Consider the following 57,163-nt stretch of genomic DNA (forward strand, 5'->3'; position numbering starts at 1 on the left):
TCTAAACGATGTTGCTTGGTCGCGCACTACCCGACGCTTCTGCCGCATCAGCGGCATGCTTGACCCTCGTCGTGGCCGGGGCATGTTCAGCACGTTTCACGCTAACTACCCGGTCCTGCGCTGGCCGTTAGATCACGTCTTTGTCAGTGAGCACTTTACGCTGGACAGCATGCAGCGCTTGGATGCTTTTGGGTCTGACCATTTCCCTATTTTGGCCACACTCTGCTATCGCCCTACTCGCCAGAACGAGCATGAAACACCAGAAGCCAGTCAAGAAGAGCGCCAGGAAGCCAGCGAAACCATTGAAAAGGGCAAAGCGGAGACGCAGCAAACTTAACCGTTTTGCCCAATCGCTAGGCGTAGGATGGAATAGGTTACTCGGGCAGACCGCCTTGCGTTAATACAGTGGGATCAAGCAGGCGCTCTAGGGTGGCGCGGTCCAGGTCCGTTTCCTCTTCCGCGACATCGATAATCGGCCGTCCTGCTTGATATGCCTTTTTAGCAATCGCGGCGGCCGCGTTGTAGCCAATCACACTGTTCAGCGCGGTCACCAAAATCGGGTTACGCGCCAGCGGCACCTGCAGGTTATCTTCACGCACTTTGAAAGTTGCGATAGCACGCTCAGCCAACAGCTTGGCGGTATTACTCATCAGAGTAATTGACGTGAGCAGATTAAACGCCACCAGCGGCAGCATAACGTTAAGCTGGAAATTGCCGCTCTGCCCCGCCACTGTGATCGCCGTATCTAACCCCATCACCTGCGCCGCCGCCTGTGCTGCCGACTCGGGAATCACCGGGTTGACTTTGCCCGGCATAATAGAGCTACCCGGCTGCAGCGCTTCAAGCTCAATTTCACCCAGCCCGGCCAGCGGCCCCGAGTTCATCCAACGTAGGTCGTTGGCGATCTTCATCACCACGCAGGCGAAGCCTTTCAGCTGGCCGGATAATTCCACCGCAGCGTCTTGCGAAGCCAAGCTGGCAAAAAAGCTATCGTTAGGAACAAAAGAGAGGCCCGTTTGTTGGCTCAGTTCTTTCGCCATTAAGTCAGCAAAGCCCTCCGGCGCGTTAATCCCCGTACCCACTGCAGTTCCACCCTGGGCAAGGCGGCATAACCGCACCATCGCACTGTCAAAGCGCTCAATGGCTTGCCCCACCTGACTAGACCACGCCCCTAACTCTTGATCCATCCGCAAAGGCATAGCGTCCATCAAATGGGTACGCCCGGTTTTAACGACATGGCTGAGTTCGTCAGCACGGCGATCAATGGTCGCTTGTAGCGCGACTAATGCAGGCTTCAGTGACTCATTCACGGCGATAGCGGCGGAGAGATGAATCGCGGTCGGGATCACATCGTTACTGGATTGCCCCATGTTGACGTGGTCATTGGGCGTGACCTCCACCCCTTCACGGCTAGCTAGCGTCGCCAGCACCTCATTCACGTTCATATTGGTGGAGGTGCCCGAGCCAGTCTGGAAAACGTCAATGGGGAAATGGTCGTCATGCTGGCCATCAATCACCGCTTGTGCGGCTTTTTCGATAGCCTGCGCGCGCTCGGCATCTAATAGACCTAGCTGGTAATTGCTACGAGCAGCCGCTAGCTTAATGCGTGCCACGGCATGCACAAATGCCACCGGCATGGGCGTGCCTGAGACGGGAAAATTATTAATGGCACGCTGGGTCTGGGCACCGTAAAGCGCCTTTGCCGGTACCTCAAGCTCTCCCATGCTATCTCGTTCAATACGCGTATCCATTCCACACTCCTGTTAAGTCATCAGCGGCATTTGAACTAACACCACTTCATTGATAACGATTCTCTCTACGCTTCAGCCTAGCCACCCCGCACGGTTTGGTAAACCACCAAGCTGGCTGGGCGCGTTTTCAAGGTTTATTTTGCCCAAATTGTTGCGCTGCACAAAACCGCTTGCTATGCTGCAATGCAAGATAACCCAGATCAGTAACGGTGCATTCCTTAGCTCGCCGTCGCTGATAAACGAATCGTCTTGGGTTTAGCTTAGCAGCCCACAGACCTTAGCAATGGCACAGGAGTGTTGATTATGCGTACCTTTAACACCAATGAAATGACTCAGCAGTTCGATAACCTGTTTATGGCTCCGGCACGTGCCTACATGAGCCTCAGCATCGACTATTCTGAAAAACTGCTAAACGCTCAGCTAGACGCTAACAAAGCCTATGTTGATACCGGCATTGCACAAATGCGCCAGCTGATGAGCGTTAAAGACGCTGAGGGCCTGCGCAGCTACATGGAAGGCCAGCAGAAAGTAGCCAAAGAGTTGGCTGAGCGCGTCAAAGGTGATGCAGACAAAGTGGTATCACTGCAGCAGGACTTCTTGCAGAAGAGCCAAAAGCTGACGGAAGATAACGTTAAGCAGGCACAAGCTACTGCCAGCAAAATGAGCAAAACTGCCTAATGTTGAACTGATCGCGAAAGCGATTCAGCAACTTAAAAGCGGCTAGATGACGCCCTTGCCAGCTCTCTGGCAGGGGCGTTTTACCAATTAAGCGCGGATTTCACGAAAGGAATGGTGAGTTTACGTTTCGCAGAGAGTGACGCTTGATCCAACGTTTCCAGCGCTCGACACAGCTCCCCTAGCTCCCTTGGGCCACGATGCATAATGTAGCGCCCAACGTCATCCGGTAGTTGCATCCCGCGGACATTCGCACGCAGCTTTAAGGCGGCCAAACGATCACTATCATCCATAGGATGTAGGTGAAACGTTACCCCCCAGGCAAGACGCGATGCCAAATCCGGTAGGGCTACTTCCAAGTGGCGTGGAGGCTTATTGGCGGCAATCAGTAATGCTTTGCCCGCATCCCGTAAGCGATTAAACGCGTGAAATAGCGCTTCCTCCCAGCGCTTACGGCCTATCACATACTCAAGGTCATCAATCGCGACTAAATCAAGACGCTCAATATCCTCTAGCATCAGCGGGGGGAAATGACCTAAATCAGCCAGAGGTAAATAGAGCGCTCGTTTGTCTTGATCAGAGGCCGCATGGCAGGCCGCTTGCAAAAGATGGCTACGGCCACTGCCCGGCGCGCCCCATAGATAAAGAAACGGCTCTGAGCCAGGCATTAGCTGATGGCTTAAGTGGTCTACCAACGAAGCATTGGCACTGGATGCGTAGTAATTATTAAACGTAGCATCGTCGCGCAACCCTACCCCAAGCGGTAGCTGTGCCGGTACTCGGCTCATGATGACTCCCTTTTGTCGTCGCGACCCAGCTCATCATGCTGTGTTTGCTGTTCTAATGGTTCTGACCGTGCATCATACAGCGCACTATTTTTATAACGATCTTTTACTTCTCGCAGCAGCACCATAATCACCGCCGCCGCCGGAAGCGCTAACAACACCCCAGTTAAACCAAAGAGATGCCCACCCGCCAGTACGGCAAAAATAACTGCTACCGGATGCAGACCAATCTTATCGCCTAATAGCTTCGGCTGCAGCACCACGCTTTCAGCCACTTGCCCCAGACCAAACACGGCAATGACGCCTAATAGCGCCCACCACGTATCAAACTGAAACAGTGCCACCACCAGAGCAATTACTAGCCCGACGATAAAACCTAAAAATGGCACGATGCTCACTAGCCCAGAGAGCACACCAATCAGCAGGCCAAAGTTAAGCCCCAACAGGGTTAAACCCACTGCGTAGATAATACCCAAGCAAAGCATGACCAGCAGTTGACCGCGTAAAAACGAGGCTAATACCTCATCACAGCGACGTGCCAAGCGAAACGTATCGTCCACCCATTGGCGGGGTACTAGATTCGCCATATTGTTAAGCATGCGCTCCCAATCCAGCAGCAAATAAAACGTCACCACAGGAATCAGCGCTACATAGGTGACCCAAGAGACAAACGCCATGCCCGAGCGGCCAATCTGGCCTAACGCCTGGGCAACGTAACTACCCGCATCACGCCAGTTTTCAACCAGCGTTTCACGTACATTGCTCAGCTCGGAGGCGAGGTCATAGCCCGTCCACTCTTGCACCTGTGGAGCCAATACGCCTTCAATCCAGTTAAGCACGCCCGGGAGCGCTTCGCCCAGTTGCTTAATCTGTTGTACCACCAGCGGAATAAGAATAAGTAAGCTCAGCGCCAGAACAATCATCAGGACTAAAAACACGCTGCTGACTGCCCAAACACGCTTCATTCCCAGGCGTTGGAAATAATTGGTCAATGGGTCGGCCAAGTACGCCAATATCAACCCAGCAATAAAGGGCATCAGTACTGCATCGAGAAAGTAAACCGTGCCAACCAGCGCGACAAGTAGCGCAATTCCCCACCTTGAGTTTCTCATTCCACGCTCCTTCCTGGATATACGGTCAGCAGTAATGCTTGAATAGTAACAAAAGTTGCCCGCAGCGCACCTGATAACGCGTCACATCGATGCGACTTACGTCGCTGAGTGATACAATCGCACCCCGTTATTGCTCCGGCACTGGCTACTTGCCAGCACAATCGCATTGCAGCTTTGCATAGGCTTCACAGGACCTGTCATGACCGAGACCTCTCCCTCCCAGGCTACTCCCTCTCTCAGCTACAAAGACGCAGGCGTCGATATTGATGCCGGCAACGCCCTTGTTGATCGTATCAAGCACGTTGCCAAGCGCACATCACGCCCTGAAGTGATGGGTGGCCTTGGCGGTTTTGGCGCGCTGTGCGAGCTGCCCGCGGGTTATAAACAGCCGGTACTCGTCTCCGGCACAGACGGGGTGGGCACCAAGCTGCGTCTGGCTATGGATCTTGGCAAGCATGACACTATCGGCATCGACCTGGTAGCCATGTGTGTGAATGACTTGATCGTGGCGGGTGCCGAGCCGCTACTTTTCCTGGACTACTATGCCACGGGCAAACTAGATGTGGATATTGCTGCCGACGTAGTGACCGGTATTGGCGCTGGCTGCGAGCTAGCAGGCTGTGCACTGGTAGGTGGTGAAACCGCAGAAATGCCCGGCATGTACGAAGGCAGCGACTACGACCTGGCCGGCTTCTGCGTTGGCGTCGTAGAAAAGTCAGAGATTCTCGACGGCAGCAAGGTGGCCGAAGGCGATGTGCTGCTCGGTCTGGCCTCCTCTGGCCCCCACTCCAACGGCTACTCGCTGATTCGTAAAATTCTTGAAGTCAGCAATGCTTCCCTGGAAGAAACCGTTGACGGCAAGCCACTAGGCGATGCTTGATGGCCCCTACGCGCATCTATGTAAAATCACTGCTCTCCATGATGCGCGGCACCGACATCCCCGTACATGCCCTTTCGCACATTACTGGCGGCGGCCTGCTGGAAAATATCCCCCGCGTTCTACCAGACACCCTGGCAGCGCACATTGATCTCACCAGCTGGCAGCGCCCTGAAGTGTTCAACTGGCTGCAGGCCAAAGGCAACGTCAACGAAACCGAAATGCACCGCGTGCTGAACTGCGGTATTGGTATGGTCATCGTGGTGCCCGCAGAGCAGGCAGCGAACGCTAAGGCGCACCTTGAGGCCCAGGGCGAGACCGTTTATCAAATCGGTCAGATTATTCAGCGCCAGGACGAGGCGGTCGTACTCGACCACGCCCAAGCGAGCCACAACGCATGAGCAGCACCGACTACAGCAGCGACACCCTAAACGGCATGACGCCTGATCCTGTGGGCGCACGCCGCGTGGTGGTACTGATCTCTGGCAGCGGCAGTAATCTACAGGCGCTCATTGATGCTCAGCAGCATGACCGCTTGGGCGGTGAGATCGTTGCAGTGATCTCCAACGAGCCCGATGCCTATGGCCTGAAACGTGCCCATGAAGCTGGCATCGAAGCGGTAGTACTTCCCCATCGTGAATATGATAGCCGCGATGCTTACGATGGCGCGCTGATCAAGGTAATAGAACGCCACGAGCCAGACGTTATCGTTCTAGCGGGCTTTATGCGCATTCTAACACCGCGTTTTGTACAGCGTTTCTTGGGGCGGATGCTTAATATTCACCCCTCACTGCTGCCGGCTTACCAGGGCTTGAACACCCATGCACGCGCATTAGCTGATGGCGCCTCGCACCACGGCTGCAGCGTACACTTTGTCACTGAAGAGCTCGATGGCGGTCCCGTTGTGCTGCAAGCGGAGCTGCAGGTTAACCCAGATGACACGGTGGAGACGCTAAAGGAGAAAGTCCACGCGCGCGAGCACCTGATCTTCCCGATTGCGGTGCAGTGGTTCCTGGAAGGACGCCTGCAGTACAACGCAGAGGGTGCCACCATGGACGGCCACCCGCTTCCGCCGTACGGCATGCGCCTCTCCCATGCGGATGCCGCTGAAGAGCTGGATGAAGAGATCGACGACGCCTAATTTCTCAGCAGAGCCTCCATTAAAAAAAAGCCTTGCCGCAGTGATGCGGCAAGGCTTTTTTAGTAGCACAGAAGGCGTATTAGGTACGCGGTAACGTCACGCCACGTTGGCCCATGTACTTACCACCCCTATCTTTATAAGAGGTTTCACACACCTCATCCGACTCCAAGAAGAGCATCTGGGCGACGCCTTCATGGGCATAGATCTTCGCGGGCAGGTTGGTGGTGTTGGAGAATTCCAGCGTCACGTGTCCTTCCCACTCAGGCTCCAGCGGCGTCACGTTGACGATGATGCCACAGCGCGCGTAGGTGGATTTGCCCAGACAAATGGTCAGCACATTACGCGGAATGCGGAAATACTCCACCGTCCGCGCCAGCGCAAAAGAGTTTGGCGGAATGATGCAAACATCGCCCTTCACATCGACAAAGCTTTTGTCGTCGAAGGCTTTAGGGTCAACAATCGCCGAGTGAATGTTGGTAAATACCTTAAACTCATCGGCGCAGCGTACATCGTAGCCGTAGCTGGAAGTGCCATAGGAGATCACCCGCTGGTCGTTCACATAGCGTACCTGCTCTGCCTCGAAAGGCTCGATCATGGCATCGCTTTGCGCCATCCGGCGAATCCACTTGTCTGATTTAATGCTCATCGGTTACTTCATCACTCGCTAAAAGAAATCGTAGGGCCGCCGCTTTGGCTAGCACTGACGGACTGCGCTACTTGGCTGGCAATCTCGGCAAAGGTACGGCTAACGGCACTGTCTGGCTCGGAAACCACGCTTGGGCGTCCAGAATCTGCCAGCTCGCGAATCGACAGGGTCAGCGGCAAACGTCCCAACACGGTAGTGTCGTACTCCTCTGCAATACGATCGCCACCGCCAGTGCCAAAAATCGCGGCTTCATGGCCGCACTTCTCGCAGTGGTACAGGCTCATGTTCTCCACCACGCCCAGCACCGGCACGTTCACTTTGCGGAACATTTCAATGCCTTTACGGGCATCCAATAGCGCGATGTCCTGCGGTGTCGTGACGATCACAGCACCAGATACCGGCACTTTCTGCGCCAGCGTTAGCTGGATGTCACCCGTGCCCGGCGGCATATCGATCAGCAGAAAATCCAGGTTATCCCACTGAGTTTGGGTCAGCATTTGTTGAAACGCACCCACCACCATCGGGCCACGCCACACCATGGCATCCCGCGTGTTAACCATAAACGCCATCGACATGGCCTGAATACCGTGGGCTTCCAACGGCAGAAACTTATTATCTGCCGCCGCCTGAGGACGCACACCCTCTTCTACACCCAGCATTTGTGCCTGGCTGGGGCCATAAATATCTGCATCCAAAACGCCTACACGATAGCCCTGTGCAGACAACGCCAGCGCTAAATTGACGGTCACGGTGGATTTACCAACGCCACCTTTGCCGGATGCCACTGCCACAATATGTTTTACACCATCCATCAATGGCACTCCCGTTGTTTGTTTATCGTGAACATGGCGTGAATGATACTCCTCAGCGGTCTATTTCTAAACCAACAAACAAAAGCGGATGTGGGAAACCACCCCACATCCGCTAAAGGAGTTATCAACCCCCGGAAGCCACGGCGCCGTGCTTAGTTGCTGCTTGGCTGGCTCTCTTCAGCCGCTTGGGCATCTTCGCTCTCTGCATTGTTGTCATCACCAGCGCTATCTTCTTGGTCCTGGCCTTCCTGATTTTGCTGATCTTGTTGGTTTTGCTGTTCACCCGTTAGGCTGGGCACCTCACCAGAGGCAGCATCTTCTACGTTTAAACGCTCATCCAGCGCAGAGAGTTCATCGCGCCACTCGCTCAACTGCGCTTCTAAACGTGCTAGCTGCTCTTCACGGGTTTCGATATCGCTCTCGACCTTAGCCACTTCATCGCGACCGATATCCAGTGCCACCATCAGGTCGTCCATTTCAGTGCGAACCTGCTCTAGGCTTTGCTGCTCTTCTTCGCGCAGCTGAGTTAAAGAGTCCACTTCTGATTGCAGCGAGTCACGCTCTTCAACCACGTTATCGCGCTCATCCTGCAAGGTTTGCAGCTCGCTCTCCTGGGCAGCAATTTCCTCTTCAAGCGTCGCTAAGCGCTCATTGGCATCCGTCACTTGGGCTTCAAGATCGCTTAGCTTGGTTTCAGCGGCGCCTAGCTCTTCAACAGCTTGCTGACGCTGCTCTTCAGCTTCCTGACGAGCAGACTCTGCCTGCTGACGAGCGTCCTCGGCACTTTGACGAGCTTCTTCAACCTGCTGAAGCGACGCCTCCGCCTCATCGCGCTCACTTACCACTTGCTCACGCTCTTCACGCAGCGACTGCAACTCGCTTGCGGTGCTGGCAAGCTGCTCTTCCAAAGCAGTGACTTCCTGCTGCAGCGTTTCACGCTGGCTTTCTAACTCTTCAAGACGAGACTGTACGCTGCTGACATCTCCCTGAGCAGACTCAAGGCTGGCGGTTGCCTCTGCTTGCTGCTGCTCTAAAGACGCCATTTCATCGCGCATCGCGGTCAAATCAGTTTCGGCCTGCTCTACTTCCGACAGGCGCTGGCTGAGCTCAGTATTCTCTTGCTCAACGCTGGCGAGCTGCCCTTCAAGCGCCTCTACACGCTCCTGGTGGGTGCCTGAATTGGATTGCGCCATAATGGCCCAGATCACCGCAATGGCTGCAATACCGGCAATACCTTTGACCCGGTTATCCTTAAACAGCGTTTTCATATCCGGCTTGTGGCCTGGCGTGTACTGATCTGAACGGTTTTCTTCTGACATGCTGCGCCCCTCTTTTTGCTTGGCTACTGGCGTTAGCAGCGTTAGTGGCAAGTAGCACGATAAGTGAATGATCGTTTTTTAAAAGTGCTCTTTACTAGCATACACAGACAATTACATAACGCCACCCGGCTTGGCTCTCAAAACGCTCAACCATCTGTTAAACGCGCATGCTTACCCTCTGAAAAACCAACTGCTGTTCCGCTATCAGTCTCAAACCATGAAAGCGTCCGGTGCAGCGATACCACGCTACCAATTATTAACAGCGTGGGTGGCTTAATGTCACCTGCTAAAAAGCCATCCGGCAAATGCTGTAGTGTGCCTATGTGGGTTCGTTGCTGTTGTGTAGTGCCTTGCTCAATCAGTGCAAGAGGTGTTGCTGGGTTTAAACCATGAGCAATCAGCTCCTGACAGATCAACGTGAGATTGCTCAACCCCATATAAAACACCAGCGTTTGGCCAGGCTGAGCTAAGGTGGGCCAATCTAGGGTAAATTCGCCATGCTGAAGATGTCCGGTCACAAACCGCACCGACTGCGCATGGTCGCGATGCGTCAACGGAATGCCCGCATAAGCTGCACATCCGGAAGCGGCGGTAATGCCAGGCACTACCTCAACGGGCACATTAGCGGCGACCAGCGTTTCAAGCTCTTCACCACCGCGCCCAAAAATAAATGGATCACCGCCTTTCAGGCGTACCACCTGCTTTCCTTGCCTAGCCCACTCTACCAGCGATTGATTGATATCCTCCTGCGGGACGCTATGGGAGGAGCGCGCTTTGCCCACGTAGTAGCGCGCGGTCTCTGCGGGTATCAGTGCCAAAATTTCATCGCTAACCAAGCGGTCATACAGCACGACTTCCGCACTCAAAAGTCGTTTGTAAGCCTTTAACGTTAATAAATCAGGGTCTCCTGGGCCAGCCCCTACCAAGCTAACGCGCCCCTGGGAACGCGGCGCCGCTTCAGATGCTGTTGCCGTAACGGCGCCCGTGTGTAATTTCTGCGTAACCAAAGCGACCACCAAATAGAATTAAATTATTTTTTAATATTTCAAAAAAGAATAAAAAGCATAATCCGCCCCAACCTTTGTCATTTTTACGGCAAAACAACAAAAATGGAATAGATGAGAGATTTTTAATTACCAAAAAATATTAAAAAAGGTGAATTGTCAGCAAAAGCTTACATATTGTTTGCGATTTTAACGCTAATCTTCACGGTTAAAATTACAACAGGCATAAAATTGGAGATTCACGCATGCCCGTGAATGATGCACCTGTACCTCCTGCAGCCATTCCTCAAAGTGCTGATACCTTAGTTCCACATATCCCTGGGGTGCTTTTTCAATTCTATCGCTCCCATAGCGGCCATATGCACTTCCCTTACCTAGAGGGCGGCGGCATGGCGCTTGCTTATGTTGACAGACAGCAGCTAGCGACCGATGCAAGCCAACTAATCGAGCAGTTAACAGGTAATAATCACCCTAAGGTGATGTCAGCCATTGAGCGCTCCGCGCGCTGGATGCTGCCGCTAAATACGCGTTTCAGGCTGCCCTTTCCTAAAGCAAAACCGCACTGGATCGCCGTTAGCGCTAACCCCGAGCCAATGGAGACGGGGGTACGCTGGAACGGCATTATGCTGGATATTACTGACCAAGTGCTGGAAGAGCTTCGCTTGCGCAAACTAAGCGATACCGACCCGCTGACCGGCCTACCTAATCGGCGCAAACTGATGGGGCAATTAACCCACCTCACATCACTGAGCACACGCCACGGTACGCCGCTTTCGATCATGATGATCGATATCGACCACTTCAAACGGCTCAACGACCGCTGGGGTCATCTACAAGGTGATAGCGTTCTGGCACAGCTAGCCGATGTGACGCAGTCACTGCTTCGCTGTGAAGATATGGTGGCAAGGCTAGGAGGTGAAGAGTTTATGGTAGTGCTGCCGCTTACCTCGCTGCAGCAATGCCATAAGCTTGCCGACCGTTTACGCCACACCATTGCAGACTACGATTTTGGCATTGGCCAGGGTAACGTCACACTCAGCATTGGCGTGGCTGAATATCGTTGCGGAGAGCCACTGGTGAGCCTGATCGAACGGGCCGATCGAGCGTTATATAGTGCAAAGGATGTTGGTCGTGACTGTGTCTGCCTTCTACCCTGATAGATAAGTCAACCCTGGAGACTAACACTATGACATCTCTTGCTCAGTCGCAGTGCGAACCCTGCAGCGGTAGCGCTATACCGCTCTCTTATGACGCATGCCAAGCGCATCTTAAGGCGCTTCCAGAGTGGCAGATTATCGAGCACGATGGCATCATGAAGCTGACGAGACAATTTACGTTTCGTAATTTTGCTGATGCGCTAGCGTTTAGCCAGCGTGTTGGTGATGTCGCAGAGCAGGCTGGCCATCACCCAGTATTGGTGACCGAGTGGGGCAAAACCACGGTGACGTGGTGGTCTCATAAAATAAACGGCCTGCATCTTAATGACTTCATTCTTGCCGCCAGAACCGACGAGGTAGCCGAATAAATGTTTGAGCAAATTGAGCGAGTCCCTGGAGATGCCATTCTCGGGCTGATCGAAGCTTTCAAAAAAGATACCAACCCGCAGAAAGTGGACCTTGGTGTTGGTGTATACCGCGACGCCGCTGGCAACACGCCGGTCATGCGCGCCGTCAAGGAAGCAGAAGCTCGCCTGCTCAAGAATGAAACCACCAAAACCTACATTGGCTCCCACGGTGCACCCGCTTATGGCGATGTCGTTCTGCCGATGGTATTGGGCGCTGACTCTGCGGTGCTAAAAGCCAACCGCGCCAGCGCTACCCAGTCCCCTGGCGGCACCGGTGCCTTACGTCTGGCAGCCGACTTTATTGCCAGCCAACTGCCAGGTAAAGGCATTTGGGTCAGCGACCCCACTTGGCCGAACCACCACGGTATTTTCACCGCTGCAGGCATTGAACTGCATAAGTACCCCTATGTAGATGCCGACAACCGTTTAGATTTTGATGGTATGTTGGCCGCGCTGAAAAAGATCCCCGAAGGCGATGTAGTGGTATTGCATGCCTGCTGCCACAACCCGACCGGTTTTGATCTTTCTCAACAGCAGTGGCAAGAAGTGCTGGCGGTACTGAAAGAGCGCCATTTGTTGCCACTCGTCGACTTCGCTTACCAAGGTTTCGGTGAAGGCCTTGATGAAGACGCCTATGGCGTTCGCCTGCTAGCTGAAAACCTGGATGAAGTGATCATCACCAGTTCCTGCTCCAAGAACTTTGGCATTTACTGTGAGCGCACAGGCTGCTTAATTCTGGTCGCTAAAGACGCAGAGCAGATGGAGAACGTTCGCTCCCAGGTGGCTATTGTGGCCCGTGAAAACTACTCTAACCCGCCAGCCCACGGCGGTGCGATTGTCAGCGAGATTTTGCATGATGCAGAGCTTTCTGCCATGTGGCGCGAAGAGCTGACCGAAATGCGTGACCGGATCAACACGCTGCGTCGTGACTTCGTTGATGCGCTGAAGCCTTACGGTCTCGATGAGAAGTACGCCTGCGTTGCCGAGCAGCGCGGTATGTTCTCTTACACCGGCCTCACGCCCGAACAGGTAGATCGTCTGCGCGACGAGTTCGGCATATATATGGTGCGCTCTGGCCGCGCGAACGTGGCAGGCTTCTCCCATGAAAATCTGCCCTACCTCGCCAAAGCCATTGCTTCGGTTAACGACTAACCAACGGCATACCCTATCCACGCCCAGGCCAAGCGCCTGGCGTTTTTGTTGGTAACAACTGGCTATTTCGAAAAGCCATAAGATTATCAACCCCTTGGCAAATGTTGTGTACAATTGCGCGTTCGCCGCCAATTCCGACGAGCAGCCGCGTTTGCTGTGATAGCCGCAGGCTTCTCGTTTGTCGGCTTAATGCATGCGCCCAAACTCGCTTTTAACGCCGCGCCGGAATTTGTGATGGGCTACTTAGCCATGGCCCTGCTGTTTACGTACTTCTCGTTCCAAGAAGCCCCCTATAAACGCTAAGCTAGCCTGACGCTCCCGCCTGCCGATGCGGGCGGGAGAGGATACGCTTCAGCAAGACCCAGGCCGTTAGCCCGGCCAGTAAATTGCCGATAGCTGCACCAGCAGCGAGGCCCGTCCAGCCAAATAGCGCTGCCCCTAGCCATAAACAGGGCAGGTAGCAGATAAACAGCCGCGCACTAGAAAGCAGCATTGCCCTAAGCGGCCACCCCAGCGCATTACCCGCCGATACGACCAGCATGCACACTCCAAGTGCTGCGTAGCTTGGCAGCATAAAGCGAATCAGCAGAGCAAGTTCACTCTGCACCCCTGGATTGCCCGCCAAGGCCATGGCCACCCACGGCGACGCTAACGCCAGCAGCACGCCAAGGCTTAGCTGCCAGATCACGGCCACTTTTAATGCTAGGCGCATAAGCTGCTGAATTTGCCCCCAATCCCCCGCGCCATAACAGCGCCCCAGCCAAGGGGGCAACGACATGGTCATGGCAAGAATCACCATCAGCGATAGCGTCTCAAGGCGACTCGCTAACCCCCACGCCGCTACTTGGGTGTCGCCTAAGCCCGCCACTGCGGCAATGGCAAGCATTGCCGCCAGCGGCGGCATTAACTGGCTGACCATCGCGGGAGCGGCAATGCCTGTAAAAGGCCGCCATGAGCGCACAGCTTCTTGCCCAATATCATCCATTGTCGCCCACTGACAGCGCCGCAATTTAGCCCCTGTTAGCAACAGCCCAACGGAAAACGCCACGGCAGTCGCCCACGCTGCCCCCGGAAGCCCCCAACCTTCCCAGCCACCTACACCAAAAATAAACAGCGGATCGAGCGCTAGGTTGATCAGGCTACTGAGCACCATCATCTTGCCGGGCATGCGTGTATCACCGTGAGCACGAAAAACGCTATACATAAAGTAAAGCAGCGCCCCTAACCAGGCAGAAAATAGCTGAGGCCCCCAGTAGGTACGAATATACGTCAGCGCCGTTTCGTCCGCCCCCAACAGCTGAAAGAGCGGCACCTGAAGCAGCCATAACGCCACTGCCAGTACGGCAATCACCGCCCCACCAGCAATCAGCACTAGACTTGAGAGCCGCTTGGCCCTCGCCTGCTCTCCTGCTCCTAATGCTCTGGAAATCAGCGCGGCGATGGCAATGCCCATTCCCACTTGTATACCAATGATCAAAAACGACAGAGGAAAGGTAAACGACTGAGCCGCCAGCGGCGCAGTGCCTAAACGTGCGATAAACGCACTATCCACAAGCTGAAAACCCAATAGCGCCAGCACACCAATGGCCATCGGCCACGTTTGCCGCCATAGGGTTATCGCCAACTCGCGTTGTTGCATGACAGCTGCCAAAAACTGACTCCTTAACATCATAAATGTAGGAATACTAAACGCAAAAAAAACGCCACCACCCGTTAGGGTGGCGGCGTTTTTAAACCGTATCGCTTACTGGCGAATACCTTCAAACGTCACGTACAGCTCAACTTCGTGCATAACTTCCGGGAAATCGCTCATGTTAATACCGAAATCGCCGAGGGTAAGCATCGTGCTGCCTTCAAAACCTGCACGGTAATTGCCCCAGGGGTCTTCACCTTCGCCCATCAGGGTTACCGGCATTTCGATCACTTGAGTCTGACCATGCAGCGTTAGCTCACCGGTCACAACGCCTTCATTGTCGCCGGTAGATTCAAAACCGGTAGAAGTAAACGTCGCCGTGGGGAATTCGCTGGCATTCAGGAAGTCACCACTCAAGATGTGACGGTCACGCTCAGCATGATTACTGGTCAGACTATCAATTTGAACTTCCATTTCGACAGAAGAAGCGTCCAGATCGTCAGCATCGTAAGAGAACTGGCCGTCAAACTCTTCAAAGCTGCCCAGGATGTAGGAGAAGCCCAGGTGGTTAATTTTGAATTGAACGAAGGCGTGCTGGCCTTCCGTATCAATCTGGTAGTCCGCTGCCTGTGCTTGGCTCAAAGGAACCATCGCCGCTGCCGCTACGGCTACTGCCATTACGCTTTTCTTCATCATTATTTCCATCTCCTTTCTTTCCTTTATGGGCACTGTCGGCATTGCCTCTACCTTACCCGACAGCGTTCAAAAATTGTCACCCAGCAATCAGAGGCTGGTTCGGCTATAGCGGGGGTTTACCATCCGACTCAGCGTTGTATGACGATACCGGTAGTGATGTACTAACGCTGCCAGGGCATGACCACCCGCCAACAGCATTAGCGCAATCGCGCTATACCAATGAACCTCCCCCGCAAGGCTTGCCTGATTCGGCAGATCGTACAGCACCGCAGGAATCTCAAACCATCCAAACACGCTAATACCGCGGCCATTCGCTGTGGAAATCAAATAGCCACTGGTCAGCACAAGCAGTAATAGTACATAAAGCGCTATATGGCCCAGGTGAGCAGCAGCTTGCTCTAAGCGGCTGCCTTCTCCCGCAGGCGTGGGCTGAGCAAAACGCCATATTAAGCGGCCTACGGTCGCCAGTAGTAACAAAATACCTATCGAGCGATGAACCCAGGGGCCTTGGTTATACCAAGGATCGTAATAACCCAATCCGGTCATCCACCAGCCCAAAATAAACAACCCAATGATCGCCAGGGCACTGAGCCAGTGAAAAAGAATACTAATGACACCCCAACCGCTGCGTGTGTTCCGCAACATCCTTGATTCCCCATATAAAACTGCCCGCAAGGGTCTGCCCGCTCGTTTCGTAATGAGCATACCGTTTCACCGGCAAAAACTCTGCTGAAAAAAGCAGAATACATCGTTCGTAAAAACCATTGGTTATGTCGCTAATGACTCTGATGCTTCTTCACAAATTCTCCACGACATGTTCCAAGCCTAGCATCTTAGACGAAAGTTTAAAAAATCGAACAAACCCAGCAATTTTAATCAATTTTACTATTTGTTTAGCGCACTTATTATTAGCGCACTTTCTGACACGACACATCACAACGCTTTTAAACGAATCCACTATCTATAGAGAGTATGACCCATGAAAAAATTGACCCTTATTTCCGCTATCGCCCTAACATTGACCTCTACAGCGGCTCTAGCCGAACAAGGCTCTGCTGAGCTCAATGAAATCGTTCAGGCCAGCTCTTCTGTGAACCACAGCACAGAAAGCTTAAACCTGACGCCCGCTGATCTGACGCGTGTAAACGGTGATGCTGCTAAAAACACCGTTATCGAGCCTAGCTCTGAAGCGCGTCACTCAAACAGCAACAATGACCAGATTGCGCAGTCTGACCTGCCGCATCGCAACGCCTCCTAAGACAGGTAAGCGCTGCTGTCCAACGCAGAAACGCTTAGCTCCTTAGATGACAAAAACCCACCTCACGGTGGGTTTTTTATTTAGCTTGAACCAATGTTCCTTACTGGGCGGCTAGTACATCTAGGCCTCGTGCCAAGTCACGCTGAATATCTTCCTGACTTTCAAGCCCAACGGCCACACGAACCAAGCCCGGCGAAATGCCTGCCGCCGCTTTCTGTGCGTCCGAGAGACGGCCATGCGTGGTGGTTGCCGGATGAGTAATAGTGGTTTTTACATCACCTAAGTTCCCGGTAATGGAAAGCATCCGCGTGGCATCAATGACCTGCCAAGCGCCCTCTTGCCCACCTTTCACCTCAAAACCGAGCACCGCACCAAAGCCCTGCTGCTGCTGTTTCGCTAACACATGTTGAGGATGTGCTTCCAGCCCGCTGTAGTAGACGCGATTGACGGCCGGATGCTGATCTAGCCAGAGCGCCAGTGCCAGTGCGTTTTCACAGTGCGCTTTCATACGCAGTGAGAGGGTTTCCAAGCCTTTGGTGAAAATCCACGCATTAAACGGGCTCATGCAAGGTCCACAGGTGCGCACGACACCAAAAACTTCTTCCATCACGTCATGCTTGCCTACCACGGCTCCGCCTACTGCGCGTCCCTGACCATCCAGATATTTCGTGGCAGAGTGAATGACCAAGTCCGCACCTAGCGCGATAGGCTTTTGCAGTGCGGGGGTCAAAAAGCAGTTATCAATGGCGAGCAGTGCACCGCTACGCTTGGCGAGCGCCGCCAGCGCAGGGATATCCGCCACTTCGGAAAGCGGGTTTGAAGGCGTTTCAGCAAACAGCAGCTTAGTCTTAGGGCTGATCGCCTCTTCCCACGCGGCCAAGTTGGAAAGCTCCACATAGCGCGTTGTGATACCGAACTTGCCCAGATACTTATCAAACAGGCTGACCGTGGAGCCAAATAGCGAACGAGACGCCACAATCTCATCGCCTGCTGAAAGCAGTGCCAGCGCCGTTGAGAGAATGGCTGACATGCCAGAGCTAGTCGCCACGCAGCGTTCACCACCTTCAAGCGCCGCTAGACGGCGCTCGAAAGTATGTACGGTAGGGTTCGTAAAGCGCGAGTAAACATTGCCTGGCTCTTTACCACCAAACTTGCGTGCCGCCTCGGCAGCACTCTCGTACACAAAGCTTGATGTGGGAAAAATGGGTTCCGAGTGCTCCTGCTCAAACGTGCGGTGGTGGCCCGCGCGAATAGCAAGCGTCTCAAGCGACCACTCATCCTGATGGCTATCTTCGTGCATGGCAGAGCCCCTTATTCCAAACGCGATTTCAAAATGCTAATTATTGCACCACATACACATTTCTCCTGCGGGCCACTTGGGCACCGCAGGTAGCGTGACACTTAATCGTCCAGATCGTCGTCTTGATTATGCATATCGACCAGCGCGTGGTCACCCGCGCTCTGATCTTTTACTGCATCGTTACGGCTGGCTTCCAAGACGGCCAAATACGCATCGTCAATGTCGCCAGTGACGTAGTTACCGTCAAATACTGAACAGTCGAAGGCTTCCATGTCAGGATTTACTTCGCGGCAGGCGTCTTTTAGATCTTCCAGATCCTGATAGAAGATGCGGTCGGCACCGATCAGCTGCCCAACTTCCTCTTCAGTACGACCATGGGCGATCAGCTCAGACGCCGCAGGCATATCAATCCCATAAACGTTGGGGTAGCGAACGGGCGGCGCGGCAGAGGCAAAGTAAACCTTACGCGCACCAGCATCTCGCGCCATCTGAATAATCTGTTTGCAGGTGGTACCTCGTACGATGGAGTCATCCACTAGCAGTACATTCTTGCCTTTGAACTCCACATCAATGGCGTTCAGCTTTTGGCGTACCGATTTTTTACGCTGGGTTTGACCCGGCATAATAAAGGTACGGCCAATGTAGCGGTTCTTCATAAAGCCTTCGCGGTAGGTCACGCCGAGATGCTGAGCCATCTCTAGAGCGGAAGTACGCGAGGTATCGGGAATTGGAATAACCACATCGATATCGTGATCCGGCCACTCGCTCAAGATGCGATCACCCAGCTTACGACCCATCTGCATCCGCGTGCCGTAAACGTAAGCACCGTCCAGGATAGAGTCAGGACGCGCCAGATAAACATGCTCAAAAATGCACGAGCGTAGCTGTGGGCGATCTGCACATACCTGGGTGTGTACTTGCCCCTGCATATCAACAAAAATCGCTTCGCCGGGGCCAAGGTCGCGTTCCAGCTCGAAGCCACCCACGTCCAGGGCCACCGACTCAGAGGCAATCATCACCTCTTGGCCATCAGCATCCTGACGGGTACCAAACACCACCGGACGAATGCCGTGGGGGTCACGGAACGCCACCATACCAAACCCATTAATAATCGCGACCGCCGCGTAGCCGCCTTTGCAGCGCCGGTGCACTCTACGAACCGCATCGAAAATATCCTCAGCTTCCAGGTGCAGTCCCTGTTTGCCCAGTTCGTGGGCGAACACATTCAGCAGCACTTCAGAGTCGGAGCTGGTATTGATGTGGCGAAGATCCGTGGAGAACAGCTCCTGCTTCAACTGCTCTGAGTTGGTCAGGTTACCGTTGTGGGCCAGCGCAATGCCGTAAGGAGAGTTAACGTAGAAAGGCTGTGATTCTGCCTCACTGGAGGAGCCAGCTGTCGGATAGCGAACATGACCAATGCCCAGGTTGCCTTTCAGGCGTGCCATGTGGCGAGTATGGAAGACGTCACGAACTAAGCCGTTACTCTTGCGCAGTAGGAAGCGCCCCTCGTTCCAAGTCATCATTCCGGCAGCGTCTTGGCCCCGATGCTGAAGTACGGTCAGGGCATCGTAGATTCCCTGATTTACTGCCTGCTTGGCCAGAAGGCCCACTATACCGCACATTCCAGTTACCTCGCTTTAATACCATGGCTTACTGACGCAAGCCCGTACGTTCATCAAACTGACAAGCACTGGCGCTGGAAGCAGCACCAGCGGAGAATTTTCTGGCAGTTCCCGTTACTCAACTTCAGGGGCGCTGCTGGAGGGTAGCGTCGGCTGTGGGCGACGCAGTTCAGGTAGCGAAATATCGCGCAGCGACTCAGGCGGTGTCGGCAGCTCCCGCTCCCATTGGTCTAGCTGGCTGACCGCCCAATCGCGAAGCTCAATAAAGGTTGGCCGTAACGATGCTTGCTGCCAAGCCTGGAGCTCAGCCAGCGGCGTTAGGGTAATCAACACAGTAGCCACTAACAGAATCACCGCCCCGCGGGCTATCCCAAAGGCAGCACCTGCAAATCGATTCAACAACCCCATGCCAACCCATTCAACGGCCGCATGCACCACGCGAATAACAATGCCACATAACAGAATGACGGCAAAAATCACCAGAGCAAATGCCAGCACTAAGCGTGCATCAAAGCTCTCAATAAAGCCGCTCATTAACTCTGCAACGGGCTCCGCCAAAACACGTGCGACCATTAACGCAACGACCCAAGCAGCTAAGCCAAGCGACTCGCGCACGAAACCGCGCACAAAGCCCGCCAGCATCGAAAGCCCAAGAACGGCTAAAAACAGCGCATCAATCCAGGTCAATGCCATCGTTAATCTCTTACTCGAACAAGCAAACCCTGCACATTAATACGCTGTTTGATAAGCGCCATCGCTGCCTCACCATCCTCAGACGTGGCGTAAGGGCCTACTAATACAGTAGTCAGATTGTTATCACGGGCGCGCTGAAACACGCTAAAACCTTCACCGCTTAGCTGGTCGCTAATACGCTGGGCGTTGGCGGTATCACCAAAACTGCCCACCTGGACTGCCCACTCGCCCTGCTGCTGAGCAGAGGGTGCTACGGAGGCACTGCTATTACGGCTCTCATTCGCTGCGACCAGCGCGGCAATGGGGTCTTCTTGCGGCGGAGAATCCGGTTCACGGCTGGGCTGCGAAGGCGCTTGTTGGCTAGGCTCGGCAGCAGCGGTTTGCGACGATGAACCTTCATCAGAACTAGAGCTCGCTACTTGATCTGTTTGTGGCGCCCGAGGTATTTCCTCTATCGGCTCATCCAGCGCTTCATCGGTAAGGACAGGTGACGACGGTGCAGGTGTATCAATGGTGTCAGGCATGTCAGGCACGGGCACATCTTGACGCTCCACATCCACAGGCTGTTCGATCACAAAGGTGGGCTGAGGGCGCTCTTCCCGAGGTGCGGGGTCGCTCATCAACCAAGGGACAACGATGGCCAGTAGCGCCAGCAGTATCACGATGCCACTAATGCGTTCCGTTTTACCGTATTTCATATCCCTCTCCATCAAGCTTAGCGTGCCCGCGGCGCTGCTTGCGGCAGTGGCATGGCCAGTAACTCAGCTACCGTGAAGAATGAGCCGGTGGCCAGCACGCGGTCCTCTGGGGCTAGCTGCTTGGCAAGCTTGGCAACCCCCGCTGCGGGGGAGTCGGCGCAATAATACACGTGTCCGCCCAGCGACGTAATACGTTTGGCTAACTCGTCTGCAGAACGGCCACGCTCACCTTCAAGGGTAACGCACACCCAGTCCGTGATACTTGGCAAAAGCGCCTGAATCACACCGTCGGCATCTTTGTCGTTAAGCATACCAATCAACGCCCACTGACGACCCCCTTTGGGTGGTGCGGGCAAACGGCGGGCCACGTAGTGTGCCGCATGAGGGTTATGCCCTACGTCCAAACACCACTGCCCTACCCACTGCATTCGCCCGGAGAGCGTTACCGTACGCAGCGCTTTGCGCACCGTGTTTAACTGCAAAGTGACACCCGCTAAGGCCAGCGCTTGAAGCGCCGTGGCGGCATTATCAAGTGGCAATCCAGGGTCTGGTAAACCATCCAGCGAAAGTGTACTGCCATCGGCATTAAGGCCATGCCAGCACCAGGGGTTGCCTACCGTCTCACCAGCGCTATGACTGAAGGCGGTGCCTAGTGCGTAGCTATGGGCTGCTATCGCTATTGCTGATTCCAACACGCTTGGCGGAAGCGACTGGCTACCTAGCACAGCGGGTTTTAGCGGGCGAAAAATACCCGCCTTTTCTCGCCCGATCTGTTCAAGATCGTTGCCTAGAAAATTCGCGTGATCAAGCGCAATCGTGGTCACGATAGCCACGTCCGCGTCAATAATATTCACCGCGTCTAAACGGCCGCCCAGCCCCACTTCCAGAATCGCAATATCCAATGCGGCATTAGCCAAGCACCACAGCGCACACAACGTGCCAGCTTCGAAATACGTGAGGCTAATTGAAGGCTCTTGTAAACGGGCGTTTTCTACTTGCTGAAAGCCTTCCACCAAACGCTGATCGCTGGCTTCCCGGCCATCCACCGTCACGCGTTCGTTGTAACGCAGCAGGTGCGGAGAGGTATAAGTACCCGCCCGTAACCCGTGGGCACGAGCGACAGCATCTATCATGCAAGGGTAGACCCCTTGCCATTGGTACCTGCTACCGTGATGACCTGTTTCGCAATGGCGCGCTCTAGCAACCCCATACGCTTGGCCACCAGAGAAACACGCTCCAGCCCCATATCGATCCCTACGGGATGCAGGGTTTCAAGGTGATGAAGCCATTCGGCTAAGGTATTAGGCATTGCGTGAAGCGTCATCGCTCGTCGCGTGACGAGAATCCGCTTGAGCAGATGTCTCTGCCGCTTCCGCTAGCTGCTCTTCATTGGCCACCGGCTCAACCACCTCAGCTTCAGGCAGATCACCTTCAGCCGGGTTAGCGCTTTGATGTGTCAGCTTACGCAGCACGCCACCCACGCGGGCACGCATATCGTGGCGGTGAACAATCATGTCCACCGTGCCGTGCTCTAGCAGGAACTCACTGCGCTGGAAGCCTTCCGGCAGCGTTTCACGCACGGTTTGCTCAATAACACGGGGGCCAGCAAAACCAATTAGCGCGTTGGGCTCGGCAATATTTAGGTCGCCCAACATCGCCAAGGAAGCCGAAACACCACCAAACACGGGGTCAGTCAGCACCGAAATATAGGGCACGCCCGCCTGCTTGAGTTTCTCAAGGGCCGCTGAGGTTTTCGCCATCTGCATCAGCGAGAACAGCGCTTCCTGCATACGCGCACCACCCGAGGCAGCAAAGCAGACCAACGGAATGCCCTCTTCCAGAGCGATGGTGGCGGCACGTACAAATTTCTCACCCACCACAGCGCCCATAGAACCACCCATAAAGGTGAACTCAAACGCCACAGCAACGATCGGCAGGCCATCCAGCTCGCCGCGCATCGCCACCAGCGCGTCTTTCTCGCCAGTCTCTTTTTGCGCTGCGGTCAGGCGGTCTTTGTACTTCTTGGAGTCGCGGAATTTGAGGCGATCATTCGGCTCAATCTCTGCCGCGATCTCTTCGCGCCCCTGTTTATCCAGGAACCAGTCCAAGCGTTTGCGCGCCGTTAAGCGTAAATGATGCTCACACTTGGGGCATACGCTGTGATGTTTCTCTAATTCAGGCAGGTAGAGAACGGCTTCACACTTGGGACATTTACGCCAGAGACCATCGGGCACGCTGGCACGACGGTCTTTACGCTGGATACGCCCCATGGAGGGCACGATCTTGTCTAACCAGCTCATATCAAAAAGGCTTCCGTGTACGTCAAGGCTTGGCAGCGCCAAGCCTGATGAGTGTCGTCAATCAATTCAGTGTAGACGATGAGGGAACGCGCTTAGGCGTCCATCGCGGTGCGCATTTCTGCCAGCACGCTTTTTAACTGCCCGGCGATCGTTTCAGGCGCATCGACGCTATCGGCAATACGGTTAACCAGTGCACTGCCCACAATCACGCCGTCGGCAACTTTTGCCACTTCGGCAGCCGTCACACCATCGCGAATACCAAAACCAACGCAAAGCGGTAAATCGGTCATATCACGCAGTGGCGCAAGGTGCTCGGCAACGTCTTCAGCGTTCAGCGTTGCCGCACCAGTGACACCTTTTAGCGAAACATAGTAAAGGTAGCCCTCACCGTGGGCGCATATTGTAGCGGCACGGGCATGGGAAGTGGTAGGCGCAACGAGGAAAATCGCTGCCAAGCCACGTGCCTTCAGCAGCGGGCCGAACTCATCGGCTTCTTCTGGTGGCATATCAACTACCAGCACACCATCCACCCCAACACTCGCGGCTTTATCGGCAAACACCTCGTAGCCGATGCGCTCGATAGGGTTGAGATAGCCCATCAAGACGATGGGCGTCGTGGTGTCGGTTTGGCGAAACTCGGCCACCATTTCCAGCAGGTCCACCAAGCGAGTGCCCTGCTTCAGCGCCCGCTCACAGGCTTTCTGGATCACCGGGCCATCGGCCATGGGATCTGAAAACGGCACGCCAAGCTCAATCACATCAGCGCCCGCGTCTACCAAGGCATGCATAAAGCCAACAGTATACTGCGGTGCCGGGTCGCCTGCGGTGATGTAAGGGATCAGGGCTTTACGCCCCTGCTGCTTTAACTCTGAAAAACGCTGGTCAATACGATTCATGCTAGCCCTTAAAACTCGATGCCGTCGATTTTCGCAACGGTCATGATGTCTTTATCACCACGACCCGAGAGGTTCACCACAATATGCTGATCCGGGCGCATGGTGGGAGCCAGCACCTTGGCATGGGCCAACGCATGGGCAGACTCCAAAGCGGGCATAATGCCCTCCATGTGGGTCAGCTCACGGAAAGCTTCCAGCACCTCTTTATCGTTCGCGGCTACATAGTTAACCCGGCCCACGTCTTTCCACAGCGCGTGTTCGGGGCCAACGCCGGGATAATCCAGGCCTGCAGAAATAGAGTGCGTATCCGACACCTGCCCCGCCTCATCCGACATCAGGTAAGTTCGGTTTCCGTGCAGCACGCCACGCGGCGCGTTAGATGAGAGCGGTGCGGCGTGACGGCCTGTCTCTACCCCGTCGCCACCGGCTTCTACGCCGTACATGGCCACTGCATCATCCTCTACAAACGGATAGAAGAGACCCAGCGCGTTGGAGCCACCGCCCACGCAGGCGACCAGCGCATCGGGTAAACGGCCGATTTGCTCTAGTGACTGGCGACGGGCTTCGCGGCCCACCACGGCATTGAAATCACGCACCAACTGCGGATATGGGTGCGGACCCGCCACGGTGCCAATGATGTAGAAGGTATTGTCCACGTTCGTTACCCAGTCGCGCAGGGCTTCGTTCATGGCGTCTTTGAGCGTACGGGTGCCAGACTCCACCGGGATAACCCGGGCACCCAGCAGACGCATGCGGTAAACGTTGAGCTTCTGGCGCTGCACATCGGCAGCCCCCATATAGACATCGCACTCAAGGCCCAAGCGGGCGGCTACAGTGGCTGTGGCAACGCCGTGCTGGCCAGCACCGGTTTCAGCAATCACGCGCGGCTTGCCGGTCTTTTTCGCCAACAGCGCCTGACCAATGGTGTTATTAACCTTATGAGCGCCCGTGTGGTTGAGGTCTTCCCGCTTCAGCCAGATTTGCGCGCCGCCTAACGACTCCGACCAGCGCTTTGCATGATAAAGCGGAGATGGACGGCCCACGTAGTGAGCCAAGTCACGATCAAACTCGGCCTGAAAATCCGGATCATCACGCAAACTCAGATAAATCTGCTCCAACTCTTCCAGGGCAAAGCTTAAGGTTTCTGACACAAACCGGCCGCCGTAGGGGCCAAAATGACCACGGGCATCCGGCATTCGGGTCAGGTCGCTGAACTTGGTTTCAGTTGCTGAGACAGTCACAGGCATACCTCACAAGATCGCCAGAAAAGGCAAAAATGAATGAACAAACGTCTAGCGCGCCCACGTTCGCGGTGAGCCACGCATCGTAATTCTGAGTGCACGCAGGTGGTAACGCTTAATGCGTATTGGCCTGCGCCACATGACGAACAAAAGCGGCCATTAACTCGGCCTCTTTAACACCGGGGGATGCCTCAATACCGCCTGAAACATCAACCGCATACGGCGCTACCTGAGTCACCGCGGCGGCAATATTATTGGCTGTTAGCCCACCCGCGAGGATAACAGGTTTTTCCAAGGTTGCGGGGATTCTAGACCAATCAAAGGTCTCGCCAGTTCCACCCGGCACGCCCGGGCGGTAGGCATCTAACAGCAGCGCTTGCGCCGCCGCGTACTCTTTTGCCGCCTCGTGTAGGTCGATGTCATCACGCATGCGCAGCGCTTTAATCCAGGGTCGCCCAAACTGTTGGCAAAACGCCGCCGACTCATCGCCGTGGAACTGAATAAGATCTAAATGCGGCAGACACTGCTCAATCAGCTCGGCAGGCTGGTTCACAAATAGCCCCACGCGGGTCACAAACGCAGGCACCTGTACGGCAAGTATCCGCAGGGCCTCAGGGGTAATGCTGCGGCTACTTTTCGGCCACATCACAAAACCTAGCGCATCGACACCCAATGCCACCGCTTTGGCGATATCTTCCGGGCGAGTGAGCCCACAAAACTTGATACGCGTGCGTGTCATCAGCTGGCTCATGAGGAAGTCTCCTGCTGCTCGGGTTTCGCTTGCTTGGAGAACGTCAGCCGTCGCCTTGCGGCCACCCGAGGGCTTTCCGGCAATACGCGCTCTCCGGTCCACTCCCCAGTAAAGGCGAGTAGATTCGGGCCTAGCGGCTCTTTGGGTAGCTCGAAACGCTCATCGTAGATGGAGTCGACAAAATGCAAGCCGCAGGCAGGCGCCGTCACATCCCCTTTACGGCGGTTTTTCAGCGCCAGCAGGCGCTCAATATGCCCTTCGTCCTGCACGCCGCGCCCAACGCTTGCCAAGGCTCCTGCAATATTGCGAATCATGTGGTGCAAAAAGGCGTTGCCTTGAATATCGATGACCACCAGCGGGCCGTGACGCTTCACTTCCACAAAGTGCATTTGCCGCCAGGGGGTTTTCGACTGACAACCGGCGGCGCGAAAACTACTGAAGTCATGCTCGCCAACCAACGCCTGGGCAGCACGGTGCATGGCATCGGCATCCAGTGGGTCACGGCACCAGGTCACGTTAGCGCGCTCTAACACCGGGCGGCTAATTTGGTTCAAGAAAATATAGCGATAGCGGCGCCCCAGCGCCCCCAGGCGGGAGTGAAAATCGTCGGAAACCGGCTTCACCCAGCGCACGGCCACGTCTCTGGGTAGATTGGTATTGGCGCCAAAGATCCAGGCCTTTTCGGTGCGCTGAACCGGAGGGTCGAAGTGAATCACTTGGCGAGTGGCGTGTACGCCTGAATCTGTGCGCCCACTGGCATGGATACGCACCGGCGCGCCAGCCACCTTGGCTAACGCATCCTCGATGGCCTGCTGGACAGAGGCCGCATGCTTTAAACGCTGGAAGCCGCAAAAGCGTGAGCCATCGTACTCAACGCCCATCGCCAAACGGCCAGCCAGCGGTTGTGTCTCATCAAAGTGGTAGAACAGCGTCATCGAGCCACGTCATTTAGAGGATTTTGAAGGTTAGCTATTATCCCGACGTCGCGGCTCGAATGCCACCTCTTCGATTTCCCACTCCTCTTTGGGCACTCGCCGCGTGTGATTCGCGCTCTTAGACGGGGTCGTCGTGCCACTGTTCAGCCCATCGTTATACGCGCCCTCCTCACCCGTTTCCTCTTGTTTTAGCGATGGGGGGTTATAGTCAATGTAGTAATCCAGGGGCTGAGAGCGCTGATCCTCATCAGGCGGCGACACCTCGTCCTCCACGCCCTCCTTCGGGCTTTCCTGCTCATCGGCATGGGATAAATCATCGAGCGCACTGGCTTCCTGTTTCGCCGTCGAAGGCGCTAGCGATACCTGATCTTGGCTATCCGGTTTATGCTGCTGGCGCTGTGCCGCTAATCCCGATGCCTGGCTGCGTGTAAACACGTCATCGTCGTCCGCTTCCCACTCTTTTGGTGCTTCGCTGTCACTAACCGTTGGCGGCTCCTCATTTGGCGCAGCCATGCCGGGCTTCATTACCGGCGCTTCATCAAACGCTGCGGTCTCCAGCTCTGGCTCAGCAGCCTGTGATTCAAAAGGGGCAGCATGGGCAGGCTCCGCGACATGCGGCTCCGTGCGCCCTGAGGCTGTCGCAGCAGACGCCGGCGGAGGCGTTACAGAACGTTCGGTTACCGGAGCATCTTCCCACTGACGCTCTCGGCGCTTGCGCGACCAGACTAACCCTGCCAACAACAGCACGAGGGCAGCACTGGCTAGCGGCCACCGATACTCAGCCAGCGGCGCTAACACACTCCCCTGATTGGCAGTAGGTTCAGGTGAAGCGCCCTGGCCTTGCTCACGCCCTGCGCCTACCGAAAGCCCCGTTGCGACGGCATTAGCCGCGCGGCTCTCCTGCTGAGAGGCATTCAGTGCCTCGGTTAACGCAGCAACCTCCTGGCGTAGCTCAGCCAGCTCTATACGCAGCTGGGCTCGCTCTTCAAGCACTTGTTGGAGCATGGCTTGGCTTTCGGCCAGCTGCTCTATGACGTCATCTAAAGTAAGGCCAGCCAGCGCATTTTCAGGATTTTGCGCCTGCTCAGCGTCAAGTGGCTCTGCCGCTGACTCCGCGACAGAAGCGCTATCACCGGTGGCCTGATCCGGCTCTTCCTGCGGGATTTCTGCCGCCGCTTCGGCAGGCGGCGATTGACTTGTCCGCCGCATTGCTTGTACCGCACGCGCTGCCTCACCGGGTGAGCGCGCCATCACCTGCTCCCGGCTCGGCACCGCCAACGTTTGGCCAGCGCGCAGGCTATTGATATTGCCAGAGGGAAAAACGCTCGGATTTGCATCCACCAGCGCCACTATCATCTGCTGTACGCTAGCATTATCGGGCTTAATCCGGTCGGCCACACTCCACAGCGTATCGCCACTTGCCACATAAGCGGTGTTATTCGCTGTGGAAGTGCTACCGCCGCTTGGCACGCCTGGGGCTGCAGAAGCGGCAGACTGGCGATTGGGTAGAGCAATTTTCTGCTGCTCACGCGATGGACTGCGTACATTCACCATATTGGGCGGGTCAAACAGCAGCATAATCGCTTCCGTACGCCGCCCTTCAGGCGTAGTGATGGTGACCAAGAGATCCAACCATGGCTCGCTCACCGCTTGCTCAGAACGCAGCACCAACTGTGGGCCACCGGGCATATGCTGTAATTCAGCGCGCACGCTGGCGACCAGCGGCGTCCACTCTAAGCCCAGCGCGTTAAAGGCAGCTTCATTTGCAATTTCCACGCGTACATCGTCTAGCGCCACACCGGCGGCATCGACCAGCGGCACGGTGGCATCTAGCGGCGATTGCAGCGGAGAATTCACGGTGGCTTGCCCAAGCCCAACCGCTAAAGCCAACGGGCTAACAGCGCTCAGTGGCAACCACAACCACCATGCCAGCTTCTTTTTCATGTAGGGCCCCTACTGCCTGCGATTCACTGCCACGATGCAACACCTTCATTCTGTTGCGACGAGATAAGTTAGTTCGTTCTCATCATAGCGTATTTATCATGGCGTTATGTTCAACGCATACATTTGCATGAAGTGACGGATTAGAAACATAAGTCACGGCAAAAAAATGGGAAGCTGCGAACAGCTTCCCATTTTTAGCTAGCGATTAAACGCCGGTGTTTCGCGACCGCTTACTGCTCACGCAGAATTTTCAGCATGCGCTTGAGCGGCTCAGCAGCACCCCACAGCAGCTGGTCACCCACGCTGAACGCTGAAAGGTATTCACCGCCCATTTTCAGCTTACGCAGGCGGCCTACCGGCACTTGCAGCGTGCCAGTGGCAGCCGCAGGCGTTAGGCCCGCAATGGTGGCGTCTTTGTCGTTGGGGATCAGCTTGACCCACTCGTTATGCTTGGCAATACGTTCTTCAATCTCATCCAGCGGCACATCTTGCTTCAGCTTGATGGTGAACGCCTGGCTGTGAGAGCGCATAGCACCAATACGTACGCAGAGGCCATCAATGGGAATCGGGTTGTTCTCAAGACCCAGAATCTTGTTGGTCTCGACGCTACCCTTCCACTCTTCACGGCTCTGGCCGCTATCCAACTTGGTGTCGATCCACGGCAAAAGGCTGCCTGCTAACGGCGCAGCGAAGTTGTCTGTGGGGAAATCACCGCTGCGCATGGCTGCCGTCACTTTGCGGTCGATGTCCAGAATCGCGCTTGCCGGGTCGGCCAGCTCGCTGGAAACGCTGTCGCGCAGCTGGCCCATCTGGTTCAGCAGTTCACGCATGTGCTTGGCACCGGAGCCAGACGCCGCTTGGTAGGTCATGGAGGTCATCCACTCGACCATATCGGCTTCAAACAGGCCGCCTAAGCCCATCAGCATCAAGCTAACGGTACAGTTGCCACCAACGAAGGTTTTGGCACCTTTCGCCAGCTGCGCATCGATGACCTTGCGGTTCACCGGGTCGAGGATGATGGTGGCTTCGTCTTCCATCCGCAGGGTGCTGGCGGCATCGATCCAGTAGCCTTGCCAACCGCCGCTGCGCAGGTCGCCGTAGACCTTCTGGGTGTAGTCACCGCCCTGACAGGTGATGATCACGTCCAGCGCTTTCAGGTCATCCAGTGCAAACGCATCTTTCAGCGGAGGCACGTCCACGCCGATGTCGGGGCCGGGCTGGCCAACTTGAGAAGTGGTGAAAAAGATCGGCTCAATGCCGTTAAAATCACCATCTTCCTGCATGCGCTGCATCAGCACCGAGCCAACCATGCCACGCCATCCCACGAAACCGACTTTCAACATGTGAAGTCCTCCAACTAAGAATGAGACCTATATTATACACACATATCAGACACGACGTCGGCCACCCCTGAGGGCGGCCGACGCGGTCTGTTTACAAAGCAACAAGGCGAATCAGTTAGTTAGCAAGCTCGCTTTATGCTTGATAATGCTCGAACGCCGCGAGTACGGCGTCCCCCATCTCAACCGTCGAGACGCGCTTCATGCCTTCAGAGGCGATATCGGCGGTACGCAAGCCATCGTCCAACACGCTACCCACGGCGGCTTCGATACGCTCGGCCATCGCCGTTTCATTGAGCGAGTAACGCAGCATCATCGCCACGGAGAGCATCATGGCCAGCGGGTTGGCGATGTTTTGGCCCGCGATATCCGGCGCGCTGCCATGGCAAGGTTCGTACATGCCCTGACCGCTCTCGTTGAGCGAGGCAGACGGCAGCATGCCAATGGAACCTGTCAGCATGGCAGCGGCATCGGAGAGAATGTCGCCAAACATGTTGCCGGTGACCACCACATCGAACTGCTTCGGCGCGCGCACCAGCTGCATGGCAGCGTTGTCCACGTACATGTGGGACAGCTCGACATCCGGGTACTCCGGCGCCAGCCGCTCCATGACCTCACGCCACAGAATCGTCACTTCCAGCACGTTGGCCTTGTCCACCGAGCAGAGCTTTTTGCCCCGCTTCTGGGCCATCTCAAAGGCGACGCGGCCAATGCGCTCGATTTCGCTTTCGGAGTAGACATAGGTGTTGAAACCAACACGCTCACCGTTACGCTCTTCGATACCGCGCGGCTGCCCGAAGTATATGCCTCCGGTCAGTTCCCGCACGATCATGATATCCAAGCCCGCCACCAACTCCGGCTTTAGGCTGGAAGCGCTGGCTAGCTGCGGGTAGAGCATGGCCGGGCGAAGGTTGCCGAACAGACCGAGATTCTTACGCAGCCCCAGCAGGCCTTTTTCAGGGCGCTTGGAAAGGTCTTCGAGTTTATCCCACTTGGGGCCACCCACCGCACCCAGCAGAATGGCGCTGGCGGCTTTGGCTTTTTCCAGTGTTTCAGCGGGCAGCGGCTCGCCGTGGACATCGTAAGCGGAACCGCCCACCAAGCCCTCTTCTACCTCGATATCCAAGCCCGCCTCTTGGCAGGCTTTCAATAACCGCGCCGCCTGAGCCGCGATTTCCGGGCCGATACCATCACCGGGCAGCAGTAACACTTTATGAGTCATGCTCAATCCTTAGCACTGATAATTTAGATATTCATAGCCCATGGCAACTCTCTGCGAGGGCGCTGTGAACCCCTCCCTGGGCGCTACTTTTGCCATCCATGGCAAAAGACCCTCGCATAGACTTGCCCTTGCCATTACTCGGTGAGTGGACGCTAAGCTGGCTGGCGGAACAGCCACGGGCGCTGCTGGCGATGCTTCTCTTCAAAGCTACGAATAGCGTCTTCGTCTTGCAGGGTGATGCCAATATCGTCCAAGCCATTCAGCAGGCAGTGCTTGCGGAATGCGTCCACCTCAAACTCCAGAATTTCGCCGCTGGGCGTGATCACCCGCTGGTGCTCAAGGTCGATATCTAACTGATAACCCTCGTTGGCCTCTACTTCAGCAAACAGGCGATCCACTTCCTCTTCCGCCAGGGTGATCAGCAGAATGCCGTTCTTGAAGGCGTTGTTGTAGAAAATATCGGCAAAGCTCGGGGCAATCACGACTTTAAAACCGAAATCTTCCAGCGCCCAAGGCGCGTGTTCGCGGGAACTACCGCAACCGAAGTTACGGCGCGCCAGCAGTACCTCAGCGCCCTGGTAACGCGGCTGGTTCAATACGAAATCCGGATTCAGCGGGCGCTTCGAGCAGTCTTGCCCCGGCTGGCCTTCATCCAGGTAGCGCAGCTCGTCAAACAGGTTGACGCCAAAGCCCGTGCGCTTGATGGACTTCAAAAACTGCTTGGGAATGATCAAGTCGGTGTCGACGTTAGCGCGATCTAACGGCGCAACCACGCCTTCAAAACGTTCGAACTTTTTCATGGCTTAGGCCTCCTGCGCGTGAGTGGCGTCGTTAGCGGGTAAGGTGCGTACATCAACAAAGTGGCCGGCAATCGCCGCCGCCGCCGCCATAGCAGGGCTCACCAAGTGAGTACGACCGCCATAACCCTGGCGACCCTCGAAGTTACGGTTAGAGGTAGACGCACAATGCTCGCCCGCGCCCAGCTTATCGGCGTTCATGGCCAAACACATGGAGCAGCCCGGCTCGCGCCATTCAAAGCCCGCCTCAATGAAGATTTTGTCCAGGCCTTCCGCTTCCGCTTGGCGCTTCACCAAGCCAGAACCCGGCACCACCATGGCCAGCTTGATGGAATCGGCCACTTTGTTGCCCTTGGCCACTTTTGCCGCTTCACGCAGGTCTTCAATACGCGAGTTAGTACAGGAGCCGATAAAGACTTTATCCAACTTGATATCGGTGATCTTCTGATTCGCCTGCAAGCCCATGTACTCCAACGCGCGGGCGTGGCTGCGCTGAACGGTTTCGTCATCGGCCGCTTGCGGGTCGGGTACTTGGCCTGAAATACCGGTGACCATTTCCGGGCTGGTGCCCCAGCTCACCTGCGGTTCGATCTCTTCGGCTTTCAGCGTCACCACTTTATCGAAGTGAGCGTCTGCATCCGACACCAGGTTGCGCCAATCGGCTACGGCGGCTTCCCACTGCTCGGCGGTGGGCGCAAAGGGGCGCTCAGCGAGGTAGTCGATGGTGGTATCGTCCACGGCGATCAGGCCCACGCGAGCACCCGCTTCAATCGCCATGTTGCACACCGTCATGCGGCCTTCCATGGAGAGCGACTCGATGGCGCTGCCAGCGAACTCGATGGCGTAGCCTGTGCCGCCTGCGGTGCCAATCTTGCCGATAATCGCCAGCACTACGTCTTTTGCGGTCACGCCCAGGCCCAGCTCGCCTTCGACGCGCACCTGCATGTTTTTCATCTTTTGCGCCAGCAGGCACTGAGTGGCTAATACATGCTCCACTTCTGACGTACCAATACCGTGAGCCAAGGCACCAAATGCGCCGTGGGTGGCGGTGTGGGAGTCGCCGCATACCACGGTCATACCGGGCAATGTAGCGCCCTGCTCGGGGCCAACCACGTGCACGATACCCTGGCGTGGGTCGTTGATTTTGAACTCTTCGATGCCGTACTCGACGCAGTTATCGTCCAGGGTTTGCACCTGAATAAGCGAGACCGGGTCTTTAATGCCGCTATTGCCCTCGGCGCGCTCTTTCACCGTGGTGGGCACGTTGTGGTCCGGCGTTGCCAGGTTGGCATCCAAACGCCAGGGCTTACGGTTGGCCAAACGCAGGCCTTCGAACGCCTGGGGCGAGGTCACTTCGTGGAGCAACTGGCGGTCGATGTAGATCAGCGCCGTACCATCATCGCGCTGTTTCACCAAGTGCTGGTTCCAGAGTTTGTCGTAAAGGGTTTGACCTGACATGTGGCTCTCCTGGGCAGTGCCCTGCTAGTTCGGTATGGCAGCCTCTGCGTGCTGCTTAAATTGCGATGAACAGGAGTGTTACGCGACTCGTGCATAAAAGCAATTCATGTTATTCATACTTTAGATTCCAAATAGGAATAAATGACCAGGAGCCGCCGTGGATACCCAAAGCCTGCAAGCCTTTCTCGCCGTGGCGGAAACCCAGAGCTTCTCCCGCGCTGCCGAGCAGCTCCATCTCACGCAGCCCGCCGTCAGCAAGCGCATCGCCACACTGGAAGACCTGCTGGGCACGCGGCTCTTCGACCGCATTGGACGGCGCATCGCACTCACCGAGGCGGGTAACGTGCTGCTACCCAAAGCTCAGCGCATTCTATTTACCGTGGAAGATAGCCGCCGCGCGCTGGCGAATCTCTCTGGCCAAGTGGGCGGCAAACTGACGCTCGCCACCAGCCACCATATTGGTTTGCACCGGCTGCCGCCGCTATTAAAGCAGTACACCCAGCGCCACCCAGAAGTCGCGTTAGACCTGCACTTTTTAGATTCCGAACTGGCCTACCAGGGCGTAATGGATGGCACGCTGGAAATGGCCATTGTGACGCTCGCCCCTCACCCCGTTGAACAACTGCAGGTAGTCGAGCTTTGGCGAGACCGGCTGTGTTTTGTCTGCGCCAAAGACCACCCGCTGGCCCAACGCAGCCGTGCTGATGACAAGCCCCTGAGCTTGGCGGAACTGTGTGAAGTGAACTGCATATTGCCGGGAGCCAAAACCTTTACCCGCACGCTGATTGGCCAGCGCTTTGAAGAAGCAGGTCTTAACCTGCCCGTGAGTATGTCCACCAACTACCTTGAAACGCTCAAAATGATGTGTGGCGTTGGTTTAGGATGGAGCCTGTTACCCGAAAAAATGCTCGACAGCGAGCTAGTAGCGCTACCCGTAGACACCGCGCCCATCCATCGTCCGTTGGGCTATCTAGTACATAACAACCGCACGCTCTCTAATGCTGCCCGCAAAATGATTGAGCAATTGGAAGCAAATCGCGAAACATAAAGCTACAAAAAAGCTTACCTTCAGGAACCGCTGATCAATTCGTCTCTAAGCGGCTGAAACGCTCATAATGGCACTTTCACTGCATCAGCGGTCGCTTTCTGACCAGCGAAGGTGGTCTGTTTCCCCTGCCAGCCGGATTAGCCGGCTGGCAGGGCAGATGACAGCTGTGGCGGGATGCGTGCAGCGCTTCCCTTAGCTTAGCCTCCCCACACCGAACACGGTAAGCTTGGCGGCACTCTCGTTGCTGAAGATGCTTTACCCATGACAACCCACTGGATTCTTGGCCCTGGGGCCATTGGCCGTTTATTGGCGCACTCGCTGGCCCCGTTTGTGGAGGTGGCGGTGATTGGCCGCCGTGAATTGCCTACGCGGCAGGTGCTCACCACGCCAGAAGGCGAAGCGCGTGATCAGTACTTAACCTCACTCGCCGCTAAACAGTTGGTGGCTAATGCCCCTAAGCCGCCTGCGTTTGTGCATATCACTACCAAAGCGATGGCTGCCGAGGCGGCGCTTTCGAGTATTGCCAGCCTGCTGCCCCCCTCTACCCCGCTGGTGCTGTGGCAGAACGGTTTTTATGCCCAGCCACGCATTACCCAAACGTGGCCTGGGCCGGTGCTGTGCGCTACCACTACTCAGGGGGCCTACTTAACCGGGGATGATGGCGTGGTACACGCAGGCCGTGGGCCAACGTTTATCGGGGATTTGGATAACCAGCACGCAGGACTAGCGGAATCTTTAGCGACGCTGTTGAGTGAGGCTGGCTTTACTGCTTCGGCGGTGGGCGATATTCGTAGCCGCTTATGGCAGAAGTTAGCGGTGAATGCGGCGATTAACCCGTTGGTAGCGCTTAATGGCGTGCGTAATGGTGAGCTTCGTGGTGATGCCTACTCGGGCCGCGTGGTTGCCGTGGTGAAGGAAGTGGCTGCGATTTTAGCGAAGGAAGAGGTTGCCCCGCCGAATGGTGGTGAAGGTGACGCCGTGTGGCTAGCGTTAGTGTGGCAGGTGGTGGAGTACACGGCGAATAATAAAGCCTCTATGTTGCAGGATGTGGAGGCGAGGCGGCTTACCGAACGCGGGGCGATTTTAGGGCCTTTGATTGAGAGCGCTGAGCGGCATGGGTTGGGGTGTGAGGTGTTAAAGGGGTTAGATCAGGAGTTGGCATTATTGGAGGCTGGGTTTTAGGTGGGCTTGGGTGGCTGAATCGTCGCGCGCTGAAGCGCCCTCCCACATGCGTTCCCAGCAGCACTTTCACAAGCACTTTCACAAGCACTAAATTCAAATGTTGTGATAACAGCCGGTAGCTTAATTAAGTATATAGATAACAGCCCAGGGCAGCGTTGCTGCCCCTCGCGGTTGCCTCACGTTGCTCGTTATCACGCACTACAAGATGTGTTTAGCTCGTGGGCGTGGTTGCTCGTTGGGTTAGCAATAGCCTTTTAAGTGACGGGAATCATCACTACTTTGCGGTAGGCGGGGCGTTCGGCGAGCTGCTCTACCCAGCGCTGTAGAAGCGGGCGGGGCTGCCAAGTAAGGCCGCTGTTTAAGAGATTGTAGGTGAACGGGGCGATGGCGATATCGGCAAGGCCGAATTCATCGCCAGAGAACCAGGGTTGCTGGCTTAACGCGACGTCTAGCTGGGCGAAGAGTTTTTCGCAGGTGGCGATGGCGGGGTCTAGCAGTGTGCTATCGCGCTGTTCCGGCGGGGTGCGTACATAGCCCATCAAAATGGTGCGGTGGGCGGGGGTCAGCAGGCTGCTAGACCAGTCCATCCACTTTTCCATTTGCGCCCTTTTGGCAGGGTTTGCAATCCATAAATGGTTGGGGCCGTACTGAGCCGCTAGGTAGCGGATGATGGTGTTGGACTCCCACAGCACGCTTTGGGTGGCGTCATCTTTAAGCAGCGGCACCAAACCGTTGGGGTTCATGGCGAGGTATTCCGGCGTGTCGTTTACGCCGTGTTGCAGGCCTGCCATGATCTGCTCGAACGGTAGTTCCAGTTCTTCCAGTGCCCAGAGCACTTTTTTGACGTTAGTTGAGTTGTTGCGGCCCCAAAGCGTAATCATGGCAATCCTTGTTGTTGGTTAGTTTTGTGGCGCGACCAGGGCGGCGTTGCCGCCCTTCGCGGGTGCCTCGCGCTGCTCGTTACCACGCGCTACGCCACCCCCTCACGATTTACCACTTACCACTCACTACTCACTCTTATCCTGATACAACTTGAGCAGGCTGGAGAAGTCGAGTTTGCCGTTGCCGCCTGCTTTGTGCAGGGTGAACAACGAACGGGCGGCGGAGCCCATGGGCACGGGGGATGCGCATTGCTGGCTCACGTCCATGGCGAGGCCTAAGTCTTTGATCATTAGATCCACCTGGAAGCCGCCCTGGTAGCCTTTCGAGGCGGGGGCGTTTTCCATCACCCCTGGGTAGGGGTTGTAGACGTTCAGCGCCCAGTTGCCGCCGGAGCTTTGCTTCATGATTTCCGAAAGCACGGCGGGGTCTAGGCCGTTTTTGACGCCCATGTTGATCGCTTCGCAGGTGCCCGCCATCAGAATCGAGAGCAGCATGTTATTGCACACTTTGGCGACCTGCCCCGCGCCGTGGTCGCCTGCGTGGAAGATGTTTTTACCCATGGCTTGCAGCACTGGCTGCGCCTGGGCGAACTGAGCCTCCGAGCCGCCGACGATAAAGGTCAGCGCGCCCGCCTGGGCACCGCCCACCCCACCGGAAACCGGTGCATCTACAAAGCCAATGCCCTTTTCAACGCCAGCAGCGGCTACTTGACGGGCGGTATCGGCATCAATGGTGGAGCAATCAATCACCAGCGCGCTGGGTTTAATTACTTCAAACAGCGGCGCGTCACCATCCACGTAAAGCCCGCGCACGTGCTTGCCTGCGGGCAGCATGGAAATAATGAAATCGGCGTCGGTAGCGGCCTCTGTGGCGGTGGCGGCAACGTCGCAGCCTTGGGATTTCGCGGTTTCCAGCGCTTGGGCGGAAAGGTCGAAAGCGCGCACGATAAAACCTGCTTTCGCCAGGTTGGCAGCCATCGGGCCGCCCATATTGCCTAAACCAATAAACGCAACGGTAGTCATCTTTTTGTCCTTATTAGCGTGTTGTAGAGAGTGCGGTGTGCGTTATTTAAGATCTGCCAGCGGGCTGGTGTCCCATGCGGGTGCCAGCAGCTCGTCTATAAAGGAAGGCTCGACCGAGGCCACGTCTGGGTAGGTCCAGCTTGGCTGGCCGTCTTTATCCACCAGCAGCGCGCGCACGCCTTCGGGGAACTCCCGGTGGCGGCAGCACTGCACAGAGAGCGAAAGCTCAAACTGAAACACTTCCGCCAGCGACATATGCTTGGCACGGGCGAGCTGCTCGTGAATCAATTTGACCGAAACGGGGCTGCCGTGGGCCAAGGTTTTTTGCGCTTTGCTGAACCACTTGTCGTCGGTCTCGACTGCCAACACAGCCTCAACCATCTGCTCGACGGTGTCGTGATCCATCAGCTCACGAATTAAAGATGACGACTTGTAAACTGGCGCTTCCATCTCCGCGAACACTTCTTGGGAGGCCTGTTCCAGCTCGCGCAGTACGTGATTCACCACGCCGTGGGCGTCGGTGTGTTCGCCTTCGCCCCAGCTGGCTGCTAGCAGCTTTTCGGCCAGCTCGTCGCGGTAGTGGCTGGCAATGGCGCGGTCGGCAAGGCCCAGGTGAACCGCATCCGGGGCGTTAATTTGCCCACCGGTCATGGCCAGAAACCGCCCGGCGCCGCCCGGTAGGCGGTTAAGGAACCAGCTCGCGCCTACATCCGGGTACAACCCAATGGTAACTTCTGGCATAGCCAACCGGGAGGTTTCCGTGACGATGCGGTGGCTGCTGCCGCTTAACAGGCCCATGCCGCCGCCCATCACGATGCCGTTGCCCCAGCAGATCACCGGTTTGGGGAAGGTGTGCAGCTGGTAATCCAGGCGGTACTCGTTCTCGAAGAAGCGCTCGGGGAAGTCCGCGGCACCTTCACCTTGAATGGCTTTGTAGAGGTTGACCACATCGCCACCGGCGCAGAAGGCTTTTTCGCCTGCGCTATCCAGCAGCACGGCTACGACCCGCTCGTCGCTTTGCCACTGGTTTAGGCGCGGCAGGATCTCTTCGATCATTTCCAGCGTGAGCGCATTTAAAGAGCGCTCGGCGTTCAGGGTAATCTCGCCAATCACGTGGCCATCTTGGGTGGTGTGCTCTTCAAACAGTACGCAACTCATGGTTTGTCCTTATATGCTCGGGGCTTGGTGATATGTGCCCTGACAGCTATAGCTCAGCGGCACCGTCGGCCAGTACGCGGCGGGAAATAATCAGCCGCATAATCTCGTTGGTACCTTCCAGAATACGGTGTACGCGGGTGTCGCGCACGTAGCGCTCCATCGGGTACTCCTTGATGTAGCCATTGCCGCCGTAGAGCTGCAGCGCTTCGTCGCACACCTTGAAGCCCACATCGGTAGCGAACCGCTTGGCCATCGCACAGTAGGTGGTGGCATCCGGGTGGCCCGCATCCAGCTTGGTGGCGGCCATGCGTACCAGTTGGCGGGCGGCCACCAGCTCGGTCACCATATCGGCTAGGCGAAACTGCAGCGCTTGGAACTCGGCCAGGCGCTTACCGAACTGCTTGCGCTCTAGCATGTACTCGCGGGCTTTATTGAGCGCCTGCTGAGCGGTGCCGATCGAACACGTCGCAATATTGATGCGCCCGCCGTCCAGGCCCTTCATGGCGATTTTGAAGCCGTCGCCCTCGTTGCCCAGCAGGTGGTTAGCGGGTACACGCACGTCTTCAAAGGTAATCATGCGGGTGGGCTGGCTGTTCCAGCCCATTTTGTCCTCTTTGCGGCCATAGCTGATGCCCTCGCTCTTGGCATCCACCGCGAAGGCGGAAACGCCGCTGGGGCCTTCGCCGCCGGTGCGCGCCATCACCACCAGGAAATCGGTGCTACCCGCGCCGGAAATAAACATCTTGCTGCCGTTCAGCACGTAGTGCTCGCCATCGCGCTTGGCGGTGGTTTTCAGCGAGGCCGCATCGGAGCCTGCGTTGGGTTCGGTTAAGCAGTAAGAGCCCAATAGCTCGCCGGTCGCCAGCTTTTCGCCCCACTGCGCCACGGCGTCCGGTGTGCCGAAGTCCGCCAGCATCCAGGTCACCATGTTGTGGATGGTGAGGTACGCGGTGGTGGAGGTGCAGCCCATCGAGAGCTGTTCAAAAATAATGCTGGCATCAAGCCGGGAAAGGCCCAGTCCGCCGACACTTTCCGGGGCGTAGAGCGAACAGAAGCCCAACTCCCCTGCTTTACGAATCACATCGACGGGGAAAAAAGATTCTGCGTCCCATTCGGCGGCGTGGGGTTCTAGCTCGTTCTGGGCGAACGCCCGGGCCATATCAGAAAAAGCGACCTGGTCTTCACTTAGCTCAAAATTCATGGCGTATCTCCACAGTGCGTGGATGCACCGCGCCTAGGCAGGCGGCAGGCAAGTCACGCATTAGCTGTTGTCATTATTAGCAATGTTGACGTTTACGTTAACTTATATTCTTACCCTACCTTGCGCAACCAAATCCCCCACGACCTTTGGCGTAGAAATGGGCTTACGGCCTTATTTCACAAGCAGAAAAAAGGGTGCCCGAAGGCACCCAATCCACGGACAGACGCGGTTAACGGGAATCCATCACTTAAAGTTTTTACGGTACATTTTGGCCAGCTCGCCGATGATGCCGCTACGGAAGCTCAGCACGCACACCACAAAGATGATGCCCAGAATCACGCTCACCCAGTTCCCCAACGGCGACTGCGCCAGCAGATGCTGCAGGCTAACCACTAGCCCCGCCCCCATCAGCGGGCCAAGCAGCGTGCCTACACCGCCCAGCAGTGTCATCAAAATCACCTCACCCGACATATGCCAGTGGGCATCGGTGAGCGAGGCCAGCTGGAACACCACGGTTTTAGTGGAACCTGCCAAACCTGCTAGCGCCGCCGAGAGAACGAAAGCCAACAGCTTGTAGGCATCGACGTTGTAGCCCAGCGACACGGCGCGGGGCTCGTTCTCGCGAATGGCTTTCAGCACTTGCCCAAAGGGTGAATGAACCGTGCGCTGAATCACCGCGAAGCCAAACACGAACACGGCGAAGACGAAGTAGTACATGCACTTGGTCACTTCGTCTGCACGCATGAGGTAGGACGCCTCTTGTTGTTCTTGTACGGTGGGAAGCGAAACTCGTTAGCCAGCAACGCATCCTTACCTGAACGTAAGGTGTAAGTGCAAACTAGCAACCCCACACAGGGTATTACAATTACAACTTTGGTCTACGCACCACTCTGATGCACCAAATTAAAGCTTAAAAGCCTTTATTTATCAGTTATTTTTTAAAATTCAACGGTAACTCACTCATTGCAATCTCAGCTTTACGTTAACGTAAACTTGTTTTAGCCTCATGGTCAGTGTTCCATAGGGACATCCCCCTATCGACGAGAATAACGATCATGAGCAAAACCTACTCGATCAGCGAACTGGCCAGCGAGTTTGATGTGACCACGCGTAGCATCCGCTTTTATGAAGATCAGGAGCTACTGCATCCCACCCGCCGGGGCCAGACACGTATTTACAGCAGTAAAGATCGCGTACGGCTAAAGCTGACACTGCGCGGCAAACGCCTGGGGTTTTCGCTGGCGGAAATCCGCGAGCTGTTTGAGCTGTGGGATGAGACCCGCAGCGGCAGCGAAAAGCAGCTACACCTGATGCTGAGCAAAATCAGCGAGCGTAAAGCCGCGCTGGAACAGCAGATGAAAGACATCACGATGGTGCAGTTGGAGCTTGAAAGCGCTGAGAGTCGCTGCCGCCAAGCCCTCGAAGAGCTTAACGAGAAACATCCGGCCACCGCGAAATAAACAACCTCAACGAATAACGACCCGATTAACAACGACAAGGTGATTGACCATGTTTTCCCACTATTCAGAACTAAATTTCGGTCTTGACGATGAACTGAACATGCTGCGTGAGCAGGTCAACGCCTTTGCCGCCAGTGAGATTGCCCCACGCGCCGCCGAGATCGACCACAACAATGAGTTTCCCAACGACCTGTGGAAGAAATTCGGCGATATGGGCCTGCTGGGCATTACCGTACCGGAAGAAGATGGCGGCAGCGGTATGGGCTACTTGGCCCACTGTATCGCCATGGAGGAGATCTCCCGGGCCAGTGCTTCCGTCGGGCTCTCCTACGGCGCGCACTCCAACCTGTGCGTTAACCAGCTCAAGATCAACGCCTCCGCCGAGCAAAAAGCCAAATACCTGCCCAAGCTAATGAGCGGCGACCACGTGGGCGCGCTGGCGATGTCAGAGCCCGGCGCTGGCTCCGATGTGGTCTCCATGCAGCTGCGCGCCAAAGAGGATGGCGACCACTACATTCTCAACGGCAACAAAATGTGGATCACCAACGGTCCCGATGCCGATGTGCTGGTGGTGTACGCCAAAACCGACCCGGATGCCGGCTCCAAAGGCATCACCGCCTTTATTATCGAAAAAGGCATGCCGGGCTTTTCCACCGCCCAGAAGCTCGACAAGCTGGGCATGCGTGGCTCTAACACCTGCGAGCTGGTCTTCCAGGATTGCCGCGTACCCGCCGAGAACGTGCTGGGCGAAGTAGGCAAAGGCGTTCGCGTATTGATGAGCGGCCTGGATTACGAGCGCACCGTTCTGGCCGCTGGCCCCATTGGCATCATGCAAGCCGCCATGGACATCGTCATTCCTTACATCCATGAGCGTAAGCAGTTCAATCAATCCATCGGTGAGTTCCAACTGGTGCAGGGCAAGGTGGCGGATATGTACACCACCCTAAACGCCTGCCGCGCTTATTTATACGCCGTCGCGGCCGCCTGCGACCGTGGCCAAACTTCTCGTAAAGATGCCGCTGGTGTCATCCTCTACTGCGCTGAAAAAGCCACCCAGGTCGCGCTGGATGCCATCCAGCTACTGGGCGGCAACGGTTATATCAACGAGTACCCCACCGGCCGCTTGCTGCGCGACGCGAAGCTTTACGAAATTGGCGCGGGCACCAGCGAGATTCGCCGGATGCTGATTGGCCGCGAACTTTTCACCGAAAGCCTTTAACAAAAATTAGCAGGGGCGCGCCATGAGCACACTCTCCACACAGATCAACCCGCGCAGCGATGTGTTTCAGGCCAACGAGGCCGCCATGCTGGGGGAAGTCAACAAACTCCGTGAACTCACTGCGGCCATTGCACAAGGAGGCGGTGAGAAAGCCCGCGCCCGCCATGAGAGCCGTGGCAAGCTGTACGTGCGTGACCGCATCGACCATTTGATTGATGAAGGCTCGCCGTTTCTGGAGTTTTCCGCGCTGGCGGCGCATCACGTTTACGACAGTGAGGTACCTGCCGCAGGCGTGATCACCGGGATTGGTCGGGTGTCTGGCGTTGAGTGCGTGATTGTGGCCAACGACGCCACGGTAAAAGGCGGCACCTATTTCCCACTTACGGTGAAAAAGCACCTGCGTGCCCAGGAAATTGCCCGCAAGCACCGCCTGCCGTGCATCTACTTGGTGGATTCTGGCGGTGCCTTCCTGCCCCGCCAGGACGAAGTCTTCCCCGACCGCGACCACTTCGGGCGTATTTTCTACAACCAGGCCACGATGTCCGCTGAAGGCATTCCACAGATCGCCGTGGTGATGGGCTCCTGTACCGCAGGGGGTGCATATGTGCCTGCCATGGCGGATGAGTCCATCATTGTCAAAGAGCAAGGCACGATCTTCCTGGGTGGCCCACCGCTGGTAAAAGCCGCCACGGGGGAGAGCATCAGCGCCGAGGACTTGGGCGGTGCGGACGTTCACGCCAAAGTGAGCGGTGTAGCCGACCACTACGCCGAAAATGACGCCCATGCGCTGCAGCTTGCCCGCGCCTGCGTATCGCGTCTGAACTGGCAAAAGCGCGGCCAGCTGGCCATGCAGCCGCCTAGGCCGCCCAAGCTCGACCCTTCAGAGCTTTATGGCATCGTCGGCACCGACCTGAAAAAGCCCTACGACGTGCGCGAAGTGATCGGCCGCATCGTCGATGGCTCCGACTTTGACGAGTTCAAACGCTACTACGGTGACACGCTGGTGACCGGCTTTGCCCATATTCACGGCTACCCGGTGGGGATCGTGGCGAATAACGGCGTGCTGTTTTCTGAGAGCGCAGTAAAAGGCGCGCACTTTATTGAGCTGTGCGCCCAGCGCAAAATCCCGCTGGTGTTCCTGCAGAACATCACCGGCTTTATGGTTGGCTCCAAGTACGAGCATGAAGGCATTGCCAAGCACGGCGCCAAACTCGTCACCGCCGTGGCCTGCGCCAACGTGCCGAAATACACCGTGCTGATTGGCGGCAGCTTCGGCGCGGGTAACTACGGTATGTGTGGGCGCGCTTACGACCCCAATCTGCTGTTCATGTGGCCCAACGCGCGTATTTCGGTGATGGGTGGCGAACAGGCGGCGGGCGTACTTTCCCAGGTAAAACGCGAGCAGTACGAGCGCGAAGGCCGAGAATGGAGCAAAGAGGACGAAGAAGCGTTCAAAAAGCCCACCCGCGACCAGTACGAGCATCAGGGCCACCCCTACTACGCCAGCGCCCGCCTGTGGGATGACGGCGTGATCGACCCGCTGCAAACCCGCGATGTGCTGGGGCTGTCACTGGCCGCCGCGATGAATGCCGAAGTCAAAGAGACGCGCTTCGGCGTGTTCCGGATGTAAGGGGCGAACATCATGGCTTACTCAACATTAGTCATCGAGGCGGGTATCGCTCGCCTAACCTTAAACCGCCCAGAGGTGCATAACGCCTTTGACGATAGCCTGATTGCCGAGCTAAACGCGCACCTGGAAAAGCTCCACGGCTTGGTAAGTGCAGGCGACGTACGGGTGGTGGTGCTCGGCTCTGAAGGCAAAAGCTTCTCGGCGGGCGCGGACCTGAACTGGATGAAGCGCATGGTCGATTACGACCTGGAAGATAATCTGGCTGATTCCCGTAAACTTGCGGCGCTGATGCACGGCCTGGATACCCTGCCCTGCCCGACCATCTGCCGCGTACAGGGGGCGGCGTTTGGTGGCGCGGTGGGCTTAGCCGCCTGCTGCGATATCGTCGTGGCGTCCGAAAAAGCCAAGTTTTGCCTGTCGGAAGTCAATATTGGCCTGTCGCCTGCGGTGATTAGTCCTTACGTTCAGCGCGCCCTTGGTCAGCGCCAAATGCGCCGCTACGCGCTGACCGCCGAAGTGATGGATGCGCCCACCGCGCTCAGCCTGGGTTTGGCCCATCAGGTAGTGGAGCACGATGCCTTGGATAACGCGGTGGACAGCATGATCGCCACGCTGGTTAAAGGCTCTCCCCAGGCACAGCGGGCTACCAAGGCACTATTAGCCACCGTGGCCCAAGCTCCAGATGCCGATGCTACTCGTGAGCACACCTGCCAAGTGATTGCCAAGCTGCGGGTGAGCCAAGAGGGCCAAGAGGGCCTCGCCAGCTTTTTGGACAAGCGTCGCCCCGCCTGGACATCTCCTGAAGAACACAATAACGCTGCGGAGCCACGCTCATGACGTTTACCCCGACCAAATTCGATACGCTCCTGGTGGCCAACCGCGGCGAAATCGCCTGCCGCGTGATGCGCACCGCCCTCCGCATGGGGTTAAAAACCGTGGCGGTTTATTCCGATGCCGACGCCACCTCCCGCCACGTGCGTGAAGCCGATGAAGCCGTGCGCCTCGGCCCTGCCGCCGCCCGGGAAAGCTACTTAAACGTTGACGCGGTGATTGAGGCCGCCCAACGCACCGGCACCGGCGCGATTCACCCCGGCTATGGCTTCCTGTCTGAAAACGGCACCTTTGTTAAAGCGCTAGAGCAAGCGGGCATTACTTTTGTTGGCCCGCCCGCTTCCGCCATTGCCGCCATGGGCGACAAGTCTGCCGCCAAAGCGCGTATGGCGAATGCGGGCGTGCCGCTGGTGCCCGGCTACCACGGCGACGATCAAGGCGATGCCCTGCTGCGTTCCGAGGCCGATAAGATCGGCTACCCCGTCATGCTAAAAGCCAGCGCCGGTGGCGGCGGTAAAGGCATGCGCGTGGTAGAGAGCGGCGACGGTTTCAAAGCCGCGCTGGACGGCTGCCGCCGGGAGTCTAAAGCCGCGTTTGGCGATGACCGCATGCTGATCGAGAAGTATCTGGTACAGCCCCGCCATGTGGAAGTACAGGTGTTCTGCGACCGCTACGGCAACGGCGTGTACCTGTTCGAGCGGGACTGCAGCGTGCAGCGCCGCCATCAGAAAGTCATCGAAGAAGCCCCCGCCCCCGGCATGACGACTGAACTGCGCGCCGCCATGGGTGATGCCGCCGTTCGCGCCGCCCAGGAGATTGGCTACGTGGGTGCGGGCACGGTGGAGTTTCTGCTGGACTCTTCACCAGGTCAGGACGGCGCTTTCTATTTCATGGAGATGAACACCCGCCTGCAGGTCGAGCATCCCGTTACCGAGATGATTACCGGCCAAGACCTGGTGGAGTGGCAACTAAGAGTCGCTATGGGCGAGCCGCTGCCCTGCCGCCAGGACGAGCTGACCATTACCGGCCACAGTTTCGAAGCACGCATTTACGCCGAAGACCCGGAGCAGGACTTCTTGCCCGCCACTGGCCTGCTCACCCGCTTCGCGCTGGACTTGGAAGGCGCAGGGCTAGGCGCTGATCAAGTGCGATTGGATAGCGGCGTGGAGAGCGGCGATACGGTGTCGATGCACTACGACCCGATGCTCGCCAAGCTGATTGTGCATGGCGTTGACCGCGACGCTGCGCTAGCCACCCTCAACCGGGCGCTGGCAGCGCTGGATGTGCAGGGCGTGGTCACCAACCGCGCCTTCTTGCAGCGCTTAGCCAATCACCCTGGCTTTAAGAACGTCGAGCTGGATACCCGCTTTATCGAGCGCAACGAAGCGACCCTGTTTGCTCCGCGTCAGTTTTCTACAGAAGACTATGCCAGCGCCGCGCTGATTGGTTTGCATCAATTAGCCCAGGAGTGCGAAAGCGACTCCCCTTGGGGCCGCCACGATGGTTTCCGACTGAACGCGCCGCACACCATTCGCATTGCGCTGTGTGACCCGGCAAGCGCTCAAGCCGCGGATAATGACAGCGCAGTGGTCGTGGTAGAGGGCAAGCGCGCCACCTTGGATACCCAGTGGCAGGTCACCATTGGCAACAGCACACTGACTGCCAGTCTACAGCCGCTGGAAGGCGATGCCGTGGCCGTCACGCTCAACGGTCACCGCCGCCGCTTACAGGCGTATAAAGCTGGTCATGTAGTGGTGATGGCCGAACCCAGCGGTGAAATCCGCCTGTTCTGGCGGCGCATCGACGCCATCGACCACGGCCACCACGAAGCGGAATCCACCCTCACCGCGCCCATGCACGGCACGGTGGTCGCGCTGCTGGTGGAACCCGGTGTATCGGTGGAGAAAGGCATGCCGCTGATGGTGATGGAAGCCATGAAGATGGAGCACACCATGACCGCCCCCGCCGATGGCAGCGTAGAGACCTTCCACTTCCAGGCAGGCGATACGGTAAGCCAGGGCGCTGTGCTGCTCGACTTTGCCCCCAGCGAATAGGAGCCACACATGGCACTGCCTACGTCTATCAAGCTATTTGAAATGGCCCCCCGCGACGGGCTGCAGAACGAGCCGGGCACCATGGTGCCCACCGCCACCAAAATCGAGCTGATTGAGCGGCTGGCAAATGCGGGCATTCGCCACATTGAAGCGGCCAGCTTTGTCTCGCCCAAGTGGGTGCCGCAAATGGGCGATGCCGCTGAGGTGATGCGCGGCATTCAGCGCCAGCACGGCGTGGTGTATTCCGCGCTAACGCCTAACCTCAAAGGGTTAGAAGGCGCCCTGGAGGCAGGCGTTGAGGAAGTCGCGGTATTCGGTGCGGCATCGGAAGCGTTCTCCCAGAAGAACATCAACTGCTCGATTGCCGAGTCGCTGGCGCGCTTTGAGCCGGTGCTTGCCCGCGCCAACGAGGTAGGCGTGAGGGTGCGGGGCTACGTCTCCTGCGTGCTGGGCTGCCCTTACGAGGGCGACATTGCCCCCCATAAAGTAGCGGATGTCGCCAAAGCGCTGTATGAGATGGGCTGCTATGAAGTTTCCCTGGGCGACACCATTGGCGTGGGGACCCCGCTGGCCGCTAAGCGGATGATCGAAGCCACTCGCCAGCAGGTGCCGATTGAGAAACTGGCCGCTCATTTTCACGACACTTACGGCATGGCGATTGCCAACCTGTACGCCGTACTGGAAGAAGGCGTGAGCGTGATTGATGCCGCCACGGCAGGCCTGGGTGGCTGCCCCTACGCTAAGGGCGCATCGGGCAACGTGGCCACCGAAGACGTGCTCTATTTATTGGAAGGGCTGGGCATCGATACCGGCATCGACCTTCAGGCAGTGATCGATACCGGCTACTGGATCACTCAGCAGCTTGGCCGTCAACCCAGTGCCAAAGTGGCACTCGCCAAAGGGTGTGCCAAAAGCAGCAAAGCATAACGCCACCCAAACAACCTAATAATTAAAAATGCGTCACTTCCCGTTCAGATAAGAAAAAGACATCGGAGACTCACCATGGCATCACCTGCAACCTTGCCCAGCTACACCAGCAGCACCGCAGAAAAGCCGCTGTTGGGCATGACCATTGGCGATAAATTCGACCAAATTGCCGCCCAGCACCCGGATAACGATGCGTTGATAGCGCTACACCAGAATATTCACTGGAGCTACCGCGAGCTTCAGCAGGAAGTGAACCGCTGCGCCCGCGCCCTGCTCGCGATTGGTGTACAAAAAGGCGACCGCGTGGGCATTTGGGCACCCAACTGCAGCGAGTGGACGTTGGCCCAGTTTGCCACCGCCAAAATTGGCGCAATTCTCGTGAACATCAACCCGTCTTACCGAACCCACGAGCTGGAGTACGCGCTGAACCAGTCCGGCGCGCGCTTTTTAGTCACCGCCAACCAATTCAAAAGCTCCGACTACACGGCGATGCTGTTCGAGCTGGCGCCAGAACTCAACAGCTGCGCGGAAGGTCAACTAAAATCACAGAAGCTGCCCGAGCTTGAGTGCGTGATTAATTTAAGCGCCGACAAGCACAGCGGCATGTGGCGCTGGGCAGATTTCATCGCCGAAGCCGACAAGGTGAGCCAAACCGACGTGGACGACCTACAGGCCACGCTGCAGTTCGATGATCCGATCAATATCCAGTACACCTCTGGTACCACCGGCTTTCCCAAAGGGGCCACACTCTCCCACCACAACATCCTGAACAATGGCTTTTTTGTGGCGGAAAGCATGGGCTTTACCAGCGAAGACCGTTTGGTCATCCCGGTACCCCTCTACCACTGCTTCGGCATGGTGATGGGTAACCTGGGCTGCGTGACCCACGGCGCGGCGATGATCTACCCAGATGAAGGCTTCGACCCCGGCAAAGTGCTGAAAGCCGTTCATGAGCAGAAAGCCACTGCGTTGTATGGTGTTCCTACCATGTTCATCGCCGAGCTTGAGCACCCGGATTTCGCCAGCACCGATTTTTCGACGCTGCGCACCGGTATTATGGCGGGTTCCATTTGCCCAGCAGAGATCATGAAGCAGGTCATCAACAAGATGAACATGAAGGGCGTGCAAATCGCCTACGGCATGACCGAAACCAGCCCGGTCTCCACGCAAACCGGCGCGAACGACACCATTGAAAAGCGCGTTTCCACCGTGGGCCGCACCCAGCCTCACCTGGAGAGCAAGATCGTCGACCCCGGCAACGGCGGCATTCTACCCCGTGGCGAAATCGGCGAGCTGTGTACCCGTGGCTACAGCGTGATGCTGAAGTATTGGAACAACGATAAAGCCACTGCTGAGGCCATCGACGAGACAGGCTGGATGCACACCGGCGACTTGGCCACCATGGATGACGAGGGCTACATCCAGATCGTCGGTCGCATCAAAGACATGGTGATTCGCGGCGGCGAAAACGTCTACCCGAAAGAGATCGAAGAGTTCTTGTACGCTCACCCGGCGATTTCCGAAGTACAGGTCACCGGCGTGCCAGATAAAAAGTACGGCGAAGAGCTGATTGCCTGGGTGAAGCTCAACAGCACAGCGGGCGAGATTACCGGGGAAGACCTGCGCGAATACTGCAAAGGCAAAATCACCCACTTCAAGATCCCGCGCTACTTCAAGTTCGTGGATGAGTTCCCGATGACCGTGACCGGCAAAATTCAGAAATTCAAAATGCGCGAAATCTCGATTAAAGAGCTGGGGCTGGAAGACCAAAAGTAAAAGGGATCGAAGCTGTTACAACGATCAACTGTCGATCAGAACAACCCGTAGCGGAGGCGTTCGCCAGGGTTGTTCTGATCCTGAGACGTTAGCACCAACCGAGGTTCCCCATGCCCACTTCCCTCGCCCACCACTACCATCAAGCGCTGCGCGACCAGGATATCCTTAACCAACTGAGCTCCCACTACCCCGATGGCCCCACGCTGCATCAATTAGCACCGCTCGACCAGCTGCATATTGGCGGTATCGCCGCATCGAAAAGGCTCTTGGATTTGCTCGATCAGAGCGCCCCTATGGCGCTGGATATTGGCGCAGGGCTGGGGGGATTGATGCGCCAGGGGGCCGCATTGGGTTTTCATCTCACCGGACTGGATATTACCCACCGCTTTAACGTGCTGAATCAAGCCATCAGCGAACTGGCAATGACACAGCCTCCTAACGATTCATCAGCGGGCACTCTGCGCTGTGTGACGGGAGATGCCTGCGCACTGCCGTTTAGTGATGCCAGCTTCGATGCTGTGCTGTTCCAACACAGCCTGATGAATATGCCCGATCCTGCACGCGTACTGGCCGAGTGCCGCCGCGTGCTGCGCCCCGGCGGGCAGCTGGTGATGCATGAGGTGGTCAGCGGCCCTCACTGCGAGGCACTGCGTTTTCCGGTGCCCTGGGCAGAAGGGCCGACACACTCGCATTTGCTGACGTTGGCGGCATTGACACAGCGACTGCAAACGGCGGGCTTCGATATTCGACACTGCGAAGACTGGAGCCACACCGCGCTTAAATGGCGCCAGCGCCAGCGTCAAAAAGAGCAGGCCCCGCGTACCGGTGTGCTCTCCCCGCAGTGGGTGTTTGGCGAACGGTTTATGTGCATGGGTAAACATTTATTGGAAAACTTGGCGAATGGTGCAATTAACGTGGTGGAAATCAGCGCCCGTTGCTAGTCTGTTAGGGATAACGTCAACAAGAAAGGACAAGAGGAACGCCAATGAACCGCTTGGCAAGCACCCTGCTCTTGAGTCTGTTCGGCACGCTCCTACCCCTAGAAGCCACCTTGGCCGATGATGACGCTCCTGCTCTCTCCTATGCAGCCCCCAATAGCGAATGGATGCGCCTCGATAACGGTGTGGTGCTGGAAGGCAGCGACCTGAGCAGCCTGGACACCAACACCACCGGCTTTCGGCTGACCGCGGGATTCAGCCCCGAACAGCTGCCCCGGCTGGATATCGGTGCCGAGATCGCCTATCGCGAAAGTGAAGAAGTCCCCATTACTTCCCAGATGAACCCGCTGCTCATGGACACCCTGAGCCTGGGTGGCGCCTTGGTGGCAGGCGTGCGCATGGGCGCCGTCAGCATTTATGCCAAGTCCGGCTTCACCGAGTGGCGTGGTGAAGCGTACCAGCCCCAGGCCGATGATGGCGGCACGGCGCTACTGCAAGGCTTCGGCGCCACCATGACCATCAACCGGTTGATCAGCCGTTTCGAGTACGAGCGTATCGATGCAGCCACGCTCAGCCACCTCAATATGCTCAGCGCTTCGCTACACCTGCCGTTTTAATCCCAGTTTTCGATGCTGCCAGCCGAGATGTCTCTTGACTCGGCGTTTATCCGTGTTAATGTACTATCGTACTAGTACATTAACACGGATTACATCGACCGCTGGTGACTCACTCATGCCCCTCTCTCCGTCACACTATCAGACTGAGCTGGTACGCCATCTGGTGGCCATCGAGACCCCCGAGGCCATGGACGCTGCGCTGGCAAGCCTTCTGACACCAGCAGAGTACCAAGAAATCAGCAAACGCCTACAGATTTTTAAGCTGCTGCGCGATGGCGTGCCCCACCGCAAAATTGCCGAAACCCTAGGCGTGGGTATTGCGACCGTGTCACGCGGATCACGCGCGCTGACGATGTTAGCCTCTTCACGGAATGATCACTTATGAGCACTACCGATACGGCCGCTGCGGCAGGCCCACAGCCGTTTACCCTGCCCCGCAAGCCCCACTACGTTACCCTGGCGGCGGACTGCGACTTCTTTGCCCTATTTCAAAAAATCGAGCGGCACTTCGATACCTGCTACATGCTGGAGTCGCTGGGCGAAGATAGCCACATGGCGCGCCACTCGATCATTGGTTTCGACCCCGAGTACACGCTCTACGCCAATGGCACCACGCTGACCATTGAAAACCGCGACGGCGATGCCAAGCATTACCAGAGCGACAATCCCTACGAGCTGCTGCGCAGCCTGATCCCGCAAAATATTATTTCACGCAAATACGCGGGCGGATTAAGCGGTTACCTGGGCTACGACGCCATGCAGTACTTCGAGCCGTCGCTGACGCTGAAAGCCAGCGACGACTTCGATACGTTCCGCTTTGGGCTGTATAAAGACGGCTTGATCCTCGACAAGATGACCGGGGAAGTCACCTACTTCTACTACGACAATAGCCGCTACGAGTTTCTGCAGACGCTGATCGACGCCGACGACGAACCCGCAGGCCCGCTGCACATTACAGCGCTGGGCGACACCATGAGCAAAGCCGAGCACGCCGAAGCGGTCGCCAAGGTGAAGCAGGACATCATCGACGGCAAAGTTTTTCAGTGCGAAGTGGGCTTTAAAAAGCGTTTTCGCATTCAGGGCGACACCCTGGCGCTTTACGAGCAGCTGCGTACCATCAACCCCTCGCCGCAGATGTACTACGTGAAGTTTGGCGAACAGAAGCTGATTGGCGCGAGCCCCGAGCTGCTGTTCCGCCTGCGCCAGGGCGAGATGGAGACGTTCCCGCTGGCAGGCACTACCCTGCGCGGCCAAACGCCCCAGGAAGATACCCAGCTTGCCCGCGCGCTGCTCAACGACCCCAAAGAGATCGCCGAGCACAATATGATTGTGGACCTGCACCGCAACGATATTGGCCGAGTGGCCCAGTTTGGCACGGTGAAAGTACGCAGCCTAATGGATATCAAGCGCTTCAGCCACGTTCAGCATATCTCTAGTGAGATCGTCGGAATCATTGCCGAAGGCGAAGACATGTTCACCGCGCTGGCCAGCAACTTCCCGGCGGGCACGCTAACCGGCGCACCTAAAATCGAAGCGATGAAAATCATCGATGACCTAGAAACCGATGGGCGCGGCCCCTACGGCGGCGCGGTGGGCCAGTTCTCTTTCAACGGCGACTGCACCTTTGCGATCCCGATCCGTACGGTGTTTGTCAACGGCGAGCGCGCCTACGTACAAACCTGCGGCGGCAACGTGTACGACAGCAACGCCGAGGATGAATACGAAGAGATTCGCCGCAAATTCGCCGGCACTCGCAAGGCCTTGGCCCCCTTTATGGATACGGAAACGGAGAGCCCCGCATGAAGGTGCTGATCATCGATAACTACGACTCCTTCACCTATAACCTTTACCAGTTTATTGGTGAGATTCTGACCACGGAGAAGAATCGCGGCGAGCTGCCTCATTTTGAGATCATGGTGAAGCGCAATAACCAGATTGATTTTAAAGCGATTGAAGCCATGGCGCCGGATCGCATTATTATCTCGCCTGGCCCAGGCTCGCCGGATGACCCGCGCTACTTTGGCGTATGTGCCGAGGTGATTGAGAAGCTGGGCAAAACCACGCCACTGCTGGGGGTTTGCTTAGGCATGCAAGGGATTGTGCATGTGTTTGGCGGCAAGGTGGTCAAAGCGCCGCTGCCAATGCACGGTAAAATCAGCCCCATTAATCACAATAACCAATCGGTATTCAACGGCGTGCCCGACCAGCTTGAAGTGATGCGCTACCACTCACTGATTGCCGATGCGGCGACACTTCCAGAGTGCCTAGAAGTGACCGCCACAGTAGGTGCACTCACCGCCGACAACTTTGCTGAGCGCGGCCGCTGGCAGGCAGCGGGTGAATTTGAGCTGATGGGCGTAAAGCACCGTGACTACCCAATTCACGGCATTCAGTTTCACCCGGAGTCGTTTGCCACCGAGGGCGGCAAAGAGCTCATCGCTAACTTCCTATTTGCCCCTAACGCAGTGGCATAACCGCGACAAGACCACCTAACACTGCAATATTGAGCAGCACCGTGGCCCAATAAACGCGTCGAAAGCTGGTTTTTTGGGTCTTGTGGCGCAGCTGCTGCTGCGCGCACCATGCCCCCGGCCAACCGCCTAGCAGCGCCAGCCAGTGCAGCGTTTTCTCACTCACCCGCTGGCGCTGTTTAATCGCGGCCCGCTTATCCCACGCATAGAGAACGTAGGTAATCACGCTGGCCGTCGCATACCACGCCAGTAGGTAACTCATATAAGTTGGCATCTCTGTCATGGAGAACTACTTGCGCCGGGAAGGCGGCTTACCGGAGGCAGCTTTACCCCCGCTGGGGCGTCCGCCCTTTATCGCGCCCTTACGCGCGCCCGGTTTGCCGCTAGAGTGGCTCCCGGGCCTCCCCTTTCCTTTAGTGGCCGGTCTTCCCGCTGACACTGCTCCTTTGCCGCCTGACTTACCAGCAGCGGCCCCTTTTGCCTTGGGATCCTTGCGGGCTTTGTTACCCGCGCCGGCACCTGAAGAGGCCCGTTTTGCTGCCGTCTTTTTATCCTGCGCGCTACTTCTACCGCCGCTGTAGTTGGGTCGGGCGATTTTTTTCTTCTCAGGTGCTTTCTTCTCAGATGTTTTCTTCTCAGGCGCTACATCTGAGGTTTCGGTGAGGGCAACAATGGTCTCGATCTCTTTGGGCGTCAGGTCACGCCAATCCCCCAGCGCCAGCCCTTTCAGCGAGACGTTCATGATGCGCGTACGTACCAGTTGCGTCACTTCGTAGCCAAAGTATTCGCACATACGGCGAATTTGGCGGTTGAGCCCCTGCACTAGCGTGATATTGAACACAAAGGTGGACTCTTTAACCACCTGACACTTTTTGGTCATCTGCCCAAGGATCGGCACGCCGCCCTGTATACCGGCAATAAACTCGTTGGTGATCGGTTTATCGACCGTCACCACGTACTCTTTTTCGTGGTTGTTGTTGGCGCGCAGGATTTTGTTGACCAAGTCGCCGTTGTTGGTGAGAAAGATCAACCCCTGGGAGTCTTTATCTAAGCGCCCAATGGGGAAAATACGCGTGCCGTGCTTCACAAACTCAACGATATTGTCTTTTTCTGCCGACTCCGTGGTGCTGACAATCCCCACCGGTTTGTTGAGCGCGATCAGTACTAAATCCTCCTCTTCCTGCGGCTCAATCTCCTGGCCGTTGACCTTTACCCGATCCCCCGCGACCACTTGGTCACCAGTGGTTGCCCGGCGGCCGTTGATCCACACATTGCCCTGCTCGACAAAGCGGTCCGCCTCCCGGCGGGAGCAGAGGCCGCTTTCGCTGATGTATTTATTGATACGGGTAGATTTTCGTAACGACATAAATCGCCATATAGCCTAAATAAACGTTAAAAAGAGGAGCCGGGCTGCTTGAGGAACTCGACCTCTTCCGGAGTCGAGGCTCTGCCCAAGACCGCATTGCGATGCGGGTAGCGCCCAAAGCGATCGATAATCTGTTGGTCGATTTGGGCATCTTTCTTAAACCACTGGGCTGGCGACAACTCCTGAAACCAGAATGCCAGCACGGCCTGAGCGTCTGTGGTCATGTTTCTGCCTCCAACACTGGACATAAAGAAAAGCGCCGCCACCCATCGGTAGCGGCGCTGGTGGGCTGTCTTCAGCTTAGCCGGTGTTACGCAGGCCAGCCGCAATACCCGCCATGGTGACCATTAACGCGCGGGAGAGATCTGGGCTAATCGCCCCATCAGCATCCCGGTTACGCTGCAAAAGCTCGGCTTGCAGGCCATGCAGCGGGTCGATGTAGGGGTTGCGCACGTCAATCGCCTGACGAATCAGTGGCGTGTTCTCCAGCAGTTTCTCCTGCTGCAGGATATCTAACACCACGTCTTCCAGACGCTCGAAGCGCTCACGGAGTTTTTTGCCCAGCGCTTTTAGCGACGGCTCGTCCACCAAGCGGTGCTCGTAGTAGGCGGCAATCGCCACGTCTGCTTTGGCTAGCAGCATCTCTAACATATCCAGGTAGGTGCCAAAGAAGGGCCACTGGGTGCGCATTTCTTGCAGCACTTCACGGCCGCCGGGCTGCTCCAGACGGCGGGAGAAGGCTTCGCCACTGCCAAGCCAAGCGGGCAGCATCAGGCGGATCTGCGTCCAGGCAAAAATCCAGGGGATCGCCCGCAGGGTTTCTACGCCACCATCCTGACGGCGCTTGGTGGGCCGCGAGCCTAGCGGCAGCCTACCCAGCGCGCCCTCCGGCGTCACCGCACGGAAATAGGGGACGAAGTCGGGATCTTCCCGTACAACACCCACGTAAGCCGCATGGGCCACCTTGGCCAGTTGATCCATCTCTTCGCGCCAGTGGGGTTCCGGCGCGGGCGGTGGCAATAGCGTGGCTTCCAGCACCGCACAGGCGTAGATCTCCATGGAACGCAGCGCGATATCCGGCTGGCCGAACTTAAAGCGAATCATCTCGCCCTGCTCGGTCACCCGCAGGCTGCCGTTCACGGAGCCAGGCGGCTGAGACAGAATCGCCGCGTGAGCCGGGCCGCCACCACGGCCAACGGTGCCGCCACGGCCGTGGAACAGCGTTAGGTCCACACCATGTTTCTCACACACGTTCACCAGCGCTTCCTGGGCGCGGTACTGTGCCCAAGCGGCGGCGAGCTGACCGGCATCTTTGGCGGAGTCGGAGTAGCCGATCATCACTTCTTGGCGGTCTTTCGTCAGGGCGCGGTAGCCCGGCAGCGCCAGCAGCTGATCAACCACATCCCCCGCGTGGTCCAGGTCGTTGAGGGTCTCGAACAGCGGCGCGATGGGCAGCGTTACTTGCCCACCCACTTCCTTCATCAACAGTGCCACGGTGAGCACATCAGAGGGCTCGGCGGCCATGGAGATAATGTAAGTACCCAGCGCTTCCGCGTGCTCCTGGGCGATCACCTTGAAGGTATCGATGACTTCCCGGGACTCTGCCGAACACTCCCAGCGGCGGGGAATCAGCGGGCGGCGAGACTCAAGCTCCGCCAGCAAAAACTCCTGACGCTGGGTTTCGCTCCACTCCTGGTAATGGCCTAGCCCCAGGGAGCTGGTGAGTTCTTCCATTACTTGGGCGTGGCGGCTGGCTTCC

At 56.7% G+C, this 57,163-nt stretch carries 55 protein-coding genes and 3 pseudogenes (2 of these 58 only partly in view); 23 read left to right on the forward strand and 35 right to left on the reverse strand.

What is annotated here, in order from left to right; all coding sequences use genetic code 11:
• On the forward strand, positions 1–337 hold the end of the coding sequence (locus A3220_RS12275; RefSeq protein WP_054640839.1) for an endonuclease/exonuclease/phosphatase family protein. 734 nt of this gene lie to the left of the window's left edge; 337 of the gene's 1,071 nt are visible here — the last part of the coding sequence; its start codon lies beyond the left edge, outside the window; its stop codon occupies positions 335–337.
• Between the two features lie 37 nt (positions 338–374).
• Here A3220_RS12275 and A3220_RS12280 read toward each other — a convergent pair whose 3' ends face one another.
• Positions 375–1,751, reverse strand: a complete 1,377-nt coding sequence (locus tag A3220_RS12280) for a class II fumarate hydratase (RefSeq protein ID WP_054640838.1) — start codon at positions 1,749–1,751, stop codon at positions 375–377.
• Between the two features lie 303 nt (positions 1,752–2,054).
• On the opposite strand from A3220_RS12280, the gene A3220_RS12285 reads away from it, so the two are divergent.
• A complete protein-coding gene (locus A3220_RS12285) occupies positions 2,055–2,429 on the forward strand; it encodes a phasin family protein (RefSeq protein WP_044628312.1) in 375 nt (124 codons plus the stop codon).
• A gap of 80 nt (positions 2,430–2,509) precedes the next feature.
• Here the strand turns inward: A3220_RS12285 and hda are convergent, their stop codons facing one another.
• On the reverse strand, positions 2,510–3,214 hold the full coding sequence (gene hda / locus A3220_RS12290; RefSeq protein WP_044628313.1) for a DnaA regulatory inactivator Hda: 705 nt from the start codon (positions 3,212–3,214) through the stop codon (positions 2,510–2,512).
• Positions 3,211–4,323 (reverse strand): AI-2E family transporter, encoded by a 1,113-nt coding sequence (locus A3220_RS12295; RefSeq protein WP_044628314.1) that lies wholly within the window; start codon positions 4,321–4,323, stop codon positions 3,211–3,213. The genes hda and A3220_RS12295 overlap by 4 nt, the downstream gene beginning before the upstream one ends.
• Positions 4,324–4,522: 199 nt before the next feature.
• Here A3220_RS12295 and purM point away from each other — a divergent pair.
• Both purM and purN read left to right on the forward strand, forming a co-directional pair.
• A pseudogene (gene purM, locus A3220_RS12300) lies at positions 4,523–5,601 on the forward strand (phosphoribosylformylglycinamidine cyclo-ligase).
• On the forward strand, positions 5,598–6,341 hold the full coding sequence (purN, locus tag A3220_RS12305; protein ID WP_044628316.1) for a phosphoribosylglycinamide formyltransferase: 744 nt from the start codon (positions 5,598–5,600) through the stop codon (positions 6,339–6,341). Before purM ends, purN begins: the two are co-directional and overlap by 4 nt.
• A gap of 79 nt (positions 6,342–6,420) precedes the next feature.
• On the opposite strand, the gene dcd is transcribed toward purN, so the two are convergent.
• From dcd to cobA, 4 genes are all read right to left on the reverse strand, one after another.
• Entirely contained in the window at positions 6,421–6,987 is a 567-nt protein-coding gene (gene dcd / locus A3220_RS12310; RefSeq protein WP_044628317.1) for a dCTP deaminase, read from the reverse strand.
• Between the two features lie 11 nt (positions 6,988–6,998).
• The gene (gene apbC, locus A3220_RS12315; RefSeq protein WP_074210513.1) at positions 6,999–7,802 is read right to left on the reverse strand and encodes an iron-sulfur cluster carrier protein ApbC; all 804 of its coding nucleotides are present in this window, start codon (positions 7,800–7,802) and stop codon (positions 6,999–7,001) included.
• A 149-nt stretch (positions 7,803–7,951) separates the two neighbouring features.
• Positions 7,952–9,118: a hypothetical protein gene (locus tag A3220_RS12320; RefSeq protein WP_062375074.1), complete on the reverse strand. Its 1,167-nt coding sequence runs from the start codon at positions 9,116–9,118 to the stop codon at positions 7,952–7,954.
• 146 nt (positions 9,119–9,264) lie between these two features.
• On the reverse strand, positions 9,265–10,125 hold the full coding sequence (gene cobA / locus A3220_RS12325) for a uroporphyrinogen-III C-methyltransferase (RefSeq protein ID WP_083602205.1): 861 nt from the start codon (positions 10,123–10,125) through the stop codon (positions 9,265–9,267).
• Between the two features lie 242 nt (positions 10,126–10,367).
• Between cobA and A3220_RS12330 the strand changes: the two genes are divergently transcribed.
• The 4 genes and pseudogenes from A3220_RS12330 to A3220_RS16980 form a co-directional block, all read left to right on the forward strand.
• Entirely contained in the window at positions 10,368–11,279 is a 912-nt protein-coding gene (locus A3220_RS12330) for a GGDEF domain-containing protein (RefSeq protein ID WP_054644960.1), read from the forward strand.
• Positions 11,280–11,308: 29 nt separating this feature from the next.
• Positions 11,309–11,647: a 4a-hydroxytetrahydrobiopterin dehydratase gene (locus A3220_RS12335; protein ID WP_044628320.1), complete on the forward strand. Its 339-nt coding sequence runs from the start codon at positions 11,309–11,311 to the stop codon at positions 11,645–11,647.
• Positions 11,648–12,838: an amino acid aminotransferase gene (locus A3220_RS12340; protein WP_054644959.1), complete on the forward strand. Its 1,191-nt coding sequence runs from the start codon at positions 11,648–11,650 to the stop codon at positions 12,836–12,838. It abuts the gene before it with no gap.
• A gap of 129 nt (positions 12,839–12,967) precedes the next feature.
• Positions 12,968–13,141 (forward strand): annotated as a pseudogene (locus tag A3220_RS16980) (NCS2 family permease); the annotation flags it as partial.
• A gap of 1 nt (position 13,142) precedes the next feature.
• Here the strand turns inward: A3220_RS16980 and A3220_RS12345 are convergent.
• From A3220_RS12345 to A3220_RS12355, 3 genes are all read right to left on the reverse strand, one after another.
• Positions 13,143–14,489: an MATE family efflux transporter gene (locus A3220_RS12345; RefSeq protein ID WP_082051399.1), complete on the reverse strand. Its 1,347-nt coding sequence runs from the start codon at positions 14,487–14,489 to the stop codon at positions 13,143–13,145.
• A 93-nt stretch (positions 14,490–14,582) separates the two neighbouring features.
• Positions 14,583–15,167 carry a YceI family protein gene (locus tag A3220_RS12350; RefSeq protein WP_044628323.1) on the reverse strand — a complete coding sequence of 195 codons (585 nt, stop codon included), beginning with the start codon at positions 15,165–15,167 and terminating at the stop codon, positions 14,583–14,585.
• A gap of 87 nt (positions 15,168–15,254) precedes the next feature.
• Positions 15,255–15,812 (reverse strand): cytochrome b, encoded by a 558-nt coding sequence (locus tag A3220_RS12355; protein ID WP_062360409.1) that lies wholly within the window; start codon positions 15,810–15,812, stop codon positions 15,255–15,257.
• Positions 15,813–16,146: 334 nt separating this feature from the next.
• Between A3220_RS12355 and A3220_RS12360 the strand changes: the two genes are divergently transcribed.
• Positions 16,147–16,425 (forward strand): hypothetical protein, encoded by a 279-nt coding sequence (locus A3220_RS12360; RefSeq protein WP_044628325.1) that lies wholly within the window; start codon positions 16,147–16,149, stop codon positions 16,423–16,425.
• A 100-nt stretch (positions 16,426–16,525) separates the two neighbouring features.
• Here A3220_RS12360 and A3220_RS12365 read toward each other — a convergent pair whose 3' ends face one another.
• The 16 genes from A3220_RS12365 to leuC form a co-directional block, all read right to left on the reverse strand.
• Positions 16,526–17,725 carry an O-succinylhomoserine sulfhydrylase gene (locus A3220_RS12365; protein WP_062360411.1) on the reverse strand — a complete coding sequence of 400 codons (1,200 nt, stop codon included), beginning with the start codon at positions 17,723–17,725 and terminating at the stop codon, positions 16,526–16,528.
• Between the two features lie 101 nt (positions 17,726–17,826).
• Positions 17,827–19,347 carry an amidophosphoribosyltransferase gene (gene purF / locus A3220_RS12370; protein ID WP_044628327.1) on the reverse strand — a complete coding sequence of 507 codons (1,521 nt, stop codon included), beginning with the start codon at positions 19,345–19,347 and terminating at the stop codon, positions 17,827–17,829.
• 114 nt (positions 19,348–19,461) lie between these two features.
• On the reverse strand, positions 19,462–20,040 hold the full coding sequence (locus A3220_RS12375) for a CvpA family protein (protein ID WP_044628328.1): 579 nt from the start codon (positions 20,038–20,040) through the stop codon (positions 19,462–19,464).
• Positions 20,041–20,042: 2 nt separating this feature from the next.
• The gene (locus A3220_RS12380; protein WP_054640834.1) at positions 20,043–20,738 is read right to left on the reverse strand and encodes an SPOR domain-containing protein; all 696 of its coding nucleotides are present in this window, start codon (positions 20,736–20,738) and stop codon (positions 20,043–20,045) included.
• Positions 20,739–20,755: 17 nt separating this feature from the next.
• Positions 20,756–21,871, reverse strand: coding sequence for a bifunctional tetrahydrofolate synthase/dihydrofolate synthase (locus A3220_RS12385; protein WP_354702739.1), 1,116 nt, complete (start codon positions 21,869–21,871; stop codon positions 20,756–20,758).
• A complete protein-coding gene (locus A3220_RS18330; protein ID WP_354702740.1) occupies positions 21,868–22,047 on the reverse strand; it encodes a hypothetical protein in 180 nt (59 codons plus the stop codon). Before A3220_RS18330 ends, A3220_RS12385 begins: the two co-directional genes overlap by 4 nt.
• Complete coding sequence (gene accD, locus A3220_RS12390; protein ID WP_044628331.1) at positions 22,040–23,038, reverse strand: acetyl-CoA carboxylase, carboxyltransferase subunit beta; 999 nt, start codon at positions 23,036–23,038, stop codon at positions 22,040–22,042. Before accD ends, A3220_RS18330 begins: the two co-directional genes overlap by 8 nt.
• Positions 23,039–23,130: 92 nt before the next feature.
• The gene (gene trpA / locus A3220_RS12395; RefSeq protein ID WP_054640833.1) at positions 23,131–23,934 is read right to left on the reverse strand and encodes a tryptophan synthase subunit alpha; all 804 of its coding nucleotides are present in this window, start codon (positions 23,932–23,934) and stop codon (positions 23,131–23,133) included.
• Positions 23,935–23,942: 8 nt separating this feature from the next.
• Entirely contained in the window at positions 23,943–25,181 is a 1,239-nt protein-coding gene (gene trpB / locus A3220_RS12400) for a tryptophan synthase subunit beta (protein WP_054644957.1), read from the reverse strand.
• Between the two features lie 109 nt (positions 25,182–25,290).
• Positions 25,291–25,926, reverse strand: a complete 636-nt coding sequence (locus A3220_RS12405) for a phosphoribosylanthranilate isomerase (protein ID WP_062375076.1) — start codon at positions 25,924–25,926, stop codon at positions 25,291–25,293.
• Positions 25,923–26,861: a tRNA pseudouridine(38-40) synthase TruA gene (gene truA, locus A3220_RS12410; RefSeq protein WP_062360413.1), complete on the reverse strand. Its 939-nt coding sequence runs from the start codon at positions 26,859–26,861 to the stop codon at positions 25,923–25,925. The genes A3220_RS12405 and truA overlap by 4 nt, the downstream gene beginning before the upstream one ends.
• Before the next feature lie 30 nt (positions 26,862–26,891).
• Entirely contained in the window at positions 26,892–28,805 is a 1,914-nt protein-coding gene (locus A3220_RS12415) for a FimV/HubP family polar landmark protein (RefSeq protein WP_062375078.1), read from the reverse strand.
• Between the two features lie 230 nt (positions 28,806–29,035).
• Positions 29,036–30,148 (reverse strand): aspartate-semialdehyde dehydrogenase, encoded by a 1,113-nt coding sequence (gene asd / locus A3220_RS12420; RefSeq protein ID WP_062375079.1) that lies wholly within the window; start codon positions 30,146–30,148, stop codon positions 29,036–29,038.
• A 133-nt stretch (positions 30,149–30,281) separates the two neighbouring features.
• Positions 30,282–31,367, reverse strand: coding sequence for a 3-isopropylmalate dehydrogenase (gene leuB, locus A3220_RS12425; RefSeq protein WP_058578074.1), 1,086 nt, complete (start codon positions 31,365–31,367; stop codon positions 30,282–30,284).
• 152 nt (positions 31,368–31,519) lie between these two features.
• Positions 31,520–32,167: a 3-isopropylmalate dehydratase small subunit gene (gene leuD, locus A3220_RS12430; protein ID WP_062375081.1), complete on the reverse strand. Its 648-nt coding sequence runs from the start codon at positions 32,165–32,167 to the stop codon at positions 31,520–31,522.
• Positions 32,168–32,170: 3 nt separating this feature from the next.
• On the reverse strand, positions 32,171–33,622 hold the full coding sequence (leuC, locus tag A3220_RS12435; protein ID WP_044628340.1) for a 3-isopropylmalate dehydratase large subunit: 1,452 nt from the start codon (positions 33,620–33,622) through the stop codon (positions 32,171–32,173).
• A gap of 157 nt (positions 33,623–33,779) precedes the next feature.
• On the opposite strand from leuC, the gene A3220_RS12440 reads away from it, so the two are divergent.
• Together A3220_RS12440 and A3220_RS12445 are read left to right on the forward strand one after the other, a co-directional pair.
• Entirely contained in the window at positions 33,780–34,670 is an 891-nt protein-coding gene (locus A3220_RS12440) for a LysR family transcriptional regulator (protein ID WP_062375083.1), read from the forward strand.
• A 261-nt stretch (positions 34,671–34,931) separates the two neighbouring features.
• On the forward strand, positions 34,932–35,852 hold the full coding sequence (locus A3220_RS12445) for a 2-dehydropantoate 2-reductase (RefSeq protein WP_062375085.1): 921 nt from the start codon (positions 34,932–34,934) through the stop codon (positions 35,850–35,852).
• Positions 35,853–36,106: 254 nt separating this feature from the next.
• Here A3220_RS12445 and A3220_RS12450 read toward each other — a convergent pair whose 3' ends face one another.
• The 5 genes and pseudogenes from A3220_RS12450 to A3220_RS12470 form a co-directional block, all read right to left on the reverse strand.
• Complete coding sequence (locus A3220_RS12450) at positions 36,107–36,733, reverse strand: glutathione S-transferase family protein (RefSeq protein ID WP_062375087.1); 627 nt, start codon at positions 36,731–36,733, stop codon at positions 36,107–36,109.
• Positions 36,734–36,859: 126 nt separating this feature from the next.
• Entirely contained in the window at positions 36,860–37,756 is an 897-nt protein-coding gene (gene mmsB / locus A3220_RS12455) for a 3-hydroxyisobutyrate dehydrogenase (protein ID WP_062375088.1), read from the reverse strand.
• Positions 37,757–37,798: 42 nt separating this feature from the next.
• Positions 37,799–38,914, reverse strand: a complete 1,116-nt coding sequence (locus A3220_RS12460) for an enoyl-CoA hydratase/isomerase family protein (protein ID WP_062375090.1) — start codon at positions 38,912–38,914, stop codon at positions 37,799–37,801.
• Between the two features lie 46 nt (positions 38,915–38,960).
• A complete protein-coding gene (locus A3220_RS12465) occupies positions 38,961–40,115 on the reverse strand; it encodes an acyl-CoA dehydrogenase family protein (protein ID WP_062375092.1) in 1,155 nt (384 codons plus the stop codon).
• A gap of 243 nt (positions 40,116–40,358) precedes the next feature.
• Positions 40,359–40,832: pseudogene (locus tag A3220_RS12470) on the reverse strand (branched-chain amino acid ABC transporter permease); the annotation flags it as partial.
• Positions 40,833–41,170: 338 nt separating this feature from the next.
• Here A3220_RS12470 and A3220_RS12475 point away from each other — a divergent pair.
• From A3220_RS12475 to A3220_RS12530, 12 genes are all read left to right on the forward strand, one after another.
• Positions 41,171–41,575 carry a MerR family DNA-binding transcriptional regulator gene (locus A3220_RS12475; protein WP_062375094.1) on the forward strand — a complete coding sequence of 135 codons (405 nt, stop codon included), beginning with the start codon at positions 41,171–41,173 and terminating at the stop codon, positions 41,573–41,575.
• Between the two features lie 49 nt (positions 41,576–41,624).
• The gene (locus A3220_RS12480; protein WP_054640826.1) at positions 41,625–42,794 is read left to right on the forward strand and encodes an isovaleryl-CoA dehydrogenase; all 1,170 of its coding nucleotides are present in this window, start codon (positions 41,625–41,627) and stop codon (positions 42,792–42,794) included.
• A gap of 22 nt (positions 42,795–42,816) precedes the next feature.
• Positions 42,817–44,424, forward strand: coding sequence for a carboxyl transferase domain-containing protein (locus tag A3220_RS12485; RefSeq protein WP_062375096.1), 1,608 nt, complete (start codon positions 42,817–42,819; stop codon positions 44,422–44,424).
• A gap of 12 nt (positions 44,425–44,436) precedes the next feature.
• Positions 44,437–45,261 carry an enoyl-CoA hydratase/isomerase family protein gene (locus A3220_RS12490; protein ID WP_062375097.1) on the forward strand — a complete coding sequence of 275 codons (825 nt, stop codon included), beginning with the start codon at positions 44,437–44,439 and terminating at the stop codon, positions 45,259–45,261.
• Entirely contained in the window at positions 45,258–47,309 is a 2,052-nt protein-coding gene (locus tag A3220_RS12495; protein WP_062375099.1) for an acetyl/propionyl/methylcrotonyl-CoA carboxylase subunit alpha, read from the forward strand. Before A3220_RS12490 ends, A3220_RS12495 begins: the two co-directional genes overlap by 4 nt.
• A 9-nt stretch (positions 47,310–47,318) precedes the next feature.
• Positions 47,319–48,236, forward strand: a complete 918-nt coding sequence (locus tag A3220_RS12500; RefSeq protein ID WP_062375101.1) for a hydroxymethylglutaryl-CoA lyase — start codon at positions 47,319–47,321, stop codon at positions 48,234–48,236.
• Positions 48,237–48,311: 75 nt separating this feature from the next.
• Positions 48,312–50,012, forward strand: coding sequence for an AMP-binding protein (locus A3220_RS12505; RefSeq protein ID WP_062375103.1), 1,701 nt, complete (start codon positions 48,312–48,314; stop codon positions 50,010–50,012).
• 110 nt (positions 50,013–50,122) lie between these two features.
• Positions 50,123–50,953 (forward strand): methyltransferase domain-containing protein, encoded by an 831-nt coding sequence (locus A3220_RS12510; RefSeq protein WP_058578063.1) that lies wholly within the window; start codon positions 50,123–50,125, stop codon positions 50,951–50,953.
• Between the two features lie 44 nt (positions 50,954–50,997).
• Positions 50,998–51,567 (forward strand): hypothetical protein, encoded by a 570-nt coding sequence (locus A3220_RS12515; RefSeq protein ID WP_058578062.1) that lies wholly within the window; start codon positions 50,998–51,000, stop codon positions 51,565–51,567.
• A gap of 115 nt (positions 51,568–51,682) precedes the next feature.
• Entirely contained in the window at positions 51,683–51,952 is a 270-nt protein-coding gene (locus A3220_RS12520; RefSeq protein WP_062375105.1) for a Trp family transcriptional regulator, read from the forward strand.
• The gene (locus tag A3220_RS12525; RefSeq protein WP_062375106.1) at positions 51,949–53,370 is read left to right on the forward strand and encodes an anthranilate synthase component I family protein; all 1,422 of its coding nucleotides are present in this window, start codon (positions 51,949–51,951) and stop codon (positions 53,368–53,370) included. The genes A3220_RS12520 and A3220_RS12525 overlap by 4 nt, the downstream gene beginning before the upstream one ends.
• Positions 53,367–54,041, forward strand: coding sequence for an aminodeoxychorismate/anthranilate synthase component II (locus tag A3220_RS12530; RefSeq protein WP_054640824.1), 675 nt, complete (start codon positions 53,367–53,369; stop codon positions 54,039–54,041). The genes A3220_RS12525 and A3220_RS12530 overlap by 4 nt, the downstream gene beginning before the upstream one ends.
• Here the strand turns inward: A3220_RS12530 and A3220_RS12535 are convergent.
• The 4 genes from A3220_RS12535 to ppc all read right to left on the reverse strand — a co-directional run.
• The gene (locus tag A3220_RS12535; RefSeq protein ID WP_228219151.1) at positions 54,025–54,321 is read right to left on the reverse strand and encodes a DUF1294 domain-containing protein; all 297 of its coding nucleotides are present in this window, start codon (positions 54,319–54,321) and stop codon (positions 54,025–54,027) included. The two genes, A3220_RS12530 and A3220_RS12535, sit on opposite strands and share 17 nt — an antisense overlap.
• 6 nt (positions 54,322–54,327) lie before the next feature.
• On the reverse strand, positions 54,328–55,404 hold the full coding sequence (rluF, locus tag A3220_RS12540) for a 23S rRNA pseudouridine(2604) synthase RluF (protein WP_062375108.1): 1,077 nt from the start codon (positions 55,402–55,404) through the stop codon (positions 54,328–54,330).
• Between the two features lie 26 nt (positions 55,405–55,430).
• A complete protein-coding gene (locus A3220_RS18185) occupies positions 55,431–55,628 on the reverse strand; it encodes a DUF924 family protein (RefSeq protein ID WP_054640822.1) in 198 nt (65 codons plus the stop codon).
• A 76-nt stretch (positions 55,629–55,704) separates the two neighbouring features.
• A protein-coding gene (gene ppc, locus A3220_RS12550; RefSeq protein WP_062375110.1) for a phosphoenolpyruvate carboxylase crosses the window boundary here: on the reverse strand, positions 55,705–57,163 show its 3' portion. 1,190 nt of this gene lie beyond the right edge of the window; only the last 1,459 of its 2,649 coding nucleotides appear in the window; its start codon lies off the right edge, out of view — the gene reads right to left on this strand; it ends in the stop codon at positions 55,705–55,707.

Origin of the sequence: Halomonas sp. KX33721 (genome assembly GCF_001596805.1) — a bacterium.
GTDB classification, from domain to species: domain Bacteria; phylum Pseudomonadota; class Gammaproteobacteria; order Pseudomonadales; family Halomonadaceae; genus Vreelandella; species Vreelandella aquamarina.

Bases quoted from the DNA above. Each gene is read 5' to 3' on its own strand.
- A3220_RS12380 (WP_054640834.1), bottom strand. From the start codon at position 20,738: ATGAAATACGGTAAAACGGAACGCATTAGTGGCATCGTGATACTGCTG.
- A3220_RS12485 (WP_062375096.1), top strand. From the start codon at position 42,817: ATGAGCACACTCTCCACACAGATCAACCCGCGCAGCGATGTGTTTCAG.
- A3220_RS12450 (WP_062375087.1), bottom strand. From the start codon at position 36,733: ATGATTACGCTTTGGGGCCGCAACAACTCAACTAACGTCAAAAAAGTG.
- A3220_RS12355 (WP_062360409.1), bottom strand. From the start codon at position 15,812: ATGTTGCGGAACACACGCAGCGGTTGGGGTGTCATTAGTATTCTTTTT.
- accD (WP_044628331.1), bottom strand. From the start codon at position 23,038: ATGAGCTGGTTAGACAAGATCGTGCCCTCCATGGGGCGTATCCAGCGT.
- hda (WP_044628313.1), bottom strand. From the start codon at position 3,214: ATGAGCCGAGTACCGGCACAGCTACCGCTTGGGGTAGGGTTGCGCGAC.
- purN (WP_044628316.1), top strand. From the start codon at position 5,598: ATGAGCAGCACCGACTACAGCAGCGACACCCTAAACGGCATGACGCCT.
- A3220_RS12365 (WP_062360411.1), bottom strand. From the start codon at position 17,725: ATGCACGAAGATAGCCATCAGGATGAGTGGTCGCTTGAGACGCTTGCT.
- A3220_RS12415 (WP_062375078.1), bottom strand. From the start codon at position 28,805: ATGAAAAAGAAGCTGGCATGGTGGTTGTGGTTGCCACTGAGCGCTGTT.
- A3220_RS12480 (WP_054640826.1), top strand. From the start codon at position 41,625: ATGTTTTCCCACTATTCAGAACTAAATTTCGGTCTTGACGATGAACTG.
- A3220_RS12280 (WP_054640838.1), bottom strand. From the start codon at position 1,751: ATGGATACGCGTATTGAACGAGATAGCATGGGAGAGCTTGAGGTACCG.
- A3220_RS12460 (WP_062375090.1), bottom strand. From the start codon at position 38,914: ATGAGTTGCGTACTGTTTGAAGAGCACACCACCCAAGATGGCCACGTG.
- A3220_RS12510 (WP_058578063.1), top strand. From the start codon at position 50,123: ATGCCCACTTCCCTCGCCCACCACTACCATCAAGCGCTGCGCGACCAG.
- A3220_RS12335 (WP_044628320.1), top strand. From the start codon at position 11,309: ATGACATCTCTTGCTCAGTCGCAGTGCGAACCCTGCAGCGGTAGCGCT.
- A3220_RS12320 (WP_062375074.1), bottom strand. From the start codon at position 9,118: ATGTCAGAAGAAAACCGTTCAGATCAGTACACGCCAGGCCACAAGCCG.
- truA (WP_062360413.1), bottom strand. From the start codon at position 26,861: ATGACGCTGTTCTACCACTTTGATGAGACACAACCGCTGGCTGGCCGT.
- A3220_RS12295 (WP_044628314.1), bottom strand. From the start codon at position 4,323: ATGAGAAACTCAAGGTGGGGAATTGCGCTACTTGTCGCGCTGGTTGGC.
- A3220_RS12525 (WP_062375106.1), top strand. From the start codon at position 51,949: ATGAGCACTACCGATACGGCCGCTGCGGCAGGCCCACAGCCGTTTACC.
- A3220_RS12350 (WP_044628323.1), bottom strand. From the start codon at position 15,167: ATGATGAAGAAAAGCGTAATGGCAGTAGCCGTAGCGGCAGCGGCGATG.
- A3220_RS12445 (WP_062375085.1), top strand. From the start codon at position 34,932: ATGACAACCCACTGGATTCTTGGCCCTGGGGCCATTGGCCGTTTATTG.
- A3220_RS12340 (WP_054644959.1), top strand. From the start codon at position 11,648: ATGTTTGAGCAAATTGAGCGAGTCCCTGGAGATGCCATTCTCGGGCTG.
- dcd (WP_044628317.1), bottom strand. From the start codon at position 6,987: ATGAGCATTAAATCAGACAAGTGGATTCGCCGGATGGCGCAAAGCGAT.
- A3220_RS18330 (WP_354702740.1), bottom strand. From the start codon at position 22,047: ATGCCTAATACCTTAGCCGAATGGCTTCATCACCTTGAAACCCTGCAT.
- A3220_RS12490 (WP_062375097.1), top strand. From the start codon at position 44,437: ATGGCTTACTCAACATTAGTCATCGAGGCGGGTATCGCTCGCCTAACC.
- A3220_RS12500 (WP_062375101.1), top strand. From the start codon at position 47,319: ATGGCACTGCCTACGTCTATCAAGCTATTTGAAATGGCCCCCCGCGAC.
- trpA (WP_054640833.1), bottom strand. From the start codon at position 23,934: ATGAATCGTATTGACCAGCGTTTTTCAGAGTTAAAGCAGCAGGGGCGT.
- A3220_RS12405 (WP_062375076.1), bottom strand. From the start codon at position 25,926: ATGAGCCAGCTGATGACACGCACGCGTATCAAGTTTTGTGGGCTCACT.
- A3220_RS12465 (WP_062375092.1), bottom strand. From the start codon at position 40,115: ATGAATTTTGAGCTAAGTGAAGACCAGGTCGCTTTTTCTGATATGGCC.
- A3220_RS12385 (WP_354702739.1), bottom strand. From the start codon at position 21,871: ATGATAGATGCTGTCGCTCGTGCCCACGGGTTACGGGCGGGTACTTAT.
- A3220_RS12360 (WP_044628325.1), top strand. From the start codon at position 16,147: ATGAAAAAATTGACCCTTATTTCCGCTATCGCCCTAACATTGACCTCT.
- purF (WP_044628327.1), bottom strand. From the start codon at position 19,347: ATGTGCGGTATAGTGGGCCTTCTGGCCAAGCAGGCAGTAAATCAGGGA.
- A3220_RS12505 (WP_062375103.1), top strand. From the start codon at position 48,312: ATGGCATCACCTGCAACCTTGCCCAGCTACACCAGCAGCACCGCAGAA.
- mmsB (WP_062375088.1), bottom strand. From the start codon at position 37,756: ATGACTACCGTTGCGTTTATTGGTTTAGGCAATATGGGCGGCCCGATG.
- A3220_RS12475 (WP_062375094.1), top strand. From the start codon at position 41,171: ATGAGCAAAACCTACTCGATCAGCGAACTGGCCAGCGAGTTTGATGTG.
- A3220_RS12285 (WP_044628312.1), top strand. From the start codon at position 2,055: ATGCGTACCTTTAACACCAATGAAATGACTCAGCAGTTCGATAACCTG.
- A3220_RS18185 (WP_054640822.1), bottom strand. From the start codon at position 55,628: ATGACCACAGACGCTCAGGCCGTGCTGGCATTCTGGTTTCAGGAGTTG.
- A3220_RS12330 (WP_054644960.1), top strand. From the start codon at position 10,368: ATGCCCGTGAATGATGCACCTGTACCTCCTGCAGCCATTCCTCAAAGT.
- A3220_RS12515 (WP_058578062.1), top strand. From the start codon at position 50,998: ATGAACCGCTTGGCAAGCACCCTGCTCTTGAGTCTGTTCGGCACGCTC.
- rluF (WP_062375108.1), bottom strand. From the start codon at position 55,404: ATGTCGTTACGAAAATCTACCCGTATCAATAAATACATCAGCGAAAGC.
- leuB (WP_058578074.1), bottom strand. From the start codon at position 31,367: ATGACTCATAAAGTGTTACTGCTGCCCGGTGATGGTATCGGCCCGGAA.
- A3220_RS12495 (WP_062375099.1), top strand. From the start codon at position 45,258: ATGACGTTTACCCCGACCAAATTCGATACGCTCCTGGTGGCCAACCGC.
- leuD (WP_062375081.1), bottom strand. From the start codon at position 32,167: ATGAAAAAGTTCGAACGTTTTGAAGGCGTGGTTGCGCCGTTAGATCGC.
- leuC (WP_044628340.1), bottom strand. From the start codon at position 33,622: ATGTCAGGTCAAACCCTTTACGACAAACTCTGGAACCAGCACTTGGTG.
- A3220_RS12530 (WP_054640824.1), top strand. From the start codon at position 53,367: ATGAAGGTGCTGATCATCGATAACTACGACTCCTTCACCTATAACCTT.
- A3220_RS12535 (WP_228219151.1), bottom strand. From the start codon at position 54,321: ATGACAGAGATGCCAACTTATATGAGTTACCTACTGGCGTGGTATGCG.
- A3220_RS12375 (WP_044628328.1), bottom strand. From the start codon at position 20,040: ATGGCATTGACCTGGATTGATGCGCTGTTTTTAGCCGTTCTTGGGCTT.
- asd (WP_062375079.1), bottom strand. From the start codon at position 30,148: ATGTTGAAAGTCGGTTTCGTGGGATGGCGTGGCATGGTTGGCTCGGTG.
- trpB (WP_054644957.1), bottom strand. From the start codon at position 25,181: ATGCCTGTGACTGTCTCAGCAACTGAAACCAAGTTCAGCGACCTGACC.
- A3220_RS12520 (WP_062375105.1), top strand. From the start codon at position 51,683: ATGCCCCTCTCTCCGTCACACTATCAGACTGAGCTGGTACGCCATCTG.